Below are 57671 nucleotides of genomic sequence, written 5' to 3' on the forward strand. Positions count from 1 at the left end.
GGACATATTGTGCTCCGACTTATATTTACGAACCTCCATAATTAATCGCTTTAACTCTTCTCCAAAGGTCAGGAGCTCCTGATTAACACTTTCCTCCCCATCCCATTCCAAATTATGAATGGATATCTCCTTTTCCCTTTCACGGTAAAATTCCTGATAAATATAATCGGTAATATGAGGAGTATAAATAGCATAAAGTTTCAAGATACCTAATAAGGCATGGTATATGGCATATTGCCCGGATTTTCTTGCTTCTGTTCCATGTTTATCCGGTTGATAGAGCCTTTCCTTTATGATCTCAATATAATAATCACAGAAGTCTTTCCAGAATAAATCATCCATTTCATGCCTTGCCTGCCCAATTTCATATTCATCCAATAGAGCTGCCGATTTTATGGTGGTTTCTTTAACCCGTTCCAGTATCCATAGATCAACCGGTTTTAATTTGGGTTTATTATTTATGTCTACATCTTCTAAATGGGATAAAACAAATCTGGATGCATTCCATAGCTTAGTGATAAACCTTTTTGAAGTTTTTAACTCTTCTTCGCTAAAGAAAGTATCCGTACCTAATTTGGAATTAGCAGCCCAATATCGCATAACATCTGCGGAATGGTTATCAATTAAGTTGATCGGGGAATTTTCTGCATTATTCTTTGATTTACTTATCTTTTCACCTTTTTTGGCCAATACGAAACCGCTGATCATAATATCTTTCCACGGTATCTGGTTGGTATGGTACAAACTTTTTACAATGGTATAAAATGCCCAGGTACGAATGATTTCATGAGCTTGTGCTCGCATTCCCATAGGTAAAATAATATCCCTTCTGTCATCTTCCTCCCCAAATCTGGCATTAATAAGAGGTGTAACGGAAGAAGTAGCCCAGGTATCAAAAACAGCAGTTTCCGGTATAAATTCGGAGCAGCCGCAACTGCAGGTTTGTTTTGGTTTATTTTCCAAAGGATTAACCGGAAGTTCCTCCTCATCTGCAAATACTGCCCTGCCGCATTCCTTACAATACCATACCGGAAAGGGCACCCCAAAATATCTCTGCCTGGAGATACACCAATCCCACTTTAAATTTACTACCCATAACTGATATCTGGTTTTCATACTTGCTGGATACCAGTTAATTTCATCCGCTGCTTTTAGGAATCTTTCCTTATCCGATAAAATATCAATATACCATTGGCTGGATGGAATGATTTCAATCTCCTTTCCACAGCGTTCATGAACAGCAACGGTGTGGGTGATTTCCTCCTGTTTTATTAATAAGGACTTTTCCTTTAAAAGACGTATCATCTCCTCTCTTGCTTCTTTTACTTTCATACCACCCAGGTAAGGTACTTCCTCACTGATTTTTCCATCTGGTTTTATTACCTGTTTTAATGGAAGTTTATATTTTTCAAACCAAACCGTATCCGCAGTATCTCCAAAGGTTGCACACATAACAACTCCGGTACCTTTCTCCATACTTACTTCTTCATCCGCTAATATAGGTATTGTAAAATCATAAAGAGGAACCCTTGCTGTTTCACCTATATAGGAAACATACCTCTCATCACTGGGATTAACAAACAGGCATACACATCCATATAATAATTCCGGACGGGTTGTCGCAATGGTAAGTGCTTCCCTATCCGTCTTAAATTCCAGATAATTAAAGGTACTGTCTAAATCTTTCGTATCCAGCTCAGCCTGTGCGATAGACGTCTGACATTCCGTACACCACAAAACCGGTGACTCTTTTCGGTATGCTTTTTTCATTTTAACCAGTTCTAAAAAAGAACGTTGGGATATTCTCTGGGTTTTTGGTGCGGCCGTACGATATTGCTGATTCCAGTCAACACTAAAACCAAGAGATTCCCACATTTGTTTAAATTCCTCTTCATATTTTTCTGAAACAGCCATACATTTTTTCCCAAATTCACTTCTGGGCAGATCTTTGGCATGAATTTTTTCAGATTTTTCAATCAGCCGTTCTGTTGGTAAACCGTTATCATCAAAACCAAAGGGGTAAAATACGTCAAAGCCCTGCATTCTTTTAAATCTTGCTATCATTTCTGCCTGGGTATAGGAAAATACATGGCCTATATGAAGGTTTCCGCTTACTGTTGGCGGAGGGGTATCAATGGAAAATACCTTCTTTGTTCTTCCATTCTGAAATCCATAAATCTCATTCTCTTTCCATAACTTTTGCATTTCTTTTTCTGCTTTTTTAAAATCATACTTTTTATCCATGAAAATACCTCCTTCTATTTGCAGATACAAGCAGAACGTTAAAGATAAGGGAAAAAAAATCGCCCTAAGCTTTACGCTTAGGGCGAACTAACGTGTCCGTGGTACCACCTAAATTCAGTATAATACTGCTCTCTGTCAGTACGGGAAAATAAATTCCGATACTGCTTTCCCTGATAACGGTGGAAATTTCCGTTGGAGTCTACTAAGATAATACGGATTATCCGTTGGATCCAAAGCTCAAAGGCTACTTCCCTGCTTCCATTACGAAGATTTTCACCAGCCATCTTCTCTCTGTGCATCCGGATAAGCAAGTACTCCTCCTCATCAACGCTTTTGCCTGTAAATGTTAGTTACATTATAGCATTTTGGATTTCATTGTCAATCCCTTTTATTTGTACGTGGATACATGTCTTTATTTGGACTTCCATAGACCGTTAAACGGTTCTGACATACCTAATTATTTCCGGTATACGAGCTGATACCGCCTGTTACATTAATTACATCAAATCCCTGCTTTGATAAAAACTTACAGGTCTGACTGCTTCTTACTCCTGATTGACACATGATATAATATGTTTTGTCTTTATCCAAATATTGATTCGGGTTATTAATTAGATTATCCATAGGAATATTTTTTGCCGTTTTTATACTTCCCGTTTTATATTCATATGGCTCCCGTATATCTATAATATCTGCCTTTCCGATTAAATTATCCAATTCATTTGCAGATACGTTTTTTCCCGAAACTTTTTTTAATAATCCCAGCATAGATTACCTCCTAAATAAGTCATATGATAGGAACAAAAACCTGTTCCTATCATCAGATGTACGGCGGAAAAACACCGCCTTTTAGTTCCTATAATCCTATGTACGCATTTAACAGCGCCTTTTATAAATTATATTATGCCGCAATTATATTGTAATTATGAATCAACTTCCGTAACCAGGTTACGAAAGTTTCTGCTCCGCTGCTATACGGTTAATCATCTCAGAAGATATTATCATTAATACAATAAAAATTAATAAAAAGAATGGTAATATTATTATTCCCGTAACTTCCGAGAGAAATCCAAATGCGGGAGGCATAAAGGTACTTCCTACATAAGCAAAAGCCATCTGTATTCCCATAATCGCCTGGGATATTTCTTTACCAAATCTTCTGGGCGTCTCATGGAGCATACCAGGATATATGGGAGCACATCCTAATCCGATAAGAATAAATCCCGCTAAGCTAAAATACTTTGAGAAAGGCAGTAGCAAAGATATTCCACCTAAAGTACAGATTGCCTGACCTAATCGTATTAATGATATATTGTTCATTTTCATTGCAAGAAAACCGGATAAAAATCTGCCTGCCGTAATACCTAAATAATACAGGGATACCCATTTTGCCGCAGTATTAGCAGATAATCCTAAATGTTGCACAAGAAATGTTCCTCCCCATAAACCGGTTGTGGTTTCCACCGCGCAATAACAAAAAAACGATAACAGAGCTGCTTTTGCTCCTTTCATCCCAAATAACATAGGTATGGTTGCATTCTGTTTCTCTTCCTGTGTTAGCTCCGTTTTCGTTTCAAAGGATTTCCATATAGGTAAAGATAAAAATAATAAAACGACCAATATGATTTGTATTACGGATACGGTAAGATATCCTTTGTTCCAACCGCCGGTTTTAGTTAAAAACATTGACATGATAAAGGGACCTGCAGTTGCGCCGATTCCCCAGAAACAATGTAACCAGTTCATGTGATTTGCTTTATAATGTAATGCAACAAAATTATTAAGGGCAGAATCAACGGAACCGGCTCCAAGCCCTAACGGGATTGCAAAAACACACAACCAGATGAAATGGGGCATAGCATAAAACCCAAGAAGTGCAAAGCCTGTCATAAAAACACTGATTGCAGTAACTTTACCTGTACCCAATCTTCTGATTATTTTTTCACTGAAGAAGCTAGAAATAATTGTTCCCCCTGATATAATCATGGTAATAATACCGGCAAAAGATACCGGAACCGATAATTCCGTATGCATAACCGGCCAGGCCGATCCTAACAGGGAATCCGGTAATCCCAGACTGATAAATGCAATATAGATGATAATTAATAATATTGTTGCCATATAAACTTCTCCCTTTTACAATTTAACCGGCTATTAACTTAAATATAGCAGGATTATTCTAATTATTGATTAATCTCTCTGAATACGAATTCAGTATATTAAGATGAATAAATGTCTTTTGATACATTTTCTCAACACAAATTATAATTCAAATTTCCGGATTAGGTAAAACTATTAATTTATACCTAATGTTAAAATAATGCCTGGTTATTCCAGATCTTGTTTCCTACTCATAAACTACCTGCCGTTTGTTAACCAGTTTAAATCAAGCTTTCATATACTAAGTTATCTAATTTCTCATTTAATTTACTATATATTCCCCTCATCCAAACTTCATTGGACAGATTTACAGCATCCTTTCTGTCCACCCACTTCACACCGCTGTTTTCATCTGCTTTTATCCGTAACATCTCGCTGTCATCCGCCTCCAATAAATACGTAATGTTCAGATGCAGATGGGAAGAAACATATTTTTCCCTTTTGACATGACCATTAACACAAAGAATTTCCAGGGAGTAAATATCTGTCAGAACAGGTTTTATATTAATAATTCCCGTCTCTTCTTTTGCTTCCCGAAGTGCTACGGATATCAGGTCTGTCTCTCCGTCCGCATGTCCTCCAGTCCAGGCCCAGCTATCATATATATTGTGGTATATCATCAAGACTTTCGACCGATCCTGATTTACTATCCAGGAGGAGCCCGTTATATGGGCGATTTCGTTCTCTCTTGTAAAAATATTATCAAATAAATCCACATATTTAAGTATAATTTTTCGGTCGTTTTCCTCCTGCTCATTCCATGGGTTATATTGTTTTATTTGCTTGTAGAAATTATTTTTCATCCTAATCCACCCTATTTTCTATTCTTTTGTTTTTCTAATCTTTTGTTTTTATTCTTTTTTTATTCTTTTGTTTTTATTCTTTTGTTTATTCTATATTTTGTTTCTTATAAACTAAATAAACAGTGTTATATTATTTGTTCATTCCTATTGATATCCTATTTCATTGTATATCCCTATTAATAATAATCCATTTATCACCAATAATCAAATCAATATTTTGTGAGTATTTAACCATATTATCAGGATATTAATGTAAACGTAATATCTAACCCTTTGCTTTTAACTTACCTATAAACCAGATCTGGAAAATAAGAATCAAAACACCCAAGATATAAAATACCTTTCCTAATCCGATATAATCTCCAATAAAACCGCAAATAGGGAAAATAACTATCATTGCAGCCGAAAACATCACGCTGCTCACAGATATAATCGTAGCTCTCTGCGCTGACGGTATTAACTGATTTAATGCGTTGGATGATATGGGATATAATAGTGATCCAAAAAAACTCTGGATTAAAAATGCGGTAATTGCCATATATGTATGATTTAATCCAAATGCTGCAATAAAAACTGCTAATCCCGATGCACCGATATATTTCTCTTTCTCGCCAAACATACGGCTGAACTTTTCTGCGGATAATGCTCCAAAAGACGCAAAAATACCGCTAAGTAATATAACAAAAGAGATCTGTATTTTATTTAATCCTAAATTATATAGATGCTGTTGACCATAAAAGTATGTTGCCGTTGCAAAAGCAGTTACTACCGGATAAAATATCAGTACACGTCTGACTGGTTTATTTTGTTTAAAAACAGCTACGCAGGTTATAAAATGTTTCCTAACCGTACTTTTCTCCCTATTTTCCCTATCAAGCAATGCTTTGGGTTCGTGAAAAAAACTCCCGTTAAATAATGCCGTCACACTGATTATCATACCTGCCGTATATGCGTAGAAATAAGAAATTTCAGCTATGATTCCGCCTAAAAAGGAGGCAAAACCACTTGCCGCTTCCTGTATAAAATTTAACCTGCCGTTAATCTTTAAAAACTCTTTTTCCCTTTTCAGTTTTTTTAAACTATCATAAACGAGAGCCTCTTCGGACCCTGAATTTAAATTATAGCTTAAAGCGGAAAAGGCAAAAGCTAAGCAGTAACCCCAGAAGTGATTACTTGTTATCATAAGAAATCCGGATAGAACTGCAGAAAGTCTCCCAAATATTATGGTTCTTTTTCTTCCTACTAAATCAGCCATAGCCCCGGTTGGTACTTCAAAAAAGAAACTGATAATGTGAAAAAATCCCTCCAGAAGGCCAATTTGACCTAAAGACATACCTTTATAACTCAAATATAAAACCCATATTGCCCCGGTCAGGTTGAAGCTGGAAATAAAGCGATATATATAATCTGTTTTAATATTACGACTTAAACCACGGGTATCTTCCTTTGTAGATTTCTTATTATCAGTGAACTCACTGCCAACAGCTATACTATAAAGTGTTTTAATTTCGTTTTTTTTATTTTCACTGGCTACATTTTTTATTGTTTCACTTTTTATTATTTTATCTTTTACTATTTCATTGTTTCTATTATGAATTTCATATAACTCATTATCTTGAATTTTTATATTATTTTCCATCATACTATCCTTTCCGGTTTTGAATTAGACTTAATAAAAGGATAAGTCCGAATCCTGCCCTGAGGGCTTTTTATTTCGCGTGCGCGTTCAAATTATTGCAAGCAAGCTTACCAATTCTCACTTTGCTTTCGCGAAAATAAAAAAACCTGCTTCCTTTCTATTGGAAACAGGTTACTGCCGGATGTTATAGTATTTCTATGGTAAGAAACAACTAAACTTCCCTAAAAAAGGGCGCAGTAACCCAATTTAAGGAATTTGTTCCGTTAAAAGTGAGACCGCTGCAAACATAAATTCTATATCCTTTTATTTCGGAATTAAGTTTCACGTGTTTCTTTCCTTTCCATAATTGTTCAAATAATACACCATTAATACATTATTTAATATAACATCAACTTATTGTGAAAATCAAGTTTATTTTATCAAAATTATTCCATACAGTTTCATTACTTCTGTTTTACGGCTATCCATACTTCCTGTCTGTTATCCTGCATAAAAGTTTCTATAGCCGGTAAGTCCTCCAGTTGATAACCGGAATTCGGCAGCCATTCCGTATAAAATTGTTTGTAGATTTTCTGTACTGCATCGGGAAGTTCACCGTCTGCATTAAATATAACCCAGGTCGCCTGAGGTAAATCCAATTCTTCCATACCCTCCGGAACCGGGACATAGTTACAGGAAGGATGATCTACATAATTAGTAACCCCGATACAGTAATCCATTTCCTCCGAATTCCCCCATTGTCCCCCTATAGCCATACCAATAAAACCAGCAGGCCGGTAATCCGCTTTCTGGAATAATTCTAAAAGTTTACTCATCGTTCCGTCTTTCCATGCCGTATCCCAAATCTGCGGAATAATCTGAAAGGCATCCGCCGTACTTATGTGTTTTCTGATTCCTGCTATTTTAAATGCAGGCCATTGTTCAATTTGATAATTCATATCATTGGCTCCTTTTACCGTAATCTGAAAAGAGATTTTTGGACAGGATTTTAACTGTACGGTTTGATTTCTTGCTGTGGAGGGCAATACTCCATGAAAATGCTTAAAGGCACGGGCAAAGGAATCCTGCGACTCGTAACCGTATTTGAGGGCAATATCGATTATTCTCTCCCGGCTGTTAATGATGTCAAAAGCTGCTAAAGTCAGTTTTCTGCTTCGAATATACTCCGAAAGCGGTTTATCAGCAATATAGGAAAACATTCTTTGGAAATTATAAATGGAGCAGCCGGCTAATTTTACTATCTCATCATTTACTATTTCTCCGGTCAGATTATTTTCAATATAATCTATCACCTGATTTAAATTTTTTATCCAATCCATTATCTCGCCTCCAGTCCAATGATAACATTTGAAATTCTAAAGTACCCGATTTTTCGTGCCGGATTAAATCGATTCTGTAACTATGATTCTGTATGCAATCTTTCCTAGTATCAGCATATATTTTATGGAGGTGAAAAATATGCAGTCATGCGAACTTGTTGCTACGATTACTGCGATTGCCTGTGCCATAGCAAATAACTGCAGTCAAGATGAAATTTCAGTACTGTCATCAGCCTTTAATCAGCTTGGTGACACATTGGGTACGATTGTCGCACAGGAAGCACTGAATAATGATCGGATTAATACTGGAAATAATCAACAGTGTTCAAGCCAGAATCAAAATACGTATACAAATCAAAAGAATTCAAATACCAATTCAAAAAATACCAATTGTTGTGATTCATGAAATTGAAACCGGGAGAAACACAGTATACAAATTTCTTCCGGTTTACTTCTATCTTTATATCGTCATCTCTACTTCTAATTCCGTCCAGGTATGATTAGGCCATAGGAGTAACGCTAAATCGGTTATTAACTTACAATCATTTATATTTGCTTTTCTTATCATAAACTAATCCTCCAATCGTGAAATTTATACAATCTAAGATTGACAAGTAAGTATAGAACCTTACTTTACATACCTGAATTAACATATAAATATCCTTAAATATTATAATACACATATATAAATTTAACAAAGAATACCTTTAAAGGTTTTCATTTTTTAAAACATCTATGATATTATCCTTACTTGTTTTCCTAACCGCATAAATCATAGTAAATCCGATAATTAAGAATACACTTATAATCGCAATTAATATATTCACCCAGGGTAGGAAAAAGATAAAATCAAAATTACGGCTTAAAGCTTTATAGACCAAATAAATAACAATAAAACTTACCGGCAAACCATAAAGTAATGCTTTTAATCCGTAAAATATACTTTCATAGCGTATCATTTTCTGAAACCCGGCAGGAGTTATTCCGTAGGATTTTAACATTGCAAATTCCCGTTTTCTCATATTAATGCCTGTTGAAATGGTATTAATAATATTAGCCGTACAGACTGTAGCGATTAATATAACAAAACCATATAAAAAGACGGAAAAAATCAAAGACAATCTTTCCTGTTTCTGTCTTTGTGTTATCACATTAAAAGTGTAGCTGTATAAATCCGGATAATTCTTCTTTACTGCTTCTATCTCTTTTTCGAGTTCAGAAGCTTTGTCTGTGATATAATAAACATTTATATTTGGGTAAAGCTTCATACCTGATTGTTCCATTTGATTTACATAGGACTGTAAACCCTGCTTTGATACAAGGATTGTCAAATTCCCAATATACTCCTGATTTCCATACAACATCAAAGGAACTTTATCTGTGATAGCTGCAATTCCGATTTGACCTTCCAGTTTTTTATCTTCGTCATAATAGTAAGTAAGAGGAATTGTATCACCGGGTTTTATCTTCAGCTGAGTTACGGTTGTATATTCATGCTTTTCTTTTAAATTAAAGGTATTGATTAAAATTCCTTTCATTCCATTCGACTTAAGTTTAGCCTCATCTATGCCGGCTTCTTTTGCATATTGGCTTAAAGAGGTATCATCCATGGATATTATCTGAACATCCAGAGAATACTTTCCGTCTTCCGGTTCCAGTCTGCTCTTAATATCATTGCTAACCATACTTTCATTAAGAACTGCTGTGCCGTTTACACTTTCTGTTACAACAGCGTTATTAATATGATTTAAATTGGTTAGTTCATCAGTATATCTATGAATTTTCTCCGAATCTTCTCCGCTCACGGATGCAGAAACATCATAATTAATCGGAGCATTTGCCATAACAAAGGATTCTTTTAAAAATACAGAAAATGCAGATGCTGTCAGGAATAAAACGATACTGATAATCATGGAAAATAAAGTTGCATAATAACGGTGTTTATTCCTCTTTAGATTTTTCAGCCCAAGTTCTGCTTCAAATCCAAATATAATTCTGGTAAGCTTTGAAGTTTTAATATTTTTCTTCTTGATACTAATATCCAAAGTCTGCCGTATGGCATCGATTGGGGTGATTTTGGAGGCCCGTTTCGCAGGAAACCATGCTGAAATAAATAAAAGCAAAATAGAGAATAAAACTGCCCCGACAAAACCATATGTTGAAATTATCAATTTTAATGGAACCGTTACATTAAATAAATTCTGCATAATCGGACTAATTAACCAAAATGTGATGCCAATACCGAGATAACCGCTAACCAGACCAATTGGTATTGAAATACAGCCAATTACGAAACCTTCAAAAAATACGGAATTTCTTTTTTGCCTCTTAGTAGCACCAACACTCGCCAACATACCTAGTGTTCTGCTGCGTTCCGATAAGGATATGGCAAAAGCATTGTAGATTAAAGATACCGATCCCAATAATATAATACTCCCCACGATACCGATAGCGATTGTTAAAGTAGTATTAAATTCCTTATCGTCCGTTATTCCGGCATAAAGCAATAACTCCGAATTATAAGCTAATTTTCCTGCTTTGCTTTCTTCTTTTAGTTTTTCAGACTTGTTGTATATCTTTTTATTTAATTTATTAAATCCTGCATAAACGGTATAAGATTCCTCACTTTTTATATTATTCTCACTGATACCGCTAAAAGCAACATACGCTGCCCTTGAACTGTTTTCCTTGTTTTTTGCATCCACAATACCGGTTATGGTATACTCCTTTTCTCCAGTTTTTGTGAATTCTTCTCCTTTCGTAAAGGAATAAGTATTATCCAATGGAATTTTTACATTATTTTCAACGATATTCCGACCGCCCATTGTAAACTTCACTTTATCACCAATAAGATAAGTAACACCCGATGTTTCTAACATTTGAGTCGTTATCACTAATTCATTTTCATTTTTGGGAAAACGTCCTTCTTTTAATGTGATCGCGGAAAGGTCAAAGGAATTATATTCTAAGATATAAATATATGGCCGTTGGCTGTTTTTCGAACCCGGCAGCTCACCAATACCTGCCGTATGGCTTACAAGACTTTTCTTTATTTCCGGAGATCCTGTTATTTTTTCCACACCGGAACCGGGCACTTCCTCCCATACAGACTGCCAGTTACCCGTTTGAACAATAATACTGCGTTTTAACATATCCATTAAAGAAGCTCCGATGGTAGAAGAAGCAGCTATCATTGCAACAGATATTATGACACCGATGATGGTAACCAGAGTACGGCTTTTATTTTTCTTCATGTATTTTAGTGTCAGTTTGTTAACGATATTCATCTTCGAATCACCTCATCCCTGGTGATTCTTCCGTCCTCAATGGAAATAATACGGTCAGCCTGCAGAGCAATACTTTCATCATGTGTAATCACAAGTAATGTCTGGTTGTAATTTTCATGAAAGTACTTTAACAGCCGGATGATTTCCCCACTGTTTTTCGTATCCAGGTTACCGGTAGGTTCGTCTGCCAAAATAATAGCCGGGCTTCCGATTAATGCCCTTCCGATGGAAACACGCTGCTGCTGACCGCCGGACAGCTGATTCGGTAAATGGTTAAGACGTTCTTCCAATCCTAATATTTTGATGATATTATTAAAATTGTCCTGGTCCACTTTTCGCCCGTCTAATAAAAGGGGAAGTGTAATATTCTCCGTAACATCAAGTACCGGTATCAGATTATAAAACTGATAAATAAGGCCGATCTGTCTTCTCCGAAAGATTGCCAAAGCCGTTTCATCCATGGCATATACGTCTGTATTATCTACAATAACTTTACCTTTTGTTGGGATATCAACTCCTCCCAGGATATGAAGCAATGTTGACTTTCCGGAACCCGAAGGGCCTACAATAGCGAGAAATTCACCTTTATTAACCGAAAATGATATATTATCCAGTGCTTTTACGGCTGTTTCACCGCTGCCATATATTTTTGACAGGTTTTCTACTTTCAGAATTTGCATATATTCCTCCTGATTAATTTAATTAATAGGATTCAAGTGTCAAAAGCCAAGTTTAAATTAATGGTTCGCCATTTGCACAATTTTATTATCAAGTGATACAGAATATAGTTCATTCGCAGCACACTCTCGCTTGGATGAAGTACGTAGTGGTACATAAGGTCCTAAACTACAGGACCTGAGTACCAACGACTTCATACAGCTGCTCATTGAACTATATTCAGTATCCACTACCTTAGAGGTATAGATGTGCAAATTGACGAATTTAAGTTGTATGGCTTTTGACACTCGAATCTTAAGTTGGTTATTTTTTAAGTAACAAATACCATAATCCGAGTATATATGCCTGACATGACTCTCCGGTGACGTTTATCTTACAATTTAGTCACTTAACTTAAACAATCTGCCTGTAAAATTTAATTCGAAATCGGGTGCCGGTCCTATGGTTAGGATCCAAATCAACATCTCCATTCTGACTGTTCAAAATACTCTTAGACATGGCCAGTCCGATTCCAATACTGTCAGTACCGGCATTTTTTCCTTTATAAAAGCGCTCAAAAATATGAGGTTTATCCTCCTCTGCTATCCCCTCTCCATTATCTGTTATGTCGATTTCCGTATATAAAGGGTTTTGCAGGCAGGTTATTTCTATGGAACCTCCCCTATCCGTATGTTCAATACAATTCTTAATTATATTGAGGATAGCCTCAGTAGTCCAGTTAAAATCACCCTCAATAAATATATCCTCACTGCAGTTTACAATAAGATTTTGTTCTTTTAATTCTACCGGTATTAAGAGAGGTTCAACCGCTTTATCAATCAGCCTGCGAACCTGGATATTATCCCGTTTAAATGTAACAGTCTGAGCATCGATTTTAGACAGCTTTAATAAAGACGTTACTAACCACTCGATACGTTTAAGCTGATTTGTTATCTTACTTAAAAATTCTTCCTTTTTTTCCTCAGGTAAATTCGGATCGCTTAATAGATCCGTCATCACAAACATGGAGGTTAACGGAGTTTTTAACTGATGAGATATGTTGGATAGGGTTTCCGATAAATATATCTTATCTTTTTTCAATAATTCTGATTGTTCATATAAAGTTAAAGTAACCTTATAGATATCATTTTTAAGAATGCTTAATTCACCCTCAACATTATCACGGATGTCCATCTGCTTCTGTCCTGTATAGACGGATGCAAGATACTTGGATAACTTTCTGATATTCTCATACCGTCTCCGGGTAAAAAGAAAAAATGCAATAAAAATAGATATCAATGAAATAAATGTAAGAATACCTGCTGTAAGATTAATATAACTAACAGCTGCTACGCTGATTACTCCGACAAACCCGCAAAAGAGATATAAAATTTTAATTTCTTTATTTCTTAACATAGTAGTTCCCGCTCTAAGCTTCTTTCCGTGTATTCCCCATCCGGTATCCCAAACCCCGTACCGTAACTATTATTTTGGGATTCTGACTATCCTCTTCTAATTTGTCACGTAAGCGTTTGATATAAACAGACAGTGTATTATCATTAATAAAGTCTCCGTCAATATCCCAAATGCCCTCCAGTAATTGATTTCTGCTGAGTACCTGTCCCATATTATTTAATAATACCAGGAGCAGGCGGTATTCTAAAGAAGTTAGGAATACTTCCTCTCCGTTCCGGTACACTTTAGCCTGTTTCGTATTAATCAGAATATTTTCCAAGCGGTAAACATCCATCACATTATCCAGCTTCTGATAATGTCTTAATGCAGCTTTTATCCTGCTTATCAATTCCCTGATCCGAAAGGGTTTGGTAATATAATCATCAGCTCCCATGTCCAGTCCCATAACAACATTTACCTCATCATCACAGGCAGTTAAAAATATAACGGGAGCATACTGCTTTTCTTTTATATTTCTGCAAATTTCATAACCGCTCCCGTCCGGTAAGGATAAATCCAGAAGGTATAGGTCAAAGTTTTCACCTGATTTTTTATCCGCTTCCTTTTTATTTTCACATAAGGTGACTTCAAATCCTTCACTGGTCAGCGAATATTCCAGCCCTTCTGCTATGGTTTTATCATCTTCTACAAGTAATATTTTCATTGATATCCCAGCTCCTCGTCCTTAATCCCACCTAATATCAGACATCCATTTACCTTTTTAGTCAATCCGGTTATTCAAATTATGTAGTCAAAAATTAGAATCTAACTTTGCATATCCTTTTGTTCTTTTAGCCGGTCCATTACCAGTGTATCCCGAAATATCCAGGGAGTATGTTCGGAATGGTTAATTATGGTGTTATTTTCAATCGCTTCCTCCAATGTTGTCCATTTTAATTCATACCCATATTCTTCCTCATAATCATCCAGTTTTCGTTCCCCTTTTTCCGGAAGTATGTCGCAATAATAGTAATAGGATAACTGTTCAAATATTTTACATTGCTCATTATCTTTTTTTATCTCCTTAAATTTACCGTAATACTTTATGGTTTCAGGGACAACCATTAATCCTGTCTCCTCCAAAACTTCCCGAATCAGAGTTTCCTCCCTGCTTTCCCCCGCTTCCATTCCTCCTCCGGGAAATTTATATTCACCATTTTTCCCGCTGTGGATCAGGGCAATTTTCCCATCTGACTCAATTATTCCCCTTATTGCTACCCTGGTAATCCTGTCCCATTTTTTATCATAATTTTTTCTATCCAGAATTCCGATATAATCCGAAGCATTTTCGCCTGCTGTATAATACATTTTAGTAACCTGCCCTTATATTTTTTTATAAAACCATTTGCAACAATTAAACAAACCAATATTTTCCACGAAAGAGAGTTTGCACTTGTTAGTTATTTACCAAAAGCCTGCCTTTCCCTGTTCAGTTCTTTATTTAACTCTAAGGAATCCCATGTTTTATTTTGCGAGGTTACGATTGCTTTTAGAAAAACCGGTTCAATATGCTGTATTTTAAACTCTTTTAAAAAGGTATTAAGAAGAGTTTCCGAAAATTCACTCATTACCAGCATTTCATCCATAAAAGGGTCATCTGTAAAAATCTCTCCTTTTGATGAAATATCCGGTAATCCGGTCAAAAAACCTATCGCTTCCTTGTATTCGGAAACCGCAACATGTTTCACTATTATATTTAATCTGCTGCAAAGCTTCTCAATCTTATTTCCCTTAACATTTGCCAAATTGTAAAGTAATATCTTAGGTTGTTCCATAATTCCTCCTTATAAAAAGCTTCTATGCTATTTTTTATAACCAATTTATCAATATTTTCATTATTTCTATGTTCATTGATTTCATTCAATATTAGCAATTGTAGCATACGCTGGAAATTATTTCAATGTGGCCCACCTGTATGTAAATAAAAAACACCCTGAAAGTTAATTATTATAATTCATTAACTTTCAGAATGCCTGGTTTAACATAAAACTTCAAATTTTATTTTTAAAGTTATGGGATGATTAACGTCTTGCAATTACTTTATCTATCAAACCATAATGCAAAGCTTCTTCCGCGCTTTTAAAATTATCCCTGTCCGTATCCCGTTCAATTTCTTCTAATGTTCTGCCTGTATTTTCAGAAAGGATACGGTTTAATTTCCTTTTGTTGTTCAGAACATATTCCGCTGCAATCCGAATATCACTAGCCGTACCTTTCGCTCCTCCGGAGGGCTGATGTATCATGATTTCCGCATTGGGCAGAGCAAATCTTTTTCCCTTGGTCCCTCCTGCTAACAGGAAAGCTCCCATACTGGCAGCCATTCCGATGCATATGGTGGACACATCACATTTAATATATTTCATGGTGTCATAAATTGCCAAACCTGCCGGGACAGAACCACCCGGGCTGTTGATATACAGAGATATATCCTTGTTTGGATCCTGGGCTTCCAAAAATAATAACTGGGCTACCACTAAGCTTGCTGAATTATCGTTTACTTCTTCCCCTAAAAATATAATACGGTCACTTAAAAGCCTGGAGTAGATATCATAACTTCTCTCTCCTCTGCTGGTTTGTTCAACTACATATGGAACTAGACTCATGCTGCCATCTCCTTTTTCGTGTAATTATTAAGATAAAATACCGTACTAACGCAACTTTTCTGTCCGCTAGGAAGAATGCCGTATTGCGTCTGTAAGGGTACAAATATTCCATTTGCCCTGTAATTCAGGGGGTTTGTAAATATACCTGCCTGAAAGCCAGTGTAAATGCCTGCTGGGAATCATATTTGGCTTCCAGGGCAATCTCAATAATAGGGATATTCGTATAAACAAGCTGTTTAGCGGCTTCTGTTAAACGGCGCTTTTGTATATACTTATGCATAGTACATCCGACTGTTTCTGTAAAGATTCTATTTAAGTGATACTTCGAATATCCAGTGAACTTAGCAATATCATTAAGCTTTAAATCGTCTTTAAGATGCTCTTCCATGAAATTTATGGTACGTAAAATTATATTTGCCGTATCCTTCATCCTATACCCCCATGCATTTTACAAGTTTACCTGCGAAACTGCCAAATTAGAAAGTGAAAATGCTTTTAATTTTCTCACTAACACCTCCCGTGGATTTGTTTTTATCATTATATCAGAAAAATCTTTCATTCTCTTAATAAAAAGTGCTATTTTATAATTCTTTTATATTTATATCTTTTTTTAGAATAAATAGATTATTTTTCACTCATACTACCGTTTAGAAATCTGCAAATATAATGGGAAAGGATGTGTCAGAATGGAAACAGGCCATTTTACTGATTATGAAATAGCGAATATTAATGATTCCGCATTAAAACAAATCTCCGAATTAGAGAAAAACATGTGCGCTGATACGAATAAAAATATTGTTTTAATTGCTTATCAAAATAAAGATGGGAATAAGAAAGAAAGTTAAATATCAAAAAGTACTAGTCTCGCCTATTTGACCAAAGAACTAATATAAATACTAGCAAGTATCTCTAATTTTTTAGAAACCTCCAATCTGATTTAATAAAAAATCACTCAGTTTGGAGGTTTCCATTATGTCTAAAAGAAGCTTTATAATCTCCTGTATTTTTTTAATGCTAACACATTAATAGCAAATAATGCAGCAATGTATAGGATGGATCCGGCTACCCACGGCAAAATTTCCAAGAAACCTTTTCCCTGTATCATTATCTTTTCCAGGGAAGTACAGCCATAATAAACAGGGATCAGATAACACAATTTACCTAATCCAAAGGGAATCGTATCAAGGGGTATCAGTCCCGAATAAAAAATCTGCGGAATTAAAACAATCGGTATAAACTGCACCATCTGTAATTCATTATTAGAAAATATGGAAGCTAAAGCACCGATGGATACGGCTGAAAATGACATTAAAATCATAACCAGGATACATAACAGGATGGAACCCTCCACCTGCAGCTTTAATACATAAACGGAAAAGAGAATAATTAAAATACTCTGTATGGCTGATAATACTCCGTACCCTAAGGTATATCCTCCGATTACTGCAAAACGGCTGATGGGGGTCATAAGCATTCTCTCTAAAGTCTGTCCAAAACGTTCCCTGACAAAAGACATTCCGGATAAGATAAATACAAAGAAAAAGGAAAGGACACCCAAAAATACATAACTTAAGGAATCCAGCTGATTGTTTTCATTCGTCTCGTAGATATAGGATATATCCGGTACAGTCTGGCCTTTATTAAAAACCTGGTTCGTCTTCTGTATGGCCTGTATGGCTGCCGCTGACTTTGAGTTTTTTTCTAATAAAGTGATATGCAGACCTGAAGTATCTTTCCATAAGAAAGCATCTGCTCCCGCCTCTTCCAGGTAATTCCGTACATCCGGTTTTTCATCGACTATAGTTACCTCAGCGTTTTGTTCCAATTCTATGATATAGGTTTGATCCATATCATAAACTGCAATCTTCGGTACATAATCAGAATCACCTAAAATAAAATACAGGAGGGTCAGTACTAATAAAGGAGCAAATAATAATAATCCTAAAGACCTTTTGTCATTTCTGATTTGATATATAATACGTTTCCAAATACTTAACATAATGATTCCTCCCCTGTTTTTTCATCCATGAAAAACAATTCTTCTATTTTGCCGTTAGGAGTGCTGTCAATCAGATGATCTATTGTGTCCGAAGCGATAATATGTCCATTCCTTAATAATGCCGCATTATCACATTCCATCACTTCATCCATAACATGGGTAGTGACCACTATTGTTTTTCCCTGCTCTTTTAACTTTTTTAAATAATTCCATATTTGCTTTCGTAATACCGGGTCTATTCCTACTGTTGGTTCATCCAGAAGCAAAATATCCGGTTGGTGAATAAGTGCTACCGCGAGTGAGATTCTCTTTTTCATCCCTCCCGAGTAATTCCGTATCAATTTATTTTTCTCATTGCTTAAACCAACAATACTTAAAATCTGTTCGGCATTTTTCAGAAATTCAGCTCTTTTTACTTTTTGCAAACCTGCAAAAAACTTAAGATTATCCCAGGCAGATAATTCCTCATATAATGCATCATTTTGAGGCATAAATCCTATGGCTTGGAGTAGTTTTCTATCCGGCATAGATTTTCCATCAATATTTACCCCTCCTTTATCTGCCGGAATCGCTCCCATTATAATACGCAGCAGGGTAGTCTTACCCGATCCGGAAGCTCCCAGCAGACAGACAATCTGCCCGGAGTCAATCGTCAACGTTATATCACCTAAAACCTGATGTTTCTGAAAAGATTTACTGACCTGATTCACTTCTATCTTCATATAAAAACCTCCTGTCATCCTACTAAAAACGGTTAAGTTTTATATAACTAATCCTTTAAATCTTAGGATTAAACTTAATATTTTTTCAATTCTTTAATAAATATTTTTATAAATACTTAGTTTAAATAATTCGTACACTAAAATACCTCGGAACAAGAAATCACTCTGTTCTTTATCATCTATTTTAAAGATAATTTATACGAATTTCAATCAACACTAATCTCATATGTGTCGGATTTTCTGTGATTTTAATTATTAGGTTTCTCTTGCATGTATCCGAATGTCGTTTTATAATAACTTAATTACTTCTTTAGGAGAAAAACCAATGAATGGCAATTCCTTGACTTTAGCAACGCAAATTACAAGACATAACCTGATTGATGCATTTTGGCAATTATATTGCAAAAAAACGATTGAAAAAATTACTGTTACTGAAGTCTGCGCACTGGCAGGGTATAACAGGTCGACATTTTATGTTTATTTTAAAGACGTGTATGAAATATTGGATGAGATAGAAAATCAGGTTATTACTGCGGATGAATTTAAAAGTATTATTCTGGATCAGCTTTTAAATAATAAAGATAAGAAAGATTTATTGAAACAATTGATACAGTTATTTGAAAACAATAAGAATTATCTTCCGGTTTTATTAAGTGAAAAAGGAGATCCTTATTTCCGGCAGAAATTATTAAAGAAGTTATATCCCCCACTTATCTCTTTTTATCCTGATTTAACGAAAGAAGAAATACAGGAAATTAAATACACCATGGAATATCAAAGTGCCGCCATGTTAAGTACCATCTCAAAATGGTATACCAACGGGAAAGACATTCCTCTGGAACGGTTTCTGGAATTATTATTTTCCATAACTACGAACGGAATCCAGAAAGAATTTCTAAAATATATGAAGCTATAAAAATACGTACCAGGTGCGGCTGAAATCTTAAAGAGCATCCAGTGATAGAATATAAAGCTATATATCACAGATATTTTATATTATATAGACGCGGATAGCGGCAAGAAAGAACAAACCACTATCCGCGCACTAAGTATAAATATCTAGAAATATACCTGCAGATTTAAGTGTTACTTTACAACTTAATGATTTTACCGGCCTTTATCCTTATTTATTCTGCTTCTCTGAGCCTTTCTACAATACTTTTACGGTTTGTCATACGATAGGATAAAAGAGGTATGATAATACCTATGACCAGAAAAACTGGTAATAATATAACAATTGGCATAATATTCAGACGGAAAGTAAAAAACCACATAATATTTTCAATTGGTTTTAAAGCAATATATCCGATTAAAACACTGATGACCAGTGATACAAGTATAGAAACAATACTGTAAAACAACCCCTCAAACAACAGCATTTTCTTAAGCTGCTTTCCTGTCATTCCAATACTTTGCAACATTGCAAATTCTCTGCGTCTTGTCATAATACTGGTAAGGACAGCATTTATAAAATTCAGTATTCCTACAATGCCCACAATAAAACTTAAGATACTCCCAACTAATAAAAACATATTACGGAAAGTACTGAATTGGTTAACATAGGATGCTTTTGATTCATAATTCATATCCGGTTCCTGTTTGTCCGTATAATCCTTAATAAAATTTTCCATCTGCTTCGTATGTTCCTTATCCACGTTATACATATAGATCATTGTATTTTCCGTGCCGGTATCTTTTATAAAAGTTTTGGCTGAAGTGATAAACGGCACATCCCCATAGGCACGTAATGACATATTATGAGGCATCATAACAACCGCTATCACTTCATATTCCTCATCCCATCCATTATATTCTGTTAATTTGCCATCTTCACTGTACTTATAATCCGTACAATAATGAATTTTAACTTTTTCTCCAACATCATAAATGGCATCTTGTAGATTCGGCTTACCATAATCATCGGGAAAAACAACCAGTGCAAGATAATGGCCGCTTTTCATTTTCTCTCTATCCAACTTGCCTTTTAAAAGCGTAAGCTGCTTCATCGGAAGATCTTCAAGTCCGTATAAATCCACATCTGTACTAATTTTACCGTTTTCATCTTTATCTTTCAGGCTGGATTCCATAGCTTCTTTCGGGTACCAGCCGAAGAACTGCTTAAAATCATTTTCTTCCAAAGATGTATTACTAATAAATGTACTCCCATATACCCGTCCCGATTCGGTAATTCCTGTCTGGGCATTAATGGCATTTATCATACTGTCCGTTACTTTTTGATCTTCTGAGCCGAAACGGCATTGGAAATAATCCGAATGCCCTACAATAAAATCGGTTATAACAAATTTATCTAAGAACTTATCCATATCAAAACCTTTGGTAAAGGTATAAGTACAATTTAAAAGTATTACGCTTAAGGACAAGGAGATGATTACCAGAACTGTTTTCTTTCTGCTTAAGGCCAAATTTGCCAAAGCCATATTATATACTTTCCCACCGTTTCTGGAATTTTTATATTGTTTCTTACCGTTAGCCCTTTCCGTATAACGTACTGCTTCAATGGGCGAAACCCTGGAAGCCAAAATCCCCGGTTTATTGCAGCTGATACCTACTGTAATAACAGAAAACAGAGCGGCTCCTATAAAGATCCAAGGATTATAAGCCGTAAAGCTCCGCTTATTCGTCATAATATTCATAATAACCGGAGTCAGTTTATTACCTATGATAAAACCGGTTAGCAGGCCTACAGGTATCCCAAAACATGACAGGAAAAAAGCCTGATTTCTCACGAGACGTTTGATTTGTTTTGGAGTTGTTCCAATTGTCTTCAAAAGCCCGTAAAAACGGATATCTCCGGATACTGATATCTGGAAAATATTATAAATAATCAGATATCCGGTAAAAATAATTAACAGTATCACTGCTGTGATGGCCGCTACCATCATAATAGTATCTTCCTTGTTCAAATGAGTGGAAGTATACGCCCAGTTAACACCTGTCGCAAGGTAATTGGATGCACTTTGATCCACAAAGTTATAACCATTCTCCTCCGTTATCTTACGAAGATTCGCTTCAATATTTCTGCTGTTTGCAAACATAACATCCAGATTCCAGGTTCCAATCGATTCGTAACCAGATGCACGCGGTTTATAGTCTTTTAATTGTCCCTCTACATAACTTTCTGACAACCAAATCTGACTTGCCAAAGAAGCTTCATCTGTCTGCCAGAATCCGCATAAAGTAAAAGTATCGGTTACCGTCCTTTCTCCCACCGGAAACGTAAGGTTTACTTTTTCACCGATTTTATGAGGAATACCTAAAAGATCAAGGACCGCCGTATCCGTTGCCAGTTCCATCTTATCTTCCGGCATTTTACCTGTGGTAGGATAGCTGAAATAAAGCTTAGCTTCATTCTTGTCTGAATAACGTATCTCGGTATGATGTTTGTTGAAGGGAGCCTCCTCAGGCATTGATAGCATAAGGCTCATACCATATTCTTTAATAAGAGGATCTGCTTTTAGCCGGTCAGCCTGTTCCTTGTTCAAATATTTAAAACTTCCATGGGCACTTCCTCCAGCCATACGCATATATTGCTGCTGGATGGAGTAATTCATAGAAACAGCGACTGTAAACAAGGAGGTAAATAATAAGGTGGTTAGTATAATAGCAAGAATAGCTACAATATTTCTTATTCGATTCGCCTTAAAGCTGCGAAAAGAAAGCCTGTAGATTACTTTTTTATTTGCAACTTTAATCATAAGGTTTCACCGCCTGTTATCCTGCCGTCCTCAATACGGATAATTCGGTCAGCCATTTGGGCAATTTCTTCATTATGAGTAATCATAACAATAGTCTGTTTAAACTGCTGACCGGTTACTTTTAATAAACCCATAACATCCAGGCTGGTTTTGCTGTCTAGATTCCCGGTAGGTTCATCCGCAAGAAGAATAGCAGGTTTTGCAGCAAGGGCCCTCGCCATGGCAACTCTCTGCTGCTGCCCTCCGGACAGGTTATTGGGCAGATTATTTAATTTACTCTTAAGACCCAAAGTATCAATAATCTGTTCCACATAATTTTTATCCACCGGATTGCCATCCAATTCTATGGGTAAAACAATATTTTCATAAACATTAAGTACCGGTACCAGATTATAATTTTGAAACACAAAACCGATTTTTCTTCTTCGAAATATAGTAAGCGCTTCCTCTTTTAATGAAAAAATATCCTTGCCATCCACCATTACGCTGCCTGACGTAGGCCGGTCAAGACCTCCCAGCATATGTAATAAGGTGGATTTACCGCTGCCGGACGTTCCTACTATAGCTACGAATTCGCCGTTCTCTATCTTAAGATTCACACCATCTAAAGCCTTAACAAGAACGGAATCACTGCTTCCATAATGTTTGGTTAAATTTTTCGTTTCCAGAATAATCATGTTTACCTCCAAAAAAAGTCTATATATGGTTGTTTCCATACATAGACTATAACCTATCATTCTTTCTAACTTCTTTCTATAATCTAACAGTTTTGAAAGATTTCCTGGTCAAAGCGGATATTCTTAGGCCCTCCACCTAAGCTGCGGCGGTCTCACTTCTGATGGTTAGATCGGTAAAAATACGGAAAATGTAGAGCCCTCCCCAATTCGTGATTTAACTTTTATATAACCGCCTTGTAATGAAATAATTTCTCTTGCCAAATACAAACCGATGCCAACACCTTCATACTGGTTTACCTCTTTGGAACGGTAAAACCTGGCAAAAATTTTGTTTTGCTCCTCTTCCGCAATTCCGATACCAGTATCAGTAATATCAATTCGGTAAAACATTTCATAAGGAATCGCAGTAATTGTAATAGTTCCACCCGGTTTCATATATTTTACGGCATTATCCAATATATTATAGATGGCTTCCGTACTCCATTTCATATCAAAACTAGCGGTACCGTCTTTGTGACAGCTTGTTATATGGATATCTTTCCCGGCTGCTTTTTGAGATATATCAGTGACTGCAGCCTTTATCAGTCCCTGTATTGAATTTTTCATCGTTGATACGGATATAATCCCCGTCTCTAACCTTGAAGTTTTTACAAGAACACTGATTAGGAAATTAAGTTTTTCTGCCTGCGCGTATATTTGCCGCACACAGTTTATATCTATGGAATCAGGTATTTCCCCATAGACTGTTTCTTCTAGTTTGGTTCCTGCGGCTTCAGGTTTTCCCTTCACTCCTGCTTCCACTTGCAAATTATTATATTTCTCTATCCGTATTGCTTTTTCCAACAGTAATTCCGTGTATAATAGAATATTGGATAAGGGAGTTTTTGTCTGGTGGGAAATATCAGAAATCAGAGATTTAATTTTATTTTTTTCTTCTGCCAGATTTTTAGAGGAAACGGCACAAAGGCACAGATATCGGTTTAACTTCGCTTCAAGAGCGGATAATTTGGACTCGTCATATGTGTTTTCAGTAAAACTGCCGTTAATTGCAGCATCTAACATTTGATTCAGCTTATCCATTGTTTTTTTTGTTCTGGAACGATAAATCAGGATAATTCCTGCCGAAAGAAAAAATAGCAGCAACAAAATTAGTAAAAAGCCGGATTGGGTTATTTCAATTTTCATAGCTACCTCTTACCTTGACGTCCATACATATCCAATTCCATACACTGTTTTAATATACTTGGGTTTGGAGGGTGTATCTTCCAGCTTATCCCGCAATCGCTTTACCGTTACGGACAACGCATTTTCATCTACAAATGCAGCATCTTCCGACCAGATTTTATCCAAAAGGATTTCCCTGGTAAGAGTATAACCTTTATTATTCACAAATATTTTTAACAGTTTCTGTTCTGTTTTACTAAGCTCAATTATAAATCCATTTTTCCGAAATTCCATCTTATCAAAATCAAACATAAAGTCATCTATGATCGTCTTCTGCTCTAAAAATCCGGTATTATTTTTTAACTGTGTATTCACCCTGGCCCGAAGAACCATCAAACTGAAAGGTTTGGTGACATAATCATTCGCACCCAGTTCTAATCCTGTCACAATATCAGTCTCCATATCATGTATGGTAAGCATAATTACAGGAATCTTTGAAGATTTGCGGAGCTCTTTTAAGAAGTCAAACCCATTCCCATCCGGGAGATTTGCATCCAAAAGCAATAAATCAAATTCAATTGTTTCCATTAATTTTCTTGCCGATTCTAAGGTAAAAGCCTGGGAGAATAGAAAATCATCCTGTTGTAATGCCAATTTTATTCCGTTGCTTAAAGGGGCGTCGTCTTCTATAATTAATATATTTGACATAGAACTCCTCCTGTTCTTCAAATTCTGTAATTTCAAATTAAAGAAGTTTTTGACTCCTTTAAAGAGTCCACCGTTTTTAATCCCTTATTGTCTTCTCTGTAATAAAAACTTTTTAAATTCTTCGGCATTTCTATTAATAATTAATTTTTCCGGAAACCGTATTTCATTCAGGACCTCTGTTACAAAATCAAACCGGGCAATATCAGCCGGGTCATGGGCATCGCTGCTGATTAGGATAGGAACATCGTACTGCATACATAAGCTTAACATAGTTAAATTATTTTTCCAGGCATTTAACCGTTTATTGATTGGATTCAGCGAATTATTATTTAATTCCAGTAAAACTGAGTTCTCCTTTGCTGCTTTTACAATCGGTTCATAAGCAAGGGGACACTTACCGTCATCGGGATGGCTGATAATATCAATCCTTGGATTTTTAATAACCTTTAATACGGCACCCGTATTTTGCTCTATGGTTCCTGCCTTATAACAGAGAGAATGAATACCGGCAATCCGAATATCCAGCTTATCGATTATTTCATCCGCAAGACTTAAATTCCCCTCATAGTCTAAAATATTAATTTCAGAACCCAGCAGTAGTTCTATCCCATACATTTTCCGGGGTACCACTCTTAAATTTTGAAAGTAAATGTCATCACAGGTACCGGGTATCCCTTTTGCATGCTCCGTTATGCCTAATATTTTCAGCCCTTTCTCAGCGGCTGCCTGTGCCATTTCCCGGATTGTTCCGTAGGCATGTCCGCTGGCAAGTGTATGGGTATGAACATCTAATTCTACTTCTAGCATGATTCTATAATTCCTCTCTTTGTTTATTGATAATTTTACAATCCCTTACTCACGTTAAGGTTCCATCAGATATTTTTTTACGCCACTGAATAAATAACCTTTTGCTAAATTTCCAACATCAATTTGCTCTTTCAGTGGAACTTTACTTTCTATATGATTCAGATTATACCCCTGTTTTATAATAATAAATTTTGCAAAACCGGGTGTCAAATTATTTCCCGGGCAGGAATAAATACAGTTAAGGCATAAATGGCACTTATGCCCAAAATCAGGTTTCCCTTTCTTCATGGTGATATTACCTGACGGGCATAACCTGATGCATAACCCGCAGCCATTACAGCTTCCGGATACTTTAATACGGTTCCCCCAGAATCCGGCTGTTTTTTTTTCCAATTCACCGATAGATGAGAAAATTCTATCTAAAACAAAAGGTCTGGTTCTTCTCTTAACACCACTTAATACTGCATCCACCATGTTGCTGACTTTATCCGGCAATACCTGTAAAAGCATAACAGATAAAGGTTCTTTCGTTTCCACTATCCAATTGGAGGGCATCACAATCATATTTTCATATACGACATGATAACCTTTTTTCGTTAGGCGTCTGATGCTGCTCTGTCTGCATGCCCTGTTCGGAAAAACTTCCCCGCCGCCGGAAACTGAGATAACCACTGCTTTCCTGTTCTTCACTGTATGTGATAATTCAATACGCTTATAAACTGCTTCCGGAGCATTAAAAGCATGTACAGGAAAGATAAGAAAAAGAAGTTCATAATCTTCAGAACTATTGCATTCCCCGGCAGCTATCCTTTCCATACTTCCTTTACAGCCTTTTTCTTTTAATCTTTTATCAAAACACTCTGCAACCCTTTTGGTTCCGCCGGTGCCGGAGTAATATACAATTTTATATTTGTATTTTTATCTTTCATAATAATACCCCATTGATTCGTTAAACTTATAAAATCTCCGTAATTATTTTTTCATATAATCTGAACCACTTTAGCCCATACATCTCAAGCCCTAAATCCACCGTATCAATATACCGATAGCCGCTTTTTTCATATAAATGTATGGCTGGTTTATTCTTTTCGAATACATCTAAACGAATTGATTTTATGTGATTTTTTCTTCCACATTGCTGTGCAAAATCCATTAAACTGCTCCCGACTCCGCAATTTATATACTCCGGATGAACAACTAAGGTATGTATAACAAAAACATCCGAATAATCCGCTTCGATTTCCCATTTCACTTCATTATAAGCAGGTTCAGGCTCATGACTCAGTATTATGGAACCCACAATCTTTTCGTTGCATTTTGCCACATATAGATGTTTTCCGTTTATACCATTAACCGCATTCTCCCTTACAGGATAAATGCCCTTTCTCCACCCCGGATAATTAACATTGGCTTCTAAATAATCATTTAAATCATCATATAACTGTGACAGCTCTTCTATATCTTTTTCCGTACCTAATTGTATCTGTAAATTCATTATCTGTCCTTTCCCTATAAATCGGTTTGAGCTTAGCTGACAGGAAACTTTCAGGAAACTCTCTCAGGATTAATTCATAAAACTTCTGAAGACCACCTGATTTCCGTCCGGATCAAGAAATTGCATATTCCTGGCTCCCCATGGCTGTGTAGTGGGCGGCTGCAGAATATTTATCCCCAGTTCGGTAAGTCTTTCATATTCTTTATCCACATCATCAACGGTAAAAGCGATTACTACATTTTCATTTTTATGTTCTGACACTTCTCCATTATTATAAATTGTAAGCAAAGCACCGTCTGTCTGGATTGCCTGATGAACCGTATCCTCACAATCCGATGTTGTTTTTAATACTGCCTTATAAAATTCAGATAACCCTGGTACATTTTTCGTTAATAAACAAACTTCCGCAAAAATCATATAATACTCCCTTCTAATGGATTTTAACTTTACTTTTAGATTCATTGATCAAATACAAAACTTACCAATTTATTTTAAATATAATAGATATCTGCAGGAACCGCAAGATAAATATAAAAATTTTTATGAAATTATGAAAAGCTGCTGCAATTTAATTTTTGCAACAGCCGCTTAAATTATAGTATATTTATATCTGCGCATACCGGATAATGATCGGATAGATATACCCCGTCTTTGCAATCTGTCCATACACCGATGTGATTACAGTGGAAATTATCCTGAGCAATGATATAATCTATTTTTTCTGCTTCTTTTAACCGTCCATAATCGTGGAAAGTGCCTTTTATACCGGCTGTTAAATCTACCAGGTGAGGATAGTCATGTAAAAGTTTTAACTCCTTAGAATCGGGTAAAGCATTAAAGTCACCCACTAAGATAGCCGGTGCTGTTATAAAGGTTTCTTCCCTTTCCATCTTTTCTAAAATCTGACCAAGGCCAGACTTTCTTGCTTCACTTCCGATATGATCCAAATGCGTATTATAAACACGGAATATTTCTTTCGTCACCATATTCTGAAATAATGCCATTGTGCATACCCTTGGACATATACTTTGATTCTCGTAACGGGAACCCGGTACTTTCGGAGTTTCCGACAGCCAGAATACTTCCATATGCAGCAAATTAAATTTACTTTTATTAAATACTATGCTTGTTTGTTCATCTTCCAGCTTTTCATCTCTGCCGCAGCCAATCACATAATAATCGGCAAAACTTTCTTTCAGCCATTTTGCAACATGGGGTAATACTTCTTGAAAGCAGATAATGTCCGGATTTTCTTTTTTAATTTTCTCTGAAATCAACGATTTTCTGAAACTAAAGTTGTTGACTCCGTCCTGTTCATAATCACAGCGGATGTTAAAGGTAACTAATTTCATTGTTTTCTTCTCCTTTATGCATTATATTCTCAGATAATTATGATGTAATAAACTAAAACTGCATCAGTAACGCATTTATCTGATATTATTTTCTTTTGTTCTTATACAATGTCCCCAAATACATTCTCCTCCAATATTCCAAATCCCCAGTTCTGATTCGGATAATTCATGGAACTGTCTCTTCTGGCACTGCTTGTTAAGATATATCTGATGAAGGTACAGTCCATGTTGGGCAGATTATTCTCTACAACTCCCCACTCCATTAATCTTGCGGCAATCCCTGCTGCATAGGCACATGCCATACTTGTACCGGTGAAATAAGCAAACTGGTCAATACCGGTAGGGATAACCATATTGACACCTGGTGCAGTTATATCCGGCTTCGGTTCATTTGTTTTCGTAAAACCTCTGCTGGAATAATAATATAATTCAAGAACCACCGGATTATATGCTGTCACTGTTATTATATTAACTGTATTTGCCGGTATGGAAAGTGTTGTATTGATATCCGGATTCATAAAATATATATTTCTTAAAAACTGATGCAAAGGTAACCAGATATGAAAACGGTTTACTAAATCATGAGAGCCTGAAACCTGAAAGCTCCAAACTCCCTGAGCAGCATTTTGAAACCGGAATAAAATTAATTGTGAACCTGCAAAAGGTTCCTGTAAGCGGTTATCAATATAAATGACTGTATCATTATAATAAACAGGTATCGTATTTAATTGTTTATAGCTACGGGAAACGTGATAGACAAAATCACCATTTGGGGCAAAAATATCAACCGCTAACAGATTAGGCGGATACCCCCATAACTCCATTGAAAAATTCTCATTTTCTGAACCTATATTTAATTCCGCTATATTATATATGTTGGGTGAACCAATTTCACCATAATAATGCCCATAACGATTTCCTTCATCCCCGGCTGCAACTATAACAGCAACCCCGGGTAATTCTCCGACCTCAGATATATATCTGCTTATAAAATCTTCGCCTATATGAGAGCCCTGATTACAGCCCAATCCAACAGCAATTACTATTGGACGATGTAAACTCTTAGCGACCTGCAGCAGATACTTAATACCCATCATTACATCATTTTCCTGGTAGCATAAAGCTTCTTCAGATATACCAAAAAATTCTTTCAGATAAGGCTTGGCAGGTTTCAGTTTTACGGCAACTATTTCTGCTTTTGGTGCCGTTCCTGAAAAACTGAACTGATTACTATTAAAACCGGCAGCAACTGCGGCCATTGCTGTTCCCTGGCCGTTTATCTCCGTACTTGGTACAATTGATAATGGATCTTTCGACTGAAGTGCCAGATTAATCTCTTCCCTGCCATATTCAGTTCCATAATAAAAATCTGCAGGATACCTGTCAGGGCTTTCAATGGTCTGATCCCATATTGACACTATCCTGGTTGTATTATTGTCATATTGAAATGCTTTATTACGGTATTCTATTCCTCCGTCGACAAATCCGATCAGAACTCCCTCTCCATCATAATCATAAGCGGGTAAGTTTTGTATATAATAATTACCATCCAGTTCAGTTGCCCGCTCGAACATTAACCCATAACACTTTGGAATGGAAGCATAACCATATTTATATACGGCATTATAAGTCATTTCGCTTACAGGTATATTCAAAACTGCATACCGTTGGTTTATAATATTATAGGATGCATTGGGATATTGAGCTAATATTCCCATATCATAATTATAATCAATAATTAAATCAGCATATTCATCACTGGTTATTTTAAATCGCTCAGACTCAGTCATAGTTATTCTATTCTCGAAATATCAGTTTGTTAATTCTATGAATTTTGTTATATAATGATGACTAAATCAGTCCATTCTCTTTTGTTATGTAATCACACCCCGTACTGCTTTTCCGTAACCGTCCATTGGAAATATCAAACCTCCAAAAACAGTAATCGGATTCACACAGTACCGGCAGAATCATAAGTTCGGATACCGCTTCAGTATGGAAGATCGGACTTGTTACCAGCTTTTAAAAAGTTTAATATCAGCTTATTCACCACTTCCGGTTTATCCTGATTGGAATTATGACCGGCATCTTCAACCATATGAAACGTACAATTGGAATCACTTTGCGCCCAGGTTTTCATTACCTTTTTAATGTTACCTAATTGGTCTTCCTCACCGCAAAGTAATAATACCGGATGCCGGAATCTAAACTCTATATCCTCCTTTAGACAGCCGGTTAATGACATCATAACATCAATAAAAGTCTCTTTTTCCAACCGGCTAAAGCACGCTTTTACATACTCCTTTACGTAATCTGTCGTTCCGCAGGCTTCGCTGCTTTGTTTGATCAATTGCTTCCAGGGGTAACAGTGGAACAGAAAATTGGAACATTTCAATAAACATTTTTCCACCATTGTTAATTTACCTGTATTTTTTGTACAATCTATCAAAATTAACTTTGTTATGTATTCCGGATAATTATAAGCAATTTCCTGGGCCAGATTACCTCCCATGGACTGCCCTATCAGAACAGCCTCATCGATCCCGTAGATTTTATATAATCTTTTCATGTCGCTTACCATATCTTCAAAGCGGAATTTCTGCCCTTTTTTTAGTTTTGAAAGACCATGGCCTCGGGCATCCCAGGTGATTAAATGATAGGCAGAATCAAATATTTTATATTGTTCCTTGAACATTTCATGATCGATACCTGCGCCGTGTAAGAAAATAACCCACTTATTCTCGGATCCCTTTTGGTACCAATAATGAATTTCACAGTTAAGATTCTGGAATGTTAAATGCTCAAAATTATTCCCATCTCTCATAATTTACACACCTTTCCTCCGGTTTACTATCATAAAGCCCTGATGGACATAAAAATATTTAAATATAGTGTTTAAAAAAATTTTTAAATAAAACAATATTTTAATACTATTTTACAAGCATTTACTATATATTTATACAAAAACTTCTGGAGCATTCCATTGAATAAATTCAGTAAAATAATTATAGTATTGGTTGGTGCAATCTTATTTACAGTTTTTATTTATTTTCTATATCACATAGCCGATAATCAAATGACCAGCGTACCTTTACTTATTATGGCAGGGATTTTTTTGTATATATTAATTTTAAGTATATTATTTTTATTTATTAATACGGATTATAAAACTTCAAGCAATGAAGTAAGTGATTATTATGCCGCATTACGTCAGTCTCTCATTATAAACAATTATCAACTGACAAAGAGTGAAAGCAAAGAATCCGGTACTCAAGCCGCTACAGATATTTTAGAACTCATGTCAATCAATATGGCTGAAATTAAAGAGTATTATGTATTAAGTAAAAACATGGCTAAAAGTTCCTTTAAACTCTCCGTATCCATGTGTTTACTGGGTTTTACGTTGATCACTTCCTCCATAATTTTCATATTTGCAATGGATATTACCATTGGCTCCGCTATCATACCGGCAATTGGAGGTGTTATAGTAGAAGTAGTTGCAGGTACTTCTCTTTTTGTTTACAGGCAATCATTAGAACAATTAAATAAATATTATGAAGCTTTACACGAAAATGAACGTTTTCTTTCCGTTGTTAATATCACAGATAAAATATCTCCGGAAAAAAAAGATGATGTCTATCAGGAGATAATCAAAAGCCAGTTAAACTATAAAGATATGATTAGTTAATAATGGGGATTACTGCATTCAATTTAAAATCATTAAATGAATGCAGTTTCTTCCCATTGTGCTTTGGTTATTCCGTAATGAACCACATCATGGAATTTCCCTTTTATTTTAACTTCTTCTATAGCCACTCCTTCCAATCTCATCCCGTTCTTCTTCATAACCCTGCCGGAGCCTTCATTTCCCATATAATGAGTTGCTTCCACACGGTTTAATTCCAGCTTTGTAAAGCAGAAATTTAAAATGGTAGTTAAAGCCTCCGTCATATACCCATGATTCCAATAATTACGATTAAGTACATATCCAAAACTTGCTTTTTCGTGTTGAGGTTCGATACGAATATCAATACATCCAATACATAAGTCATTTTCCTTTAATGCAACAGCATATACTCCGGGTTTAGAATAGTATGCCATAATGACTCTTTCTGCTGCATTCGGGTCGGTTATTCCGGTCCAAACAAGGTACTTTAACGTCTGACTATCACTTCCGTAAGCTAAAACTGCTTCTTTATCTTTGATGTTAAATTTTCTGAGTAATAAACGATTGGTTTCTAATTCTGTATTTTTTCTTATTATCTCGTTATAATTACTTTTCATTAAATCACCTGATATGATAACCTTTCCTTTAAAGCCAAAAATCTTATTCTTAGATTATCTGACTTCCTGATTAAATTAATAATAATACATATTTTGGTAATTATCAATCCTAATAAAGTCTTTTTCAGTTAATCTTAATAATGCACTCTTAATACAGCTTTAACTGTACCAAGAGTGCATTTATATGTAATATTCTTTTTAATCTGAGATAAGAAAAAGTCTGACTTGTCAGACTCTGGTGCTGACACGCTGTCATTTTAGTGACAATTTCATCTTAAGCGTCATGCCCATCCCCCGGAGGGTTTTATCTCATAGGACGAACTTTCCTATGGGATAAAAAAACTACCGACTTTATCCGTAGGTAGTTCTGGTTCCCCTTATTATATTGTAATATACCTGTTATGTACGGTCTAAGAATCTCATTCTACCCTGGTTTGGATTTTTCGGTTTTTCTCCAATTTGAAAATCATCGATGTTCATTTCATGCCGCATTTCATTACTTAATGAATCTGCACATTCCCGGCAAAGTCTTCCAAACTTTATATTGGTTCCACAAATTTCACAATTTAAAAAAATAACTGAACCATCTGGAATAACCAGTCTTCCGTCTTTTAAATAGCTTTTAATTCTGGCTATTTTAACTCCTGTTTCCTTTGATACCTGCATGATTGTTGCTGAAAGATTTTCATAGATATAATCTTTGACAATTTCAAATTCCGCCTCGTCTTCTGCTTTACAGGCTGCACAAATGCATTTGCCAACCCCTGTAAACAGAAACATTTTCCCGCATCTTTTACATTCCCGGATTTCTCCACTCTTATTCAGATCCATAAAGTCACCACTCTCTTAGGCCATTAGTCATAGAATCAATTTGGCAAATAATATATTATGTCCTAAATATTGTTAAATTACTTTTCAATTATATATTCTGTATGAAATGTTTGTCAAACGATTTATTATTATTCAAGCAAAAAAAAGCCAGATTTCCTATAAACATAACAATAAGTCCGGGTTTGCCAGACTCCGGGGCTGACATACAGTTATTTCATTAATATAATTCCTGTACCGGCTTCTACAATAAGACGGTTAGCAGCTTTAAATTGTTCTGCACAAAGGCGGTCAAATAGCTGACCCGGTTTCATGTGGATGGGTATTACATGTTTAGCTCCTATAATTTCAGCACATTTTGTGGCTTCCTCAGGATTCATATTATAAATACCGTCAATAGGCAGTACCGCATAATCTAATTGATACGCAGGTATCTTATCAGCCATAAAGTCAGTAACGGACGTATCACCGGAAGCATAAAAGGAAATGGAATCAAAACGTAAGATATACCCTACGCACTCGGATCTGCTGTGATTACGATTGTAGGCAGGTACGGATTCAATCTCCACATCCTTTATGGTAAATTTATGATAAATTCCGCCCTCTAAGGCTTCCTGATCCGTTATAATGGTACATTCCTCTTTTTTAGCTGCCAGTTCAATACGGTTGTGGTCACCGTGTTCATGGGTTACCAATATTATATCTGCCGCCAGATTATAACCTCCACCGGCATAAGGGTCAACATAAATTACAGTTCCTTTATCGGTTGTAAGGCGAAAACTTCCATGCCCTTGAAAATAAAATTCAGCCATATTATATTCCTTTCACCACTATTTTCTCAGATGTTGGTAAAATGCATTATTGACATTTCCAGTCCCTAATATTCAAGACATAACTTATTCCGTCTATTATAGCACGAAAGTTAATTTTTGTAAATCGGCGGCAACTTATAATACATCAGCTTTTGCGAATAAATTCCGCCTTGCATTTCGGGCATGTTATACAGATTTTACCTTTCCCTTTTGGTACACGGATTTTTTGCTTACAGGTAGGACATACATATATATGGTAATTCTTATTCTGCATTCTACGGGTATTTGCTCTCTGAAAATATCCAAAAAACCGATTTTTAAAAACTAAAAATTTCTGATTCTCATTGTATCGCTTATTTATATTTCTTGAAAACACTCGAAAATAACATATAATCAATATGATAAAAGGTATTATTTCTATTATCCTGTTTCTGAAAAAAACCGATGGGAGCATAATAATTATGGCAATCCACATTAAAAATTTTCCTAAGTCATCTACACCATATCTGCCCATCATAAATCTTCTGATTTTATCCTGCATAATGAAACCTGCCTCCATTAATTTATATTACTTTCAGGTAATTGTGAAATTATTTAGGTTTTAAATATATATACCATATTATTCATATCATTTCATGCTTCAGTGGACTTAAGGCCAGATTCTGCTCTGAAATGATATGAATGCTTCGGTATTATAATTACGAAACACTTGTTTTGCAATTACCTATTTATATTACTTCCTGTAAATCAACATACAGCCATATTGGGTTCTTGTCAATGCTTTCACTGCATTGTTTATTTACTTTTAATATATCGGATTATTTGTTTGTAAATTATTTATAATTTTACAGGTAATATTAATTAAATTACAGCTGACAGCTCTCCCAATTATCATAAGCCAATTTGAGTTTATGTTCCGTCGTTTCCTTTTTAAGATAGAGCTCTCTCAGATAAACAACATCGGAGTTAAATTTATTCATTTCCTCCTCAAGGTATTTTAACTCAGTTTCCATCTCATCAATTTCTTTTTCCAGGATTTCTATTTTTCTTTCTGAAACTTTTTTTACCTTATCCCGTAGTATTTCTCTTTCTTGCTGCTTATTTAGATTCTTGCCCTGATGTCCAAAATTATTTTCCTGCTGAAAAAGCCCAGCATTATTTTTTTCTCTGCTGCCCTTTCCATTGTCTTTTAAACTAATGTCTTCCTTCCCTTTTTTTATGTCCTTACTCCTATTATATTCGCTTTCCGGTAAGGCTTTCGCTTCGCTTTCCTTTTGAGTTTCTTCCAGGTAATAGTTGTAATCCCCCTGATAAATCTTAAGATTGCCGTCTCTTATTGTTATTATCTTATCTGCCACTTTATTGATAAAATAGCGGTCATGGGATACAAACAGCAGTGTGCCTTCAAACTCAGTTAAGGTTTCCTCTAATACCTCTCTGGAATCAATATCCAGATGGTTGGTCGGTTCATCTAAAATCATAAAATTTACTTTTTCAAAGGTTAAGGAACATAATTTAAGCCTGCTTTTTTCACCTCCTGATAAAATCTTTATCTTCTTATTCACATCCTCTTTCATAAATAACACCCTGGCAAGCTGGTTTCTGGCTGTCTCGTACGTTATATTATGAAAATCAGCAAAATACTCTAATATGGTCAGTTCTTCGTCTTTAAATGCAACCTGCTGAGGAAGATATCCGATTTTGACCTGTGAGCCTATTTTTATATAACCGGAATCCGGTTTTATTTCCCCTAATATCAGTTTCAGTAACGTTGTTTTACCACAGCCGTTTTTTCCGATAATGCAGGCACTATCCTGATAAAAGACAGGAAGATTGATATCTTTCAATAAAGATACCTTTTCATAGGATTTACTGATATTTTCCGTTTTCACTACAATCTTACCGGAACGGTCAGCATTGTCCTGATTAAACCGTATCCTTCTGCTATTTAGAACAGGTTTGTCAAGTTTTTCTATCTTCTCCAATCGTTTTTCCAGTTCTTTTGCTCTTTTAAACATTTTATCACTGTCCCGCATTTCTCCCCAGATGCGGTAACGCTCTATCTGTTTTTCCATCTGTTCCATCTTTTTTTGCTGGTTTATATAATTTTTATATTCAATTAAAAACCTTCTCTCTTTTTCAAGAACATAATAACTATAATTACCCATATAGATATCAGCCCGGTCAACTTTAAGTTCCACGATTTTACCCGTTACACTGTCTAAGAAATACCGGTCATGGGATATAATAAGCACCGATCCTTTATAATTTTTTAGGAAGCCCTCCAGCCATTCTACTGTTTCTAGGTCTAAATGGTTGGTCGGTTCGTCAAGCAGCAGAATGTCCGGTTCTTCTAATAATATTTTGGCTAAAATCACCCTGGTTTTTTCCCCGCCGCTTAATTGGCTGAAATACATCTCTTTTAATGAATCCGTTATTTTTAACCCCTCTGTTATTTTATTTATTTTGGTCTCTAATTCATAACCGCCTTCTAATTCATATTGTTCTGATAATCGTCCATAAGAACGGACTGCTCTCTCCAGAGTATCTCCATCAAGACTTCCTAACTGATATTCTAATTCATTCATTTTACTTTTTATCTCAAATACGTTTGAAAAAGCCATCCGAATGACGTCCAAGGATTTGGTATTTTCATTATAAATGGGTATTTGATTTAAGTAACCCACTTTACAGCCTTTTCTAAGATTAATTTCTCCGCCCTGGCTATCTTCCGTATTTTCCTGTAAAAATGGAAGACCATTTATCCTGTTTACCCCTTCTGTGTCCGGGCTGCCTGGCTGCGTATTATCAAGATACCTGCCCATAATTATTTTCATTAGGGTTGTTTTACCACAGCCGTTTTTTCCGATTAGACCGACTCTTTCACCAGTTTTTATATCAAAGGTGATGTTTTCAAATATTTTATTTGCTCCGTAAAATTTCATTAAATTATTAATACTTAATTCTATCATAGTTTTCTACCCTATACAGTACGGCCAATTAATTCGAAGAACTTTCAACACCTAAATCACCAAATTAATCTCCCACTGTCTATGCCTTTCTTTTTATTCTGCTTTTAACTTACCCCGGACGTAAAAAATCCCAAAGCCACTAAGCTTTGGGATTTCGTAATATCAGACACTGCCTGTTAAGGGTGCCGTTATTTATTATTATAATTACAGACCGTTAACAAAGAATGTTAATAGGAACTCTCCAAAATTCTTATATGGTTTCTATTGTATCTATTAAATTTGGACGCACTTCTAGCCTTAACCTTAAAAGTTGCGATCATAATAGATTCCAATTTTACCCATCTAAGTGTTTGGTTCATTCTTGTTAAGTCCTTTCATAAGATATACAATGTTATAATATGCTAAAAGCCGGATTTCGTCAAGGATAATTTTCTGTAACTGTACGGAGATGTGTGTTACAGTTCAACCACAAGGCTGAACTGTAACAAATGTTAGAATAATTTATGAATTCTCGTTAATCATCCGTTGTTATAATCATTATATATAACTTAATCCAATATACCATGTATTGGATTATTTAACATAGGTAACCCTCTGTTATAAGCTGTTTCGAGAGTAATACTCTTACCCTCCTTACTGCTTTTTTCAAAGCTGGTTAAAATTTCAAGGACATGATAAGTCTGCTTATAAATTGCACGGTAATCCCGTCCTGTCTGCAGAGCTTTCGCCATATCTGCTACTCCAAGACCTCTGGAGTTTTCCTTATAATCAAAAAGCAGCGGCATTTCCCTGTATTCTCCGTCTTCCGGGCGTAATAATTTGATTGGGCCTCCGAAAGTATTAGGGTCCGGTACAAACAACGTTCCTTTTGAACCATAAATCTCTAATCTGGCCTGTTGATTATAATAAACATCAAAGGTTGTAAATATAGTACCAACCGCACCATTATCAAAATTTAATATACCTGTTATGTAGGTAGGAACATCCACATCGATAACCGTACCTACTTTCGGCTGACTGGTTATTGTCCTCTTAGGAAAACTGCTTTTAGTTACACCGGTTACATTGTTTACTCCTCCCAATAAATTAACTAAGGCGGTCACATAATATGGTCCCATATCCAACATAGGTCCGCCGCCTTTTTTATAATAAAATTCCGGATCCGGATGCCAGGTCTCATGACCGCGGCAGATCATAAAAGCAGCCGCTCCAATCGGTTCACCGATAAATCCGTCATCAATTAATTTACGGCAGGTTTGTATACCGGAGCCTAAAAAGGTATCCGGAGCACCTCCTAACAAAAGATTCTTTTCTTCTGCCAAAGCTACCAGTGCTTTCCCCTCATCAAAATTTGCCCCCAGTGGTTTTTCGCTGTATACATGTTTACCTGCGTTTAAAGCTCCTTTTGTAACCTCAAAATGTTCATAAGGTCTGGTAAGATTTAATACCATATCCACTTCCGGATCCTTAAAGGCATCATACATCGTATCATAAATTTTCTTTATCTGATACTTATCCTTTGCATTTTCAGCCCGTTCTCTGACCAAATCACAAACACCGATTATCTCAATTTCTTTAAATACATTCGTTATATTTTCAAGATAAATACCGCTGATGGCTCCAACACCAATCATCGCAATTTTTACAGTCCCCATTTTCATCCTCCTTTATTAATACATTTTTGCAGTGTTCTCAAATTTAGCTGTTGTTAACTTATGCTCCAGGGCATAAGCTTTCCCCTCTGCTGCCCAAAGCAGTCCTCGTTCCATCATAATTTCCGCATTTTTTGATTTATCAAAAACATCATCGTGGTGACCAAGGGAAGTATAAAATACCCGGCCGTTACCCCAGAATTTTGTCCAGGCAACCGGCATATCAACCGGTTTATTGGAAATATGATAATAATTTACGCTTGGAAATCTGGTCGTTGCCAGTACTTCAATTGCCGGGTCAATATGTAGATAATAATGTTCACTGCAAACCGGAAAATCTTCTAACCCTTCTACAATAGGACTGGAACCTTTATTAATATTCACCATGTAGTCAATTCCGTCTCCGCCCGGATGGCTTACCCACTGACCTCCGGTCATAAATTGCCATTCCGTATTTTCACGGAATGAGTCGCACATACCTCCATGACAGCCGGCTAAACCAACTCCGAAACCAACTGCTTTGGATAAATTTTTTACATACTCATTATCAATGTGACCCATCGTCCAACAAGCCACGACCAGATCCAATCCCATTAAATAATCCTGGTCGTTTAAAACATCCAGAGTATCGGATATTTCGCAGTGGTACCCGTGTTTTTCCAGTAATCCGGCAAACCGTTTTGATGTTAATTTTGGTTCATGTCCATCCCATCCGCCTTGCAAAATTAAAACTTTTTTGTCCGTAGCCATATATGTTTCCTCCTTTAATATTGAAAATAATTACATTTTTCGATTCGCAGTTTTCCTATTCTTCTTAAGCCTATCTGATTGTATTATACAAGGATTTATGATATGATGTAGGACAGAATGTATCTGATATTAGACAAATATTGCTCTTTCGAGGTAATTTATTATGATACCTTTTTACGAAACCACGGATAATGCTTTACGCACTTTTTATACCACTAAATTTAACTTTCCCTCCCACCTCCACAGCCATTTGGAGCTGTTATATGTTAAGACCGGAGAAATTATTGTGACTATACATGGGGAGACCAAACGGTTAAGGGAAGGAGATTTTGCAGTTATATTTCCAAATGTCATACATAGCTATAATTCAGAAACTTCCGACAATCAAATCGAAAGCCGTATTTTAATTGCTATCTGTGGTATAAATCTGACCGGGGAATTTTTGAAGAAAGTAACCCGTTATTATCCGGGTAATCCTTTTATAACTTCGGGCAATTTACATGAAAACGTTATTTATGCCATGGAACAGTTAGAAATAGAAAGACGGGACGGACAGGATCTTTCTGCCTGTGCTGCACTTTTACAGTTAATATTGGCCCGATGCATACCGGTTTTGGATCTTATTAAAAATAATGATATGCCAAGTTATGATCTGACAGGTAAAATTGTAACCTTTGTTTCAGAATATTTTCAGGAACCATTAACACTGAGTATTTTGGCGGAACACTTAAATGTAAGTAAATACCACCTCTCCAGAATCTTCTCAACAAAACTTAATACCAGCTTTAACAAATATTTAAATAACATTCGGTTAGATTATGCCATAACTTTAATGCAGTTAACGGATTACTCCCTGACTCAGATAAGTATGGATTCCGGGTTTGAAAGTCAGAGAACCTTTAACCGGGCTTTCCTGGAAGTTTTCCATCTATCTCCCAGTGAATACCGGCAAAACACCAAACGTACGAAATCCTGATTCAGGAATCTATATTTATTGTATCCACTTTAGAAATATGTTACAATTGTTAAGATAAATGTAAAAAATAAGCGAACATAAAATTAAGACAGGAGGTTCTCCTATGGATTGCAGAGTTGGGTGTGCAGCCTGCTGTATAGCACCTTCCATTTCATCCCCGATACCTGGCATGCCAAATGGCAAACCAGCCGGCGTAAGATGTATTCAATTATCAAGTGATAACAAATGCAAGATATTCGGCAGTATAGAAAGGCCTGCCGTATGCAGCAGTTTAAGGCCGTCTGAGGAAATGTGCAAAACAACTGCAGAAGAAGCTATCCAATATCTTCAGCTTTTAGAAATATTAACATCGGGTGACGATAACTAATCTTCCCTATATTTAAGTAATGCATTTTGCCATTCTTTTTCTTCCTCATCATTAAAATAACCAAATAAAGCTGAGATTTCCGTTTCACTTAACAACTTAAAAATTTCGTTAAACTCTTCCCCATAAAAACATACCTCCATTACTTCGATTAAATCCCCTAAGCTGTGTACCTTATTTTTTATCAGGATAATTTTATCAGAGGTATATCTGCAATCCTGCATTTCCTCTATTAAATCCCTTAATAGTTCATCCTCCATCATTTCACCATCCTGAAAATCCGGTTCCTTATTCGCCTGAATATCTTTAAAGGAAATAAACATCATTTCCAGCTTATCCATAGAAAGAAGCTGTAATAATCTTCGGGAAATCGGATAGACGGCTTTAAGCATATATTGAAGTAATTTATTATTATCTATTTTCATCCCATTATACAGCTCTAAGACAGCCTGTTTTAACTGCTCCTGCAATTGATCCGCCGTAAGGCTGTCTAATTTTATTTTTAATAAATACCTGTCACTTTCCGTTATATTTAACTGGTAAATATCTTTATTGATCAAAACTAATCCAGTAACGTTAATCAGAGTAATTTCAAAGATATTAATCAATAAATCCGGATAATCCGTATGATAACCATTTAATAACTGCTCGATGCTGCTCTCATTAAAATGCTTACAGAAAGTATTTTCCATACTTACTCTTAGCAGGTATTCTTTGATATATTCTATTCCTTCTAAATCCGTAATATCGATGGCCAAAGGGTAGTCAATACTTCCTGCCCCGTCCTGCGGTGCATATTTTATATCACAGTCACGAAAATATTCCGGAATTCCGGTAAATATGGTATTATAATAAGCGAGATTATTTATCCTTAAAGCCTCCGACTGCAGATTTTTTAATAGTAGCTTTGATTCTTCTACATACTCTTTTAAAAGGTTTAATCCTGCGTAAAATAACTCTTTTATATTACCGGAATTCAGAAGCTCCATCTGATTCTTTACTCCCTGGACGGTTTTTAAATAAGCTCCGATCGTATAACAAATGGATTCCAGCAGCTGCTGCGCCTTTTCTGTTCTGACAGAGCTGCTTTCATAACTGGTATAACGATTTACATGATCTTTAAGAAGCCTGAATAAATTTATCTGAATATTTTCTACCTGGCGGTTACTTAGTACATTTCTTTCATTTCCCTCCTTGACCAATGATTGAAAATAATATTTATTATTTAGGTTAATCTCAATAATTGAATATATACCTTCTAATTCCTGCATTTATAGTCCTCCTCATGTTAGTGGCCTTTAGGACCGGTTCGTAATTACCTGAGTTAATCTTCCTCGTCATAACTGCGTATGGTACCATATCCATATCTTACATTCCTGCAGATATCTTCCAAGGTAGTTTCCTGAAGGTATTCAATGGATCCCTGGCATTCCTGGTCAAAATACTCCCTCATTATGTGAATCAGCTCATCGTCACTGATCTCATCCAGTGATTCATTTTTAAAATAATAAAATATTTCCTGGAGTGCCTGTAACGTATCTGCATAAATATCCTGATAAATAAATGGCGAGTCACAGAATTCAAAAATTAATTTTGGAAGAATTCCGTTTCCTAATTCTACTCTGCCCATACTTTTTAAAGATTCCTTACGGTTTTCATTTAAACCAATAACTTCAGAATCAGATAAGGTAACTCCAAATTTTGCTGAATATTCATTGCATTTTTTAATTTCCTCTAACTGCTGCTTTTGTTTTAATGCTGGTAAATTAAAAATCTCATCGTCCATTTTTTAATCCTCCAAAAAAAATTTAAAATATCTATTGACATTCAATTAAAAGTGTGATATACTAAAATATATATACTGTTTTATATGTTTTATGTTTAAAGATATTATAACATTGCGCTCTTTTTGCGTCAATGTTTTTTTTAATTCCTATCACCTCACTTTGTTTACGGGAACCGGAAGAAACACGCTTTGCGAGTTTCTTCGGTTCGCATGCGCGTTCGAATTATTGCAAGCAAGCTTGCTAATTCTCACTTTGCTTTCGCGGAAATGTAAAAAAAGGTACTGTTACAAAATCTAATAATTCTTGCTGAATACCAAGAAAATTGTGATTTTGTAACAGTACCTTTTTGCCGTTTTTTGTTTTATTTTTTAATCCAAATATGAAATCCCCTGTTATCATTTTATGTTACTACGCATATATAGAATTAAATATATAACTATAAAGCTAGATTTATGCTAATAATATACTACTCTGATTTTAATATGTCAGTCGTAGATGGGAGCCGATTATGTATATAAATAATAGAATTAATTCAACCCAGGAAGGTAGAAATTATTATGGTATATTACAAATCCAGGTTGTATGTGAATTAGGGTCCAGGCCAGTTGAAAATGCAGAGATTCAAATTTTTCACAAATATGATCCTAATACAGTCGTGGATACACTAATTACAGATAATTCAGGAAAAACCATAGAAATAGAATTGCCTGCTCCTCCAATTGAATACAGCATGGAACCCACAAATTATCAACCTTATTCAGAATACAGGCTGGTTATTTCGGCTCCGGGTCTTCAAACAATTATAATCGACAGTGCACAGATTTTACCTTTTGTAAAAACGATCCAACCGGTTAGTATGCCACGCAGAGAGGATGATACTAATATAAGTAATACCATAACCATTGGCCCGAATTATCTGTTTGGTAACTATCCTCCAAAAGTATACGAGGATGAGGTAAAAACTGAGATAGAAGAACAAGTAGATAAATCAGTAGTAATACCGGAATTTATTATCGTTCACGATGGATTACCTTCTGATTTAACTGCCACAAATTATAAAATAGAGTACCGGGAATATATAAAAAGCGTTGCTTCCAGCCAAATCTATGCTACTTGGCCGCAAGAAACCATTTATGCCAATATTTTAACCAGGCTTTCTTTCTCTTTAAACCGGATTTATACGGATTGGTATCACAGGTTGGGTTACGATTTTGATATAACCTCGTCCACTGCCTTTGACCAGATTTGGTTTTATGGCAGAAATATAGACAGTAATATCAGTTTAGCTGTGGATTATATGTTTAATTACTTTCTATCCCTGCCGGATGTTAGGCAACCTATATTAACCCAGGCATGTACCGGTGAATTAATAACCTGCCAAAATATGATATCCCTATGGGGTTCCAAATTTCTTGGAGACCAGGATTATAAAGCAATCGATATTCTACATACTTATTACAATGAAACGATGTATATTAATTACACAAATAACATAACCGGAATACAAGCCTGGCCAAATGTTGAATTATCAGAGGGAAGTAGATCGGATGCTGTAAAATTAATGCAGCAATATCTGCTGATTATCTCTCATGTATATAGCGAAATACCGATCATAGAAGCAGATGGTATATTTGGCCCAGAAACAAAATCTGCGGTTATGGCATTTCAGAAATTATTCGAACTTCCTGTGACAGGTACTATTAATGCTGTTACCTGGTATAAAATTGCACAAATATATCAAAGGTTAACCCAGGCCTCTGAATTTTGTAAGTAATATAAAATTCTATAACCAGTGTTTTGTTTCCTGCCTAAGACCGGAACAGGGGCGGTTGCCGAAAAGATTATTATTGCAACCGTCCCTGTTTAGTTTTATATTAGTATTAGTTTATTTTATTGTATAAATTATATCATTAATACTATTATGTTTTGTGGAATCACATTAGTCGCAAAACAGACTTTAATCATCGAAAGATTGTGCATTACAGGGCAGGCTTTTAATCCGCCTGATATAATCGGATACATTCTGATCATCCTGTAAGGGATATACATACCCCATTTTATCAGCTAATTCCTGTCCGATTTCTCTGATTAAGCTGCCGGAACGCAATAACTTATCCCATTGTTCTTCATAATCCGCACTGGAATAAAGGGATATAAACTCTTCATAAATATCCTTGGTCAGATATTTCTTAAGCCACTTACCGGACTTGCCCACATTTAATTTCCAATCCTTATCCAAACAAACAGACCAGCTCAATAACTTTCTCAGGCCTTCCATAAAATAAACGTCGTATAATTGTTTAACGAAAGGAATCTCATTCCGCCATAGTTCTTTACCTATATAACCCTGTAACCACCATAACTCGTTAAGGGTTTCATTCCATTCCGTTTCAGTCGGACATTTAGTAAAATATGTAGTGTCACTGGGTTCCGGCAGAACTTTTACTTCGTTATTCTTATCCAGAATAATCTTACTTAAAGAATCTTCCTTTAATTCTATTTCAAGCATTTCTTTCGCCTGAAAACTTAAATCAATTCGTATACTATCCTTATACTGCAGAAGAAAAATAAAAGACCCGTCTTCAAAATTATTTTGCTGGAGCATAACCAGATCTCCAAACCGGCTTATCCAGGAACGTTTGGCCTTATAAATATAAGCTGCATCCAAATCTTTTACATACACCCTTACATCATAATCCTGCATGAAGTCTCTTGGTGCATTGGGATTTACCCTGGAACCGTTTAAAACGGCTATATCAATATTATTATCTTCTTTAGCAAATTGCAGGATTTCCGAAAATATTTCCTGTTCACTTCTCATTGTTATTACCTCCATTTGATATAATTTTCATTCACCTGTTTATACTTTTGGAGGCGCTCGTATCTTGAGGTAATGAAGCTCATAACCTTATAATTTGTTTAACCATTTTTTCATTAAGTGAACTCCTTTCTTAACCATTTATTTTTAGGCAATTGAGCTTCAGCTCTGAAATTCGTATTACTTTTACTGTCGCTGTCAAACCGCATTAATGGCAAGTCTGAACGAAAGTGAGTCAATTTCCCAGCCCGATGGTTAATATTTCAAATGGATTTAGCGCTATCACATACCGTTCCTCGTCATCCGGTAAATCGCTAAGACATTCTTCTATTACATTACTCCTGTAATAACTACGCACCTGATCAGATTTTTTAAGTTTTAGATATCTCACCTGATTAGTGCCATTCATAAAACGAAGTATCCGGTCATTTTCATTTTGTTTATATTTTATTCCGGTAAGATAGATTCCCTCGCCTTCCCATTCCAAATAACTTTGCTCCAGCGGCAATACACCGTCGTGTACATATATCTGGCAGGTATTCATGGGAACCTGGAACTGATACGCTTCCACTAAGGGATCCATCTTTTCATCCTTTACGGAAAACGGAATAATTTCAAAGGATACGGAGCATTTCTTTTGTATCTGTGCATCCGGAGTTAAAAATACCCCCCAGTCTCCAAGCTCGCCAACAGCGCGAAGTAATGTTATGGCAATTGCATTGTTTTGTTCCGGTAGTATTTCATATTCGTACAATCCGAAATTGGCGGCTATGATTCCTGCTTTATCATCCTTCATTCCTGTAAAACATTGCTGATGTTCACAGCCGCTAGGGTTTTGCCAATCAGTATAATGACGGTTAGGCCGGTCCACAATTTCAAATACGGAATCCGTAAAATGCCTGTCGGTTTCTAGTCCTGTTGGAATGATTACCCTAAGTCTGTGGTCTTTCATCCGGTTTTCAAATTCTGTCCTAACTTTTATACCCCGTCCATTCTTATCTAAAGAAATATAAGTTGTAATTTCAAGGGGTAAAAGTTTTGTACTTCTTTTCGCTTTTCTAAGCTTTACATCCGTCATACTGATCTGCTCTTCGTATAATGTATCATCCGCACTTTCCGGAATCTCCATGACCTGAGTAATTTTATAAGTCGCCCGGTAAGTTTCATTCTCCGTAAGTTCAAATCCGCAGGTACTGCTCTTTGAAAGAATTGCTGCACCCCCGTCCGGCTGACGATAAATGTATTCATTTCCGATATCACCGGTATCCTCATAATAACAGATATGTTCATAATACTTATCTGAGGTCTTATCCAAAAGATTAAGCGTACCATCTGAATTAATCGTTACTTTTAGGTACCGGTTCTCCAAACCGTCAGGAATAACCAAGGAATCATTCTGTGTTTTGTTTCCTTTTTTAGGAACTAAAACATAAACCTTATATCCTAAAACAGGGATATCTTTTGCTTCAAAAGTAACTGTTACACACCTTGCCATAAAAGGCTGTCTGAATTTATCATCCGGCAGATCATATCCGAATCTTACACCCGAATCCTCTACTTTAAACGGTATCTGATTTCCTTTGTTATCCTCAAGAACGAAATCCTTTAAAACTAACTCTTTCATTTTATAATAAGATGTGGTCAAATTCTGTCCATAAATTCTTTCAATATCAATTAATACGGATACTACTCCCGTCCTCTTCCAACCAGTCGTATTAAATACGGTAAAAGGATAAGCTTCTCTGTCCTTAAAGCAGGCCGTATTAATCTTATTACCAATATAGTCCATACTTTCTTTCATAAGGCATTCACTTACCTGCATACTGTTGTGGAAACGGGTTTCCATATCTTTATGCACTTCATCCGTACTGCAGCCGCAAATACTGTCGTGAGGATGATTCTGCATCAGCTTTTTCCAGGCATATTTGATTGTTTCGTGAGGGTATAAAAAACCGGCATCCGCAGCAAATACTGCCAAGGGTTCCACAAGATTAGCAAGTGCTACCTCATTTTCCCTGTTTAATTGTTTTAAATAAATCCTGGAGGAAGTCGTATTGACCAGTGTATTCCAGCCATCCGTCATCTGGCTTGTAAGTTCACCGGTAACAACGGATAATTGATTCGTCTGGGATTCTTTCACACACTTAACATAATTATTAAAATTCGAGTGAATGAATTCCAGATCCGGATATAAGCGGTTTGCCGTAGCAATGGCCTCAGTTAAATCTTTTTGTACCGGCTGATGATCACAGCCGTTCATAAACAGCAGGTGATCGGTAGATGCAAACCGAAGTACATCCTGTAACCGTTTATCCCAGAATTCTTTTGCATCTGCCTCCTTTACCGGAATTTCCGCTCCATTGTTGTACCAGTTGGCAAATAGTATTCCTAATAAACCGCTGCCATCCGGTGCATTCCAGAGCATCTCCGAGTAAAAGGACTCATAATCTCCGGTTTCAGGAACAGAGTTGTTAAATCCCACCGGTTTTACACCTCTTCCGAAGATAACGGCTTCCATACCAGCTTGTTTTAGTATCTGGGGCATCTGTCCCGCATTGCCGAAGGCATCCGGAAAATATCCGATTTTACACAATTTACCATACTTGTCAGCTTCTTCTATGCCAATAAGTAGATTTCTTATGTTGGATTCTCCGCTGGTTAAAAATTCGTCTTGAAGAATATACCAGGGACCAACATAAAATTTATCTTCTAAAATATTCTTCTTGATGATTTCTTTTTTTCGGGTTTTATTTCTAAATAATCATCTAATACAATAGTTTGTCCGTCCAGATGGAAACTTTTAAATTCATCCGTTTGTTCAAATAGTTCCAGGCAATCATCAATTAAGTTAACTAATTTCAAACGATGTTTCTCAAAAGGCATATACCATTCCCGGTCCCAGTGGGAATGTGATATGATATGTACTACTTTTTTTCTCATGGCCTGCCATTCAAATCTATCAGCTGAACCGGCTGGATTAGTATACTGATTAAAAAATTAATCGCATCTTTTCCTTTAACTGCAAGATCAGCTTCCAGCTGTTTCCTCCTAACATTTGATATATCCTATATATTACTTATTTTTTATGATATGTCAATGTTTAGTTTTTCATCTCATATTACGGTCATTAATATTATACAACGCATTTTTATACAATGTATAACTATATTGTTCCAGTTTCTTGATAATATAATATTTTGATTTCTTATTCTCCATGGAATATCTCCCCCTTTTTCAACCTCTGGATATGTCCTGAAGTGTGAAAGAAGAAAAAGGCAGTTAGCTGAGGCAATACCGCAGGCTCGCTTGGGGCATACAATGAAAATAAACATGCCAAAATTTAATAAATCCGATATCTTCCTGCCAACATAAGCAGAGAGAAAAAATACAGACAATTGTCATAATATCTGCGCTCTCCTCTGCGAAGAGGCATATCCCAGAAATCTTTTACCCACTGAAGATGATACTTTCCTTTCGTGGCTAAAGATCCGGCCGCATTGGTAGCAACTATTGCTACCGGATGCAAAGCCGGCTGGTCCAGAGCCTTTCCGTCAAGCAGATAATTGTGGTATTCCAATAACTTTGTCTGTTCACTAAAGAAAGTCTGTAAGCGGCCGACAATCTCACCCAGTGAATCCTCTTCTCCAAACCAGGCTGCTTCCAATCCGATATTCATAGCTACGCGGTATGCATCCGAGTAAAACTGTCCTTCATGAAACAGCTGCTTTGGAGTACCGTCATATTCAGCATATTCCGGTGCCATTCCGGTTACCGGATGGCAGGATAATTTAATATAGCTGCGGCTGGCTTCCGCGGCTTTTTTCCAAAATTCCCGGTCTTCTTCTGCTGCCCTTAATGCAAAAAGTTCATAAAAATGAGGCAGGTGATAAGACGGGTCTGAGAAATCAGCATCCGGTACAAACTTTATGTAATAATTAGCAGGATTCCACATGGGACTTCCCCCACATACATATTCATCCTGATGCAGGGTATGTTTTAATATATCTCTGGCCTGCCTGTCATAATCAAAAGGTTCTTTTCCGTCTCCCCAGCGCTTACTGGCAAAAAATAACGCCATGGCATAATATTCTTCCCCGTCCGGTGCCGGTCCCTCGGCATTTTTCTTCCCCTCCGGTGAAACAGACCAGGCAAAATACCCTTTAAATTTACCGCTGCTCTGATACATATAAGTTTTGGAAAAAAGCCACAGGCGGTCAAATATATCTTTTCTGTCCATCTGTACCGCCATCATCATTCCGTAACTCATGCCCTCCGTTCTTGCATCGTTGTTGCCGGTATCCAGCATATACCCCATAGTTTCCCCTTTTTCAAAATATATCCTTTCTTCCGGGTCAAAAAACATGGTTTTAAATACCTGCTCTATTCTGTCGTTAACCTCTTCTTTTGTTAATCCGATTTTTTCAAATAGATTCGGATAATTTCCTGTATAAAACGCACCGTTACGCATCGTCCTTCTCCTTAATATATTTATTATTACCATCAACTACTGCTCTACATATATTAAAACTTCCGTTTTTATTAAACTTCTTTTTAAATATCTATCCCAAATAGGCGCTGTTGATATCATATTTCTCTCTCAATGACTTAAGACTTAGATTTTTGGCATATTTATTCTCAATTTATGCAGAATCTCTGCGCAAACAGCCGGCTAACAGGTAGCCGCCATAAGTTCTCAAACTTTTTTCAGTCTGATTATATTCACAGAATAAGCCGGTGCCTGATAGGTAAAGCTTTTTCCTGCACCCTTAAGTAAAATCCGTTTGTCACTGATATTTTCAGGGTCCTCAAAGGAATTCTCTGCCTGCTTATCACCTGTTAATATCAAGACCTGGTAATCACTGTCTACTTCACAGTCCAGAGTAATATCAACTGCTTCTTCTTCTGGTGCCATATTCACCGCTTTGATTATCACTTCCTGTTCCGTATCTGTTACCACAGAAGCTAAAACTGGAAAACTGGGAACAGAAGCTTCATGAATCAATATATCATTTAAGTATAAAGACATGTTCCTGCCGTCTGTATTGTACCGGAATTGATTGAATTCACCTGTTTTTAGTACCACCTTAGAATCCTTTGAAAGCCTGATCTCTTCGGGGTAGGAAGATTCTGTAAAGGAGCTGATACTGTCCTTAATCTTCCAGATAAAAGGTTTGACATTTCCTGCATTCCACTCCTTGGGCGGATGGGTCTCATCACTAACATACACTTCTTTTGGTATCCGTGAGCTGTATACCCCTATTTCGATTTCTTTCCCTGCTTCTGCAAATATCTCAATTTCAAAGGTTCCTTCCGTCACATCCTCTTCTCCAAATACTGCAAATATTTTCTCAGGGTCTATACCATATAGCCGCTTGCACTCTTCTAACTGCTCTTCATCCGGAGCCTCTATCATATAACTATCTTCCTGTGCTCTCACTCTTCCCATTAACTCATGGGTAACCCCGACTTCCATCCCATTCCATCTTGCATTGCGGTAACGCATACCGGAAGCTCCTCTCAGAGAGGCCATACCTTTAACAGGACGGTATAAAGTACCGGTTTCTTCGTTTGATTCCACCACATAATCTCCCCTGTTCTGACCAAACATCTTCCAGGTATAATAGGTGGGAATCGCAAAACTTTCCGAATTATGAAAGCGGATCAGGTTCGGAAACCAGGCGTTATAATTTACATTCTCAAACAGAGGTGCATAGGAGGCAAGGGTTACCACATCCTGGTTTCTTTCTAACCCGATCAGGAAATCTGCTTCTCCTAAAGCTGCATAGTGCTGCCCTGCGTAACCTCTAACCACGGCGAATTCTCCTACAAAAATCTCAGGTCCTTTCCGGTCATAGTTATCATAAAAATGAATGTTTTCTGCAAAATATTCCGCCGTATTATAAAAATGCTCGTCCACGATATCGGCTGCCAGTCCTTTTTCTTCCACATGGGTATTGGCAATGAACTTAATATGGGGATACTTTTCCCGGATGGTATGATAGCATAACTCATATCGTTCCTCATAACCGGTTCCGGAATTTTCATTGCCGATTTCCATAAAATTCATTTTAAATGGTGATGGATGCCCCATCTTCGCTCTTAAGCTTCCCCACTTACTGTCCTCAGGGCCGATGGCATATTCAATGGCATCAAGGGTATCCTGAATCATATCGTCAAGTTCTTTGTCTTCCATTAAAACCGAACATCTCGCCTGACAGGTCATACCGCAGTTAAAAACATAAAGCGGCTCCAGATCAAGGTCCTCGCAAAGCTGCAGATATTCATGAAATCCCAGTCCGATATAACTTCTGTAATGCCACATCAGCAAATGTCCCGGTCTTTCCCAAACAGGTCCCACTGTGTTTCGAAACCGCATTGCCGTTAAAGGAGTGAACCCTTCTACAATACAACCACCCGGGAACCTCAGAAAACGCGGATGCAGTTCTCTCAGCTTTTCAACCAAATCTATTCTTAAGCCGTGTCCGTTATAGGTATCCGCCGGCATAAGGGAAATAAACCCTAGCTTTATCTTACCGCCCTCTCTGGCTGTTATTACCAGTCTGGCATTCCTGGTGTCTTTTAGGGAAGTGAAAATACCATCATAACGAATATAACCATTACCGCATACCTGAAAAGAGGCACTGGATAAAATATCACTTTCCTCTTCAATGGTAACTAAAAGTTCCACCGGCTTCTCTGATTTCGCAAACATGTAAAATACACTGGATTTGCCTGCTTTTTGTGGAATTCCGCAGTATCCGGTATTATAAATACATCCTCCCTTCTCAAATGAGACAGATAGTGCCGCACTTCTGCAAGTATTAAGGGTATCCGTACGTTCCAGTTCCATCTGAGCCCCTTCCCCATACCAGGCAGGTATCGGCGTATAGGGAATCTGATTTTGTCTGACCCACCGTGATAACCCTTCCCCATGATTGAATTCATCCCTCCAGCCTGCCGGGGTAATAATTGCATAATCCCCTTCATCCGTCATACAGTCAATCGGAGCCAGGGAATCTTCAAAAGTCCTGTTCCTTAGCATTTCGGGGTAGAGTCCGCCGTCTCCTGCCCGGTTGATGTCTTCAAAAAAGATACCATAAAGATTTTTTGCCGTCTTAAATTTTTTAACCTTAGTTTTAATGTTTATCTTACTCATACTTTTACCTTTCTCCCTCAAAAGTCTTTGATATTTACCAAATTATAGATTATCATGGGTTACCTTCTACTTTTTTAATCTTAAAATATACCTGAAATGGTTCATATCCAATATCCCTGATTCTTTTAAGTGAAATTGCAGGATTCTGATTCACAGTCTTAAAGAAAAAGCGCCAGCTGCCCCACTCACGTTCATTTTCCATTATTATTTCCGCAGCAGCATCCTCTTTTTCTATATACAGAATCCTTTCTGTTTCACAAATACCCGCCAGAACTTCAGGTCCGTAACGGAAAGCCCCCAGGTTCTCATCCTCTGGAAGCGGTATATATCGGATTCCTACCGGCAAGATGATATTAACCCTGTCGCCTTCGTTCCATTCCCTGTTTATTTTACAAAACATACTGCTGTCTGATGTTTTAACGTAAATTACATCATTCACGTAGACTAAGGCCTCCGACATAATCCAGTCAGGTATCCGGAAATCAACTGTAAATGTCTTCGGTGTAGATAAATGTACTGTAAAATCATATTTTTTGTATTGCGGCATATTTTCATGAAGCGCTGTAATTTCATTTACCTCCTGATAGCCTGCAGTATTAGATGAATTCATCATGCTGCCGCTCATATTATCCTGTTTTTGAATGATTTTTATATCAATTCCATCCATATTTGTTCTTAATTCTGAGTCAAAGTACTGACAGATATAAATTGCATCTTTGTCCTGGTAATAAATGCTTCTGTTTAATGCCGCATTTGCCTGAACCATGGTTCCGTGACAGCAAAAAAAACTGTCGGTCTCCCCACTCCAGTCTTTCCGTAATCCCGCTTTCATCGGAAGAAAATAAGTTAATAACCCAGTTTCGGGATAATTATGTTTATTGCCGGTTAAGTAATATTCCTGATAATATGCCTGTGCCATGATACCATTATAGAAATTATATTCCATATACTGTACATAGACAGGATCTCCTGTATGGCGAAACAGAAACTCTGCCAGACGCATCATGTTATACACCGTGCAGTGCTCCTGGTTTTTATCCCCGAGCCGATCCTTCATCTTATGTTTTGGCATCCAGACTTCACCAGCCGTCTGACCGCCAGTCACAAGACTTCCTCTCTCTGTCACCGCACAATTCCAATAGGCTTTTACAATTTCCATCCATTTTTCTTCCCCTGTTACTTCATAAGCCCTTGCACAGCCAAGTATTTCCGGAATAGTAGTGTTTGCATGCATGTTAGTAAGCGGATCTTTTCCTTCCAGCAATGGTTGAAAAAGCCTGCTGCGGTAATAACGCTCCAACAGGAAATCATATTTATCCTTTCCTGTAATCTTTAACAATTCTGCCCATACTTCAAGCATTCCTCCGGTTTCTACATCCAGTATATCGTCAAATTCAGTTCTGGTATATTTACTGCTCCAATCCACAAACCAGTCAGCAAAACAATCTGCTACCTTAAGTGCCTTTTTATTTTCAGCATACAGATACATGTCTACCAAACCCATTAGAATTTTATGGATATTATACTGAGGTGCCCAGACTGCTTTGCCACCTGCGATCCAATATAAATATTTTTCAGGGATAGGACCTGCCCACTGCCCGCCATTATCTATCTGGCATTCCGCCAGTTCATCAATAATGACATCCGCCTTTGCTTTTAATTCCCTGTCACCGGTTTCTTCATAATGTATTGCTGCCGCAGAAAGCCAGTGTCCAAGAAAATGCCCTCTTAGCTGGCAGACCGGTGATTCCCAGCCAGTATGTGCATCCTCCGGAATACCTCTCCCTGAAAATCTTCCTGCTTCCAGTTCATAGTTCAGAAGGAGGTTTTTACTGGTCAATCTCATCAGATAATCTCTGTTTGCCTTCTCCCTGCGAATTAATTCAGAATCCTTAATAGTAACATTTTTTCCTTTTAATTCTTTCATCCTAATACCTCTCCTGTATTATTTTTATGGCATGTTCCTACACCGATTGACGAACACTGTATCAATTTCATTATTCAACCAGAAGCCATGCTTTTGCACTAAAATCACATTCAAGAGTCCCATACTCTCTCACTGTTTTATAATTCTTTATGTAATCCATACTGATATCGTTTGAATTTTCAAACCTATGGGCAATTACCAGTAATTTATTTTCATATTTTCTAATTACAGTCTGCTCTCCCTCCGGTTTATTATAGCTTTTAACAAGGTTTTCGATTTTTATTGTTGTTCCGGATTTTATGATATCGGCTGCTTCTCTGTAAAAATCCATTCCTTCCTCAATCAAACTCCATTGCCTGTCGGTCATATCATAAATATCTCCGCTTAAGCACATTCTGCCAAAGAAAGTACTGATGATGGAGTAATAAATTCTGTTATCACTGTCGCTTCCGCGCATGACTGCCCAGATTTGGCTTTGAGACGGTTTTATTACTCTATGCATATTTGCCGCAATAATCGGTATGGCAGTGGTTTCGTGGGCATCGGAAAAACTTGCCTGGGATACCAGTTCCATCATGGACGGTTCCAGCCTGTGCCCTCCGCTGGAACAGTTTTCTATTACAATATCAGGTATCACCTCTTTTATTTTTCTAAAAAATTCCTGTGTTGCCCTGATTCTCTGCCTTAACCCTTCCCCAAGACTTTCGGCACCGTCACAGCCAATACCGATGGTATCGTTATAATCTATTTTTATATAACCAAATCCACATTCTTTCAGTGTATGAATCACAGCATTACTCAAATATTCTATTACCCAGGGATCGGACATATCCCAAAAGCGTTTATCCCCTACGGTCAATACGACACCATCTTTTTTCAATAAATGTTCCGTATTCTCCCAATGTTTTGACAGCCTGCCTACGGATTCCAGTTCAAACCAAAGACCGGGAATCATACCGTTTTCCCTAATATAATCCGCAGCTTTTTTTAAGCCGCCGGGGAACTTTTCATAATTAACATCCCAGTCCCCGATACTGGCCCACCAGCCTTCATTTTTGCCATACCAGCCGGAATCAATAACCAGGTACTTAACTGCTTTATCCTTTAACTTATTACAGATCTTCTTGATGTTTTCAAAACTTGGGTTACCCCAGGTAGTACAATATTCGTTGAACATAATACCCATATCCTGATCCAGTTGGGATATTTCTGGGTTTTGGGCCTTCACCAGTTTATCACACACCTCATAGAGTGATTTTCCCCTGGCAATAACTGCTTTCGGGGCGGTAAAAGTTTCCCCCGGTGTTATATTCTTAAACCAGTGGCCAAAATCCCTGTCTGCAATACCGCCCACAAGAGACAAGGTTTCATCCTCCTTGCACAGAATCTCTATCTGCCAGGAGAAAGGAATATATAACTGTACCGCCGTAAATTCTTTTGTTTCACTGTTTTCCAATGCTATAAATGGGAAATACTTACGTACGGGCATGGAGCCTAAGTTACCGAATTTTTCAACCCTCATACCGCATCTGTTCCAGGAGGGTTCCAAGTGCAGTTCCTTGGTGGTTTCTATCCTTAGTTTTCCTTCTGCGCTCCAGAAAGACTGCAGTCTATGTATTTTATCAGCTTTAATTCCCTTTAATGCAAAGGAAGAGAGCATTTCTATGGTTGTACTTTCACATCCTCTGTTCTCAAATACCGTACTAACCTCAATTACATCGTTATGATCTACCATATTCATTGTTATATAATGATTGTAACTGTTTTTATAAACAATTAAGTTATCCTTTTCCTGTATTCTTTCAAGTCCTTTTGTGGATTCACTTCCGCATAAGGTCAGGCCGTTGGAAAACCCTCCGTTATGAGCATCTTTTCTTAGTTTCAATTCTACATAATATTCCATAGCTATCTTCCTTTCATTCATAATCAGGGACAGGTATTTTCGAAACACATGTAATATAACTATATAGTTTCGCAATAATCTAATAATCAGGGACTTAAACCTGCGATATGTCTGTAATCACACTGTTAAGTCCCTTATATCGTCTTTTACGGTCGTATCATCTTAATTGAATAATTTGATTTTTATGATAGCAGCAGCTTCTTCCGGAAATAGAACTCTGAAATATCTAAGTGATTTTCCTCCCAGACTGATATCCAAAAACGAATTAACAGCTCTGTCCTTACTGACAGCTATTACCTCGAAATCAACCCCGTTACTGGAAATACTGATTTCATAAGGCTTACTGTTAACCTCTTCAAAAAATAATTCTCCCCGGTTTACCGGTTTGGAGCCCTCAAGATCAACCATGATCCACTCACCCTGTTTCTTCGATGCGGCACGCCATGGTTTGGTACTATTTTGGTCCGTTACATTTCTGGCGGCATAATCCGGTTCTTCACTGCTTGCAAAAACCGGCCTGCTGATACCAATGTTGAAACTCTTATCACTTTTGGCAGTCCCTTAACCGACGGCGGCGGCAATAGTTCTTTCAGCTTTTGATTCTCCCACCGCTCCTCTCCTGTTGCATTGATAAT

At 36.6% G+C, this 57671-nt stretch carries 50 protein-coding genes, 1 pseudogene and 1 other annotated feature (2 of these 52 only partly in view); of the genes and pseudogenes, 7 read left to right on the forward strand and 44 right to left on the reverse strand.

Annotated elements, in window-relative coordinates; all coding sequences use genetic code 11:
- The 6 genes from Ana3638_RS24285 to Ana3638_RS24310 form a co-directional block, all read right to left on the reverse strand.
- Positions 1-2244: the 5' portion of a valine--tRNA ligase gene (locus Ana3638_RS24285; RefSeq protein WP_161840326.1), read on the reverse strand. Its footprint begins 126 nt before the window's first position; the window shows 2244 of its 2370 coding nt (coding positions 1-2244); the start codon lies at positions 2242-2244; the stop codon falls past the left edge of the window.
- 75 nt (positions 2245-2319) lie between these two features.
- Positions 2320-2581 (reverse strand) — a binding site (T-box leader).
- 116 nt (positions 2582-2697) lie between these two features.
- Positions 2698-3012 (reverse strand): rhodanese-like domain-containing protein, encoded by a 315-nt coding sequence (locus tag Ana3638_RS24290; RefSeq protein ID WP_161840327.1) that lies wholly within the window; start codon positions 3010-3012, stop codon positions 2698-2700.
- Between the two features lie 180 nt (positions 3013-3192).
- Positions 3193-4365 carry an MFS transporter gene (locus Ana3638_RS24295; protein WP_161840328.1) on the reverse strand — a complete coding sequence of 391 codons (1173 nt, stop codon included), beginning with the start codon at positions 4363-4365 and terminating at the stop codon, positions 3193-3195.
- 260 nt (positions 4366-4625) lie between these two features.
- Positions 4626-5207 (reverse strand): NUDIX hydrolase, encoded by a 582-nt coding sequence (locus Ana3638_RS24300; RefSeq protein WP_161840329.1) that lies wholly within the window; start codon positions 5205-5207, stop codon positions 4626-4628.
- 265 nt (positions 5208-5472) lie between these two features.
- Positions 5473-6849, reverse strand: coding sequence for an MFS transporter (locus Ana3638_RS24305; RefSeq protein WP_161840330.1), 1377 nt, complete (start codon positions 6847-6849; stop codon positions 5473-5475).
- A 440-nt stretch (positions 6850-7289) separates the two neighbouring features.
- Positions 7290-8165 (reverse strand): AraC family transcriptional regulator, encoded by an 876-nt coding sequence (locus tag Ana3638_RS24310; RefSeq protein WP_161840331.1) that lies wholly within the window; start codon positions 8163-8165, stop codon positions 7290-7292.
- A gap of 139 nt (positions 8166-8304) precedes the next feature.
- Between Ana3638_RS24310 and Ana3638_RS24775 the strand changes: the two genes are divergently transcribed.
- Positions 8305-8571, forward strand: a complete 267-nt coding sequence (locus Ana3638_RS24775) for a DUF6774 domain-containing protein (RefSeq protein WP_202621670.1) — start codon at positions 8305-8307, stop codon at positions 8569-8571.
- A 301-nt stretch (positions 8572-8872) separates the two neighbouring features.
- On the opposite strand, the gene Ana3638_RS24315 is transcribed toward Ana3638_RS24775, so the two are convergent.
- The 8 genes from Ana3638_RS24315 to Ana3638_RS24350 form a co-directional block, all read right to left on the reverse strand.
- A complete protein-coding gene (locus tag Ana3638_RS24315; protein ID WP_161840332.1) occupies positions 8873-11452 on the reverse strand; it encodes an ABC transporter permease in 2580 nt (859 codons plus the stop codon).
- Entirely contained in the window at positions 11449-12132 is a 684-nt protein-coding gene (locus Ana3638_RS24320; protein WP_161840333.1) for an ABC transporter ATP-binding protein, read from the reverse strand. Before Ana3638_RS24320 ends, Ana3638_RS24315 begins: the two co-directional genes overlap by 4 nt.
- A 391-nt stretch (positions 12133-12523) precedes the next feature.
- On the reverse strand, positions 12524-13525 hold the full coding sequence (locus tag Ana3638_RS24325; protein WP_161840334.1) for a sensor histidine kinase: 1002 nt from the start codon (positions 13523-13525) through the stop codon (positions 12524-12526).
- A gap of 13 nt (positions 13526-13538) precedes the next feature.
- Positions 13539-14228 carry a response regulator transcription factor gene (locus Ana3638_RS24330; RefSeq protein ID WP_161840335.1) on the reverse strand — a complete coding sequence of 230 codons (690 nt, stop codon included), beginning with the start codon at positions 14226-14228 and terminating at the stop codon, positions 13539-13541.
- A 101-nt stretch (positions 14229-14329) separates the two neighbouring features.
- On the reverse strand, positions 14330-14872 hold the full coding sequence (locus tag Ana3638_RS24335; RefSeq protein ID WP_161840336.1) for an NUDIX domain-containing protein: 543 nt from the start codon (positions 14870-14872) through the stop codon (positions 14330-14332).
- 92 nt (positions 14873-14964) lie between these two features.
- Positions 14965-15339 (reverse strand): DUF3783 domain-containing protein, encoded by a 375-nt coding sequence (locus tag Ana3638_RS24340; protein ID WP_161840337.1) that lies wholly within the window; start codon positions 15337-15339, stop codon positions 14965-14967.
- Positions 15340-15585: 246 nt separating this feature from the next.
- Positions 15586-16167, reverse strand: coding sequence for an ATP-dependent Clp endopeptidase proteolytic subunit ClpP (gene clpP, locus Ana3638_RS24345; RefSeq protein ID WP_161840338.1), 582 nt, complete (start codon positions 16165-16167; stop codon positions 15586-15588).
- A gap of 124 nt (positions 16168-16291) precedes the next feature.
- The gene (locus tag Ana3638_RS24350) at positions 16292-16597 is read right to left on the reverse strand and encodes a helix-turn-helix domain-containing protein (protein WP_161840339.1); all 306 of its coding nucleotides are present in this window, start codon (positions 16595-16597) and stop codon (positions 16292-16294) included.
- 256 nt (positions 16598-16853) lie between these two features.
- On the opposite strand from Ana3638_RS24350, the gene Ana3638_RS24780 reads away from it, so the two are divergent.
- A complete protein-coding gene (locus Ana3638_RS24780) occupies positions 16854-17012 on the forward strand; it encodes a hypothetical protein (protein ID WP_202621540.1) in 159 nt (52 codons plus the stop codon).
- 143 nt (positions 17013-17155) lie between these two features.
- Here the strand turns inward: Ana3638_RS24780 and Ana3638_RS24355 are convergent, their stop codons facing one another.
- Positions 17156-18166: an ABC transporter permease gene (locus Ana3638_RS24355; protein ID WP_161840340.1), complete on the reverse strand. Its 1011-nt coding sequence runs from the start codon at positions 18164-18166 to the stop codon at positions 17156-17158.
- Positions 18160-18888, reverse strand: a complete 729-nt coding sequence (locus Ana3638_RS24360; protein ID WP_161840341.1) for an ABC transporter ATP-binding protein — start codon at positions 18886-18888, stop codon at positions 18160-18162. The genes Ana3638_RS24355 and Ana3638_RS24360 overlap by 7 nt, the downstream gene beginning before the upstream one ends.
- A 325-nt stretch (positions 18889-19213) precedes the next feature.
- On the opposite strand from Ana3638_RS24360, the gene Ana3638_RS24365 reads away from it, so the two are divergent.
- Positions 19214-19804: a TetR/AcrR family transcriptional regulator gene (locus Ana3638_RS24365; protein WP_161840342.1), complete on the forward strand. Its 591-nt coding sequence runs from the start codon at positions 19214-19216 to the stop codon at positions 19802-19804.
- Between the two features lie 211 nt (positions 19805-20015).
- Here the strand turns inward: Ana3638_RS24365 and Ana3638_RS24370 are convergent, their stop codons facing one another.
- The 11 genes from Ana3638_RS24370 to Ana3638_RS24420 all read right to left on the reverse strand — a co-directional run bounded on the left by Ana3638_RS24370 (position 20016) and on the right by Ana3638_RS24420 (position 31631).
- Positions 20016-22604 (reverse strand): ABC transporter permease, encoded by a 2589-nt coding sequence (locus Ana3638_RS24370; RefSeq protein ID WP_161840343.1) that lies wholly within the window; start codon positions 22602-22604, stop codon positions 20016-20018.
- Positions 22601-23281 carry an ABC transporter ATP-binding protein gene (locus Ana3638_RS24375; protein WP_161840344.1) on the reverse strand — a complete coding sequence of 227 codons (681 nt, stop codon included), beginning with the start codon at positions 23279-23281 and terminating at the stop codon, positions 22601-22603. The genes Ana3638_RS24370 and Ana3638_RS24375 overlap by 4 nt, the downstream gene beginning before the upstream one ends.
- A 165-nt stretch (positions 23282-23446) precedes the next feature.
- Positions 23447-24466 (reverse strand): sensor histidine kinase, encoded by a 1020-nt coding sequence (locus tag Ana3638_RS24380; protein WP_246240612.1) that lies wholly within the window; start codon positions 24464-24466, stop codon positions 23447-23449.
- A gap of 9 nt (positions 24467-24475) precedes the next feature.
- On the reverse strand, positions 24476-25153 hold the full coding sequence (locus Ana3638_RS24385; protein ID WP_161840345.1) for a response regulator transcription factor: 678 nt from the start codon (positions 25151-25153) through the stop codon (positions 24476-24478).
- 84 nt (positions 25154-25237) lie between these two features.
- The gene (locus tag Ana3638_RS24390; protein WP_161840346.1) at positions 25238-25960 is read right to left on the reverse strand and encodes a phosphatase; all 723 of its coding nucleotides are present in this window, start codon (positions 25958-25960) and stop codon (positions 25238-25240) included.
- Between the two features lie 54 nt (positions 25961-26014).
- A complete protein-coding gene (locus tag Ana3638_RS24395) occupies positions 26015-26863 on the reverse strand; it encodes an EFR1 family ferrodoxin (protein ID WP_202621669.1) in 849 nt (282 codons plus the stop codon).
- Positions 26864-26915: 52 nt separating this feature from the next.
- Positions 26916-27455, reverse strand: coding sequence for a GNAT family N-acetyltransferase (locus Ana3638_RS24400; protein WP_161840348.1), 540 nt, complete (start codon positions 27453-27455; stop codon positions 26916-26918).
- 69 nt (positions 27456-27524) lie between these two features.
- Positions 27525-27872: a VOC family protein gene (locus Ana3638_RS24405; RefSeq protein WP_161840349.1), complete on the reverse strand. Its 348-nt coding sequence runs from the start codon at positions 27870-27872 to the stop codon at positions 27525-27527.
- A gap of 176 nt (positions 27873-28048) precedes the next feature.
- Complete coding sequence (locus Ana3638_RS24410; RefSeq protein ID WP_161840350.1) at positions 28049-28807, reverse strand: endonuclease/exonuclease/phosphatase family protein; 759 nt, start codon at positions 28805-28807, stop codon at positions 28049-28051.
- 101 nt (positions 28808-28908) lie between these two features.
- Positions 28909-30597 carry a S8 family peptidase gene (locus tag Ana3638_RS24415; RefSeq protein WP_161840351.1) on the reverse strand — a complete coding sequence of 563 codons (1689 nt, stop codon included), beginning with the start codon at positions 30595-30597 and terminating at the stop codon, positions 28909-28911.
- A 200-nt stretch (positions 30598-30797) separates the two neighbouring features.
- Positions 30798-31631 (reverse strand): alpha/beta fold hydrolase, encoded by an 834-nt coding sequence (locus tag Ana3638_RS24420; RefSeq protein ID WP_161840352.1) that lies wholly within the window; start codon positions 31629-31631, stop codon positions 30798-30800.
- Positions 31632-31790: 159 nt separating this feature from the next.
- Between Ana3638_RS24420 and Ana3638_RS24425 the strand changes: the two genes are divergently transcribed.
- Complete coding sequence (locus Ana3638_RS24425; RefSeq protein ID WP_161840353.1) at positions 31791-32495, forward strand: TRADD-N-associated membrane domain-containing protein; 705 nt, start codon at positions 31791-31793, stop codon at positions 32493-32495.
- Positions 32496-32527: 32 nt separating this feature from the next.
- Here the strand turns inward: Ana3638_RS24425 and Ana3638_RS24430 are convergent, their stop codons facing one another.
- The 6 genes from Ana3638_RS24430 to Ana3638_RS24455 form a co-directional block, all read right to left on the reverse strand.
- Positions 32528-33091: a GNAT family N-acetyltransferase gene (locus Ana3638_RS24430; protein ID WP_161840354.1), complete on the reverse strand. Its 564-nt coding sequence runs from the start codon at positions 33089-33091 to the stop codon at positions 32528-32530.
- 399 nt (positions 33092-33490) lie between these two features.
- On the reverse strand, positions 33491-33922 hold the full coding sequence (locus tag Ana3638_RS24435) for a MerR family transcriptional regulator (protein ID WP_161840355.1): 432 nt from the start codon (positions 33920-33922) through the stop codon (positions 33491-33493).
- A gap of 209 nt (positions 33923-34131) precedes the next feature.
- The gene (locus Ana3638_RS24440; RefSeq protein WP_161840356.1) at positions 34132-34731 is read right to left on the reverse strand and encodes an MBL fold metallo-hydrolase; all 600 of its coding nucleotides are present in this window, start codon (positions 34729-34731) and stop codon (positions 34132-34134) included.
- Positions 34732-35597: 866 nt separating this feature from the next.
- Entirely contained in the window at positions 35598-37703 is a 2106-nt protein-coding gene (gene abc-f, locus Ana3638_RS24445; RefSeq protein WP_161840357.1) for a ribosomal protection-like ABC-F family protein, read from the reverse strand.
- A gap of 548 nt (positions 37704-38251) precedes the next feature.
- A complete protein-coding gene (locus tag Ana3638_RS24450) occupies positions 38252-39358 on the reverse strand; it encodes a Gfo/Idh/MocA family protein (RefSeq protein WP_161840358.1) in 1107 nt (368 codons plus the stop codon).
- A 15-nt stretch (positions 39359-39373) separates the two neighbouring features.
- A complete protein-coding gene (locus Ana3638_RS24455) occupies positions 39374-40105 on the reverse strand; it encodes a ThuA domain-containing protein (RefSeq protein WP_161840359.1) in 732 nt (243 codons plus the stop codon).
- 163 nt (positions 40106-40268) lie between these two features.
- Here Ana3638_RS24455 and Ana3638_RS24460 point away from each other — a divergent pair, with 163 nt between their 5' ends.
- The gene (locus Ana3638_RS24460) at positions 40269-41081 is read left to right on the forward strand and encodes a helix-turn-helix transcriptional regulator (RefSeq protein ID WP_161840360.1); all 813 of its coding nucleotides are present in this window, start codon (positions 40269-40271) and stop codon (positions 41079-41081) included.
- 103 nt (positions 41082-41184) lie between these two features.
- Positions 41185-41448 (forward strand): YkgJ family cysteine cluster protein, encoded by a 264-nt coding sequence (locus Ana3638_RS24465; protein ID WP_161840361.1) that lies wholly within the window; start codon positions 41185-41187, stop codon positions 41446-41448.
- Here Ana3638_RS24465 and Ana3638_RS24470 read toward each other — a convergent pair.
- Both Ana3638_RS24470 and Ana3638_RS24475 read right to left on the reverse strand, forming a co-directional pair.
- On the reverse strand, positions 41445-42716 hold the full coding sequence (locus Ana3638_RS24470) for a DUF6179 domain-containing protein (protein ID WP_161840362.1): 1272 nt from the start codon (positions 42714-42716) through the stop codon (positions 41445-41447). The two genes, Ana3638_RS24465 and Ana3638_RS24470, sit on opposite strands and share 4 nt — an antisense overlap.
- Positions 42717-42769: 53 nt before the next feature.
- Positions 42770-43231: a DUF6323 family protein gene (locus Ana3638_RS24475; RefSeq protein ID WP_161840363.1), complete on the reverse strand. Its 462-nt coding sequence runs from the start codon at positions 43229-43231 to the stop codon at positions 42770-42772.
- A 509-nt stretch (positions 43232-43740) separates the two neighbouring features.
- On the opposite strand from Ana3638_RS24475, the gene Ana3638_RS24480 reads away from it, so the two are divergent.
- Complete coding sequence (locus Ana3638_RS24480) at positions 43741-45006, forward strand: peptidoglycan-binding domain-containing protein (RefSeq protein WP_161840364.1); 1266 nt, start codon at positions 43741-43743, stop codon at positions 45004-45006.
- A gap of 183 nt (positions 45007-45189) precedes the next feature.
- Here Ana3638_RS24480 and Ana3638_RS24485 read toward each other — a convergent pair whose 3' ends face one another.
- The 9 genes and pseudogenes from Ana3638_RS24485 to Ana3638_RS24520 all read right to left on the reverse strand — a co-directional run.
- Positions 45190-46053 carry an aminoglycoside 6-adenylyltransferase gene (locus tag Ana3638_RS24485; protein WP_161840365.1) on the reverse strand — a complete coding sequence of 288 codons (864 nt, stop codon included), beginning with the start codon at positions 46051-46053 and terminating at the stop codon, positions 45190-45192.
- A gap of 232 nt (positions 46054-46285) precedes the next feature.
- Positions 46286-48133: a glycoside hydrolase family 38 C-terminal domain-containing protein gene (locus Ana3638_RS24490; RefSeq protein ID WP_408609535.1), complete on the reverse strand. Its 1848-nt coding sequence runs from the start codon at positions 48131-48133 to the stop codon at positions 46286-46288.
- Between the two features lie 99 nt (positions 48134-48232).
- Positions 48233-48990, reverse strand: a pseudogene (locus tag Ana3638_RS27210) (glycoside hydrolase family 38 N-terminal domain-containing protein); the annotation flags it as partial.
- Positions 48991-49390: 400 nt separating this feature from the next.
- On the reverse strand, positions 49391-50518 hold the full coding sequence (locus Ana3638_RS24495; RefSeq protein WP_161840366.1) for a glycosyl hydrolase family 8: 1128 nt from the start codon (positions 50516-50518) through the stop codon (positions 49391-49393).
- A gap of 225 nt (positions 50519-50743) precedes the next feature.
- A complete protein-coding gene (locus tag Ana3638_RS24500; protein ID WP_161840367.1) occupies positions 50744-53206 on the reverse strand; it encodes an alpha-L-arabinofuranosidase C-terminal domain-containing protein in 2463 nt (820 codons plus the stop codon).
- Positions 53207-53258: 52 nt separating this feature from the next.
- Positions 53259-55133, reverse strand: a complete 1875-nt coding sequence (locus Ana3638_RS24505) for a beta-L-arabinofuranosidase domain-containing protein (protein ID WP_161840368.1) — start codon at positions 55131-55133, stop codon at positions 53259-53261.
- Positions 55134-55203: 70 nt separating this feature from the next.
- Positions 55204-57036, reverse strand: a complete 1833-nt coding sequence (locus Ana3638_RS24510; protein ID WP_161840369.1) for a glycoside hydrolase family 36 protein — start codon at positions 57034-57036, stop codon at positions 55204-55206.
- Between the two features lie 162 nt (positions 57037-57198).
- Positions 57199-57567 (reverse strand): discoidin domain-containing protein, encoded by a 369-nt coding sequence (locus Ana3638_RS24515; RefSeq protein WP_161840698.1) that lies wholly within the window; start codon positions 57565-57567, stop codon positions 57199-57201.
- Positions 57568-57625: 58 nt separating this feature from the next.
- Positions 57626-57671 carry the final stretch of a hypothetical protein gene (locus Ana3638_RS24520; RefSeq protein ID WP_161840370.1) on the reverse strand. 410 nt of this gene lie beyond the right edge of the window, so only the last 46 of its 456 coding nucleotides appear in the window; its start codon lies off the right edge, out of view — the gene reads right to left on this strand; its stop codon occupies positions 57626-57628.

Origin of the sequence: Anaerocolumna sedimenticola (assembly GCF_009931695.1) — a bacterium.
In the GTDB taxonomy this organism is placed as follows: Bacteria; Bacillota; Clostridia; order Lachnospirales; family Lachnospiraceae; genus Anaerocolumna; species Anaerocolumna sedimenticola.

What these genes read in the sequence shown, in the direction of transcription:
- Ana3638_RS24290 (WP_161840327.1), bottom strand. Translation starts at nt 3,012, where the DNA reads ATGCTGGGATTATTAAAAAAAGTTTCGGGAAAAAACGTATCTGCAAAT.
- Ana3638_RS24295 (WP_161840328.1), bottom strand. Translation starts at nt 4,365, where the DNA reads ATGGCAACAATATTATTAATTATCATCTATATTGCATTTATCAGTCTG.
- Ana3638_RS24300 (WP_161840329.1), bottom strand. Translation starts at nt 5,207, where the DNA reads ATGAAAAATAATTTCTACAAGCAAATAAAACAATATAACCCATGGAAT.
- Ana3638_RS24305 (WP_161840330.1), bottom strand. Translation starts at nt 6,849, where the DNA reads ATGATGGAAAATAATATAAAAATTCAAGATAATGAGTTATATGAAATT.
- Ana3638_RS24310 (WP_161840331.1), bottom strand. Translation starts at nt 8,165, where the DNA reads ATGGATTGGATAAAAAATTTAAATCAGGTGATAGATTATATTGAAAAT.
- Ana3638_RS24775 (WP_202621670.1), top strand. Translation starts at nt 8,305, where the DNA reads ATGCAGTCATGCGAACTTGTTGCTACGATTACTGCGATTGCCTGTGCC.
- Ana3638_RS24315 (WP_161840332.1), bottom strand. Translation starts at nt 11,452, where the DNA reads ATGAATATCGTTAACAAACTGACACTAAAATACATGAAGAAAAATAAA.
- Ana3638_RS24320 (WP_161840333.1), bottom strand. Translation starts at nt 12,132, where the DNA reads ATGCAAATTCTGAAAGTAGAAAACCTGTCAAAAATATATGGCAGCGGT.
- Ana3638_RS24325 (WP_161840334.1), bottom strand. Translation starts at nt 13,525, where the DNA reads ATGTTAAGAAATAAAGAAATTAAAATTTTATATCTCTTTTGCGGGTTT.
- Ana3638_RS24330 (WP_161840335.1), bottom strand. Translation starts at nt 14,228, where the DNA reads ATGAAAATATTACTTGTAGAAGATGATAAAACCATAGCAGAAGGGCTG.
- Ana3638_RS24335 (WP_161840336.1), bottom strand. Translation starts at nt 14,872, where the DNA reads ATGTATTATACAGCAGGCGAAAATGCTTCGGATTATATCGGAATTCTG.
- Ana3638_RS24340 (WP_161840337.1), bottom strand. Translation starts at nt 15,339, where the DNA reads ATGGAACAACCTAAGATATTACTTTACAATTTGGCAAATGTTAAGGGA.
- clpP (WP_161840338.1), bottom strand. Translation starts at nt 16,167, where the DNA reads ATGAGTCTAGTTCCATATGTAGTTGAACAAACCAGCAGAGGAGAGAGA.
- Ana3638_RS24350 (WP_161840339.1), bottom strand. Translation starts at nt 16,597, where the DNA reads ATGAAGGATACGGCAAATATAATTTTACGTACCATAAATTTCATGGAA.
- Ana3638_RS24780 (WP_202621540.1), top strand. Translation starts at nt 16,854, where the DNA reads ATGGAAACAGGCCATTTTACTGATTATGAAATAGCGAATATTAATGAT.
- Ana3638_RS24355 (WP_161840340.1), bottom strand. Translation starts at nt 18,166, where the DNA reads ATGTTAAGTATTTGGAAACGTATTATATATCAAATCAGAAATGACAAA.
- Ana3638_RS24360 (WP_161840341.1), bottom strand. Translation starts at nt 18,888, where the DNA reads ATGAAGATAGAAGTGAATCAGGTCAGTAAATCTTTTCAGAAACATCAG.
- Ana3638_RS24365 (WP_161840342.1), top strand. Translation starts at nt 19,214, where the DNA reads ATGAATGGCAATTCCTTGACTTTAGCAACGCAAATTACAAGACATAAC.
- Ana3638_RS24370 (WP_161840343.1), bottom strand. Translation starts at nt 22,604, where the DNA reads ATGATTAAAGTTGCAAATAAAAAAGTAATCTACAGGCTTTCTTTTCGC.
- Ana3638_RS24375 (WP_161840344.1), bottom strand. Translation starts at nt 23,281, where the DNA reads ATGATTATTCTGGAAACGAAAAATTTAACCAAACATTATGGAAGCAGT.
- Ana3638_RS24380 (WP_246240612.1), bottom strand. Translation starts at nt 24,466, where the DNA reads ATGAAAATTGAAATAACCCAATCCGGCTTTTTACTAATTTTGTTGCTG.
- Ana3638_RS24385 (WP_161840345.1), bottom strand. Translation starts at nt 25,153, where the DNA reads ATGTCAAATATATTAATTATAGAAGACGACGCCCCTTTAAGCAACGGA.
- Ana3638_RS24390 (WP_161840346.1), bottom strand. Translation starts at nt 25,960, where the DNA reads ATGCTAGAAGTAGAATTAGATGTTCATACCCATACACTTGCCAGCGGA.
- Ana3638_RS24400 (WP_161840348.1), bottom strand. Translation starts at nt 27,455, where the DNA reads ATGAATTTACAGATACAATTAGGTACGGAAAAAGATATAGAAGAGCTG.
- Ana3638_RS24405 (WP_161840349.1), bottom strand. Translation starts at nt 27,872, where the DNA reads ATGATTTTTGCGGAAGTTTGTTTATTAACGAAAAATGTACCAGGGTTA.
- Ana3638_RS24410 (WP_161840350.1), bottom strand. Translation starts at nt 28,807, where the DNA reads ATGAAATTAGTTACCTTTAACATCCGCTGTGATTATGAACAGGACGGA.
- Ana3638_RS24415 (WP_161840351.1), bottom strand. Translation starts at nt 30,597, where the DNA reads ATGACTGAGTCTGAGCGATTTAAAATAACCAGTGATGAATATGCTGAT.
- Ana3638_RS24420 (WP_161840352.1), bottom strand. Translation starts at nt 31,631, where the DNA reads ATGAGAGATGGGAATAATTTTGAGCATTTAACATTCCAGAATCTTAAC.
- Ana3638_RS24430 (WP_161840354.1), bottom strand. Translation starts at nt 33,091, where the DNA reads ATGAAAAGTAATTATAACGAGATAATAAGAAAAAATACAGAATTAGAA.
- Ana3638_RS24435 (WP_161840355.1), bottom strand. Translation starts at nt 33,922, where the DNA reads ATGGATCTGAATAAGAGTGGAGAAATCCGGGAATGTAAAAGATGCGGG.
- Ana3638_RS24440 (WP_161840356.1), bottom strand. Translation starts at nt 34,731, where the DNA reads ATGGCTGAATTTTATTTTCAAGGGCATGGAAGTTTTCGCCTTACAACC.
- abc-f (WP_161840357.1), bottom strand. Translation starts at nt 37,703, where the DNA reads ATGATAGAATTAAGTATTAATAATTTAATGAAATTTTACGGAGCAAAT.
- Ana3638_RS24450 (WP_161840358.1), bottom strand. Translation starts at nt 39,358, where the DNA reads ATGGGGACTGTAAAAATTGCGATGATTGGTGTTGGAGCCATCAGCGGT.
- Ana3638_RS24455 (WP_161840359.1), bottom strand. Translation starts at nt 40,105, where the DNA reads ATGGCTACGGACAAAAAAGTTTTAATTTTGCAAGGCGGATGGGATGGA.
- Ana3638_RS24460 (WP_161840360.1), top strand. Translation starts at nt 40,269, where the DNA reads ATGATACCTTTTTACGAAACCACGGATAATGCTTTACGCACTTTTTAT.
- Ana3638_RS24465 (WP_161840361.1), top strand. Translation starts at nt 41,185, where the DNA reads ATGGATTGCAGAGTTGGGTGTGCAGCCTGCTGTATAGCACCTTCCATT.
- Ana3638_RS24470 (WP_161840362.1), bottom strand. Translation starts at nt 42,716, where the DNA reads ATGCAGGAATTAGAAGGTATATATTCAATTATTGAGATTAACCTAAAT.
- Ana3638_RS24475 (WP_161840363.1), bottom strand. Translation starts at nt 43,231, where the DNA reads ATGGACGATGAGATTTTTAATTTACCAGCATTAAAACAAAAGCAGCAG.
- Ana3638_RS24480 (WP_161840364.1), top strand. Translation starts at nt 43,741, where the DNA reads ATGTATATAAATAATAGAATTAATTCAACCCAGGAAGGTAGAAATTAT.
- Ana3638_RS24485 (WP_161840365.1), bottom strand. Translation starts at nt 46,053, where the DNA reads ATGAGAAGTGAACAGGAAATATTTTCGGAAATCCTGCAATTTGCTAAA.
- Ana3638_RS24490 (WP_408609535.1), bottom strand. Translation starts at nt 48,133, where the DNA reads ATGACGGATGGCTGGAATACACTGGTCAATACGACTTCCTCCAGGATT.
- Ana3638_RS24495 (WP_161840366.1), bottom strand. Translation starts at nt 50,518, where the DNA reads ATGCGTAACGGTGCGTTTTATACAGGAAATTATCCGAATCTATTTGAA.
- Ana3638_RS24500 (WP_161840367.1), bottom strand. Translation starts at nt 53,206, where the DNA reads ATGAGTAAGATAAACATTAAAACTAAGGTTAAAAAATTTAAGACGGCA.
- Ana3638_RS24505 (WP_161840368.1), bottom strand. Translation starts at nt 55,133, where the DNA reads ATGAAAGAATTAAAAGGAAAAAATGTTACTATTAAGGATTCTGAATTA.
- Ana3638_RS24510 (WP_161840369.1), bottom strand. Translation starts at nt 57,036, where the DNA reads ATGGAATATTATGTAGAATTGAAACTAAGAAAAGATGCTCATAACGGA.